The organism is Streptomyces sp. NPDC042100 (assembly GCF_055582325.1).
The window spans coordinates 255,159-311,984 of the sequence record NZ_JBVJDK010000009.1 but is presented as its reverse complement, the minus strand read 5'-3'; the positions used below and the strand labels follow the sequence as shown (position 1 = coordinate 311,984).

Here is a 56,826-nt window from a genome sequence, read left to right as displayed (position 1 = left end):
GGGACCTGCCGTCCGGCCCTAACGGCCGAGCCGGGCGAACCTGTGGATCGCCAGCGGCAGGAAGACCGCGAGCAGGACCAGCGGCCACAGCACGGCGAGGCCGGTCCAGCCCGGTTCGCCGCCGGGGCCGCCGAGCAGTTCCCGCACCGCCGTCGCCGTCGCCGACATCGGGTTCCACTCCACGGCCGCGCCCAGCCACCCCGGCATCGACTCCGGCGCGGCGAAGGCGTTGGAGAGGAAGCCGACCGGCCAGACCAGGATCTGCACCGCCTGCACCAGCTCCGCGCGGCCCGCCAGCAGCGCCAGGTGGATGCCGATCCACAGCATCGCGAAGCGCAGCAGGAGCAGCAGCCCCATCGCCGCCAGGAAGGCGCCGGCGCCGCCGTGGACGCGCCAGCCGATCGCGTGGCCGACGCCCGCCATCAGCAGCAGCCCCACCGCCGACTGGAGCATGTCGGCGGCGGCCCGCCCCACGAGGACGGCGCCGTCGGCCATCGGCATCGAGCGGAAACGGTCGATCACGCCCCTGTCCAGGTCGCGGGTGACCGCCGTCATGGTGCCTTCGAGGCCGAAGACCATGGTCAGCGTGAGCATCCCCGGGACGAGGAAGTCGACGTAGTCGCCGTCCACGGCCCGCCCGCCGCCGACCAGATAGCCGAACATCAGCAGCATCATCACCGGGAAGACCAGCCCGACGAGCACCTGGACGGGCTGCCGCGCCCAGTGCGCGAGCTCCCGCCGGGTCATGGTCCAGCAGTCGCCCGCCACGTACGCCGCGCTCATGCGGCCACCTCCGCCTTCTCGTCCCGCTCCTCGTCCCGCGCGCCCGTCAGGCGCAGGAACACCTCGTCCAGCGTCGGGCGGCGCAGCGCCAGGTCCTCCGCCTCGATCCCCGCCGCCTCCAGCGCCCGCACGGTCTCGGCGAGGGCGGCCATCCGGTCCCGCACCGGGGCGCTGATCCGCCGCCGGTCCCGGTCCACCTCCGCCTCCCCGGGGGCGAACGGGAGCACCCGCAGGGCCTCGTCGAGCCGCGCCCCGTCCCGTACGACCACGTCGACGCGGTCCCGGCCGGCCCGGGTCTTCAGCTCGTCGGGGGTGCCGTCGGCGACCACCCGGCCCCGGTCGACCACGGCGATCCGGTCGGCCAGCCGGTCCGCCTCCTCCAGGTACTGGGTGGTGAGCAGCACCGTCGTGCCGCCGCCGACCAGGGAGCGCACCGAGTCCCAGACCTCGGCCCGCCCGCGCGGGTCCAGGCCCGTCGTCGGCTCGTCCAGGAACAGCACCTCGGGGTCGGTGATCAGCGAGGCCGCGAGGTCGAGCCGCCGCCGCATCCCGCCGCTGTAGGCGCGGACGGCCTTGGGGCCGGTGTCCGCGAGCCCGAAGCGCTCCAGGAGCTCGTCGGCCCGCCGGCCCGCGCCGCGCGCGCCCAGGTGGTGCAGGCGCCCGAACATCTCCAGGTTCTGCCGCCCGGACAGCTCCTCGTCCAGGGCCGCGTGCTGGCCCAGCAGCCCGATCCGGCGCCGCACCTCGCGGGCCCGGTCCCGGACGTCGAAGCCGGCCACCGTCACCCGGCCCTCGTCGTGCCGGAGCAGGGTGGCCAGGACCCGGACGGTCGTGGTCTTGCCCGCTCCGTTGGGGCCGAGCAGGCCCTGCACGGTGCCGCGCCGGACGGCCAGGTCGAGGCCGTCCAGGGCGTATGTGTCACCGTACCGCTTCCGGGCGCCCTCGATGAGGATCGCGTCGCTTTCCCTCGACATCGGCATCGACATCGACATCCTTTCGACTAGTCAAACTTGATCAGTCGTTCGCGGCGGAGGTTATGCCCCGCACGGGGCCTAGTCAAACTTGATTAGCCGCCCCCGGCACGTGGCCGGCCGCCGCGCTCACCGCGCGTACGGGTTCTCCTCGCCCTCCGCCAGCACGCCCACGAAGGGCTCGCCCTCCCCCGCGAACACGTACGCCCCGGCCTCGATCCGGTCGATCAGGCCGAGCGTCCAGACCCGGCCCGCGTCGGCCGAGTGCACCCAGAGGTGCATGATCTCCCCGATGTGGCCGAGCTGCTCCGGCCCGCCCTCGGGGGTGTAGTACTCCGTGACCGAGGTCCGCCAGGCGTCCAGGTCCCGCAGCCGGGCCCGCAGCAGCTCCAGCGCCTCGGCCCGGGGCAGGTCCACGATGAAGCCGATGCCCGCCGACAGCACGTCCATGTCCTGGCCGTACGTGGACACCGCCGCGCGCAGCAGCCGCAGGTACTCCTCGCGGCCCGCCTCCGTGATCTCGTACTCGACCCTCGGCGGGCCGCCCGCCGTGCTGGGCGCGCTCTCGTCGGCGCGCAGCAGTCCCTGCTTCGCCATCTGCTTGAGGGCGTGGTAGATCGAGCCCGGCTTGGCGTGGGACCACTCGTGCGCGCCCCAGTACTCCAGGTCGTTGCGCACCTGGTAGCCGTGGGCGCGGCCGTGCTGCTTGACCGCGCCCAGGACGAGAAGGCGGATTGCTGACATGCCCCCGAGTCTAGGAAGTCCGATTCTCCAGGTCGATCAGCTCGAAGGAGCCCTTGCCGTCCAGGGACTCCCGGATGATGTCCGCGTGCCCGGCGTGCCGGCCCATCTCCTGGACCAGGTGCAGCAGCATCCAGCGGACCGAGACCCGCCCGTCCACCGGGAACCAGGGCGCGGGCGGCAGCGGGAAGGTGTCGTCCAGGCTGGGCACGCTCCGGACGAACTCCTCGGTCTCCTTGGCGACGCCCTGCCAGAAGGCCACGACTTCCGGAATCGTCTCGCCGTCGACGAGCCGGAAGGCCTCGCCCCAGGTCTCCTCGCTCCGCTGCCGCTGGTTCGGGCGCTCCTGGGCCAGCCGCAGCCAGTTGAGCTCGACCTCGGCGACATGCTTGATCAGGCCCGAGAGGCTGAGCTCGCTGGCGCTGGGGCGGCTCGCCGCCTGCTCCTCGGTGAGGCCGAGGGAGGCCCGCACGATCGCGGCGCGCTGCGCCTCGATGAAGTTGAGGAACGCTCCGCGCTCGTCGCCGGGGGCCTCCGTGGGAACCAGGGCAACCATGATGTCCGCCTTTCGTGGATACGGCCGAGGGGTGCCGGCCGGGGAATCCGTTCCCCGCCTTTCGACACCCCTCACGCTACGGACCCTTGCGGACAGCTTCTGTCCTCGATCGGTCCGCCACCGGAAGCCCCGTGGAACTAGAACGGGAAGCGGCTGCGGCCGTACTGGATCGAGATCCACTTCTGGGTGGTGAAGGCCTCGATCATCGCCTCGCCGTTGAGCCGTCCGATGCCCGAGTGCTTCTCGCCGCCGAAGGGGACGATCGGCTCGTCGTGCACGGTGCCGTCGTTGATGTGGATCATTCCGGTGTGGATCCGCTTGGCGATCCGCACGCCCCGCTCGATGTCCCCGGTGTGCACGGCGCCGCTGAGCCCGTACGGGGTGTCGTTGGCGATCCGGACGGCCTCGTCCTCGCCGTCGAAGGCGACGATCAGGGCCACCGGTCCGAAGATCTCCTGGCTGAGGACGGGCGCGTCGGCGGGGATGCCGGCGAGCACGGACGGGGCGACGACGTTGCCCTCCACCCCGCCGCGCAGCAGCGCGGTCGCGCCGCCCGCCACGGTCTGCTCGACGAGCGCCGAGACGGCCTCCGCCTGCTGGGAGTTGATGAGCGGGCCGATGTGGGTGGCGGGGTCGGCCGGGTCGCCGACCCGCAGGGTCTTCACCTTCGCCACGAACTTCTCGGTGAACTCCGTCTCCACGGCGCGGTCCACCAGGATGCGGTTGGCGGCCATGCAGACCTGGCCCTGGTGCACGAAGCGGCTGAAGACGGCCGCGTCCACCGCGTAGTCGAGGTCGGCGTCGTCGAGGACGATCAGGGCGCTGTTGCCGCCGAGTTCGAGCACGGCGTGCTTGAAGTTCTGGGCGCAGACGGTGGCCACGTGCCGGCCGACCCGGTCGGAGCCGGTGAAGGAGATGACCTTCGGCACCGGGTGGGTCAGCAGGGCGTCGCCGATCTCGGCGATGTCGGTGACGACGACGTTGAGCAGCCCGGCCGGCAGGCCCGCCTCCTCCAGGACCCTGGCGACCAGGGTGCCGCCGCAGACCGGGGTGTTCTGGTGCGGCTTGAGGACCACGCCGTTGCCGAGCGCGAGGGCCGGGGCGACGGACTTGATCGACAGCAGGAAGGGGAAGTTGAAGGGCGAGATGACGCCGACGACGCCGACCGGCAGCCGGTAGACCCTGTTCTCCTTGCCGTCCACCGGCGAGGGCAGGATGCGGCCCTCGGGGCGCAGCGCGAGCTGCACCGCCTCGCGCAGGAACTCCTTGGCCAGGTGCAGCTCGAAGGCGGCCTTCAGGCGGGTGCCGCCCAGCTCGGCGACGATCGCCTCGGCGATCTCGTCCTCGCGGTCCTCGACGATCCGCAGCGCCCGCTCGAAGACCAGCCGCCGGGCGTAGGGGTTGGTCGCGGCCCACTCGGCCTGGGCCCGCTCGGCGGCCCGGTAGGCCTGGTCGACCTCGGCGGCGGTGGCCACGGTGATGGAGGCGAGCTTCTCCCCGGTGTACGGGTTGAAGTCGATGATGTCCCAGGAGCCGCTGCCCGGCTTCCATTCGCCGTCGATGTACTGGTGGGCCAGTTCGGTGAATCTGGAGGCGACAGACGACATGAACGAGACCCCTTACCCTGACCCGCGGCGGCCGACGCCGGCACCGGACGGACGGAGTGCCGGTGACACACGGGCCACCGGACACACTGATGTCACGTCATCGTACTTACGTATCAGGCGTACGTATCAGGAGAGTTGGAGGAGACCTCGGAGAAGGTCGCGACTTTCGGCCGGGTCGGGGCTGTCCTCGCGCAGCCGCTCCATCACCCGGGCGTACTGGGCGACCTCCTCGCGCTTGTCGAGGTAGAGGGCGCTGGTCAGCTGCTCCAGGTAGACGACGTCGGAGAGGTCGGACTCCGGGAAGCTCAGCATCGTGAAGGCGCCGCTCTCGCCGGCGTGCCCGCCGAAGCTGAAGGGCATCACCTGGAGGGTGACGTTCGGGTGCTCGGAGATCTCGATGAGATGCCTCAACTGCCCCCGCATCACGGACCGGTCGCCGTACGGGCGGCGCAGCGCCGCCTCGTCGAGCACCGCGTGGAACTGCGGGGCGCGCTCGGAGACCAGCACCTTCTGGCGCTCCAGGCGCAGCGCGACCCGGCGGTCGATCTCGGCGCGCGGGGCGCCGGGCATCCCCCGGGTGACGACGGCGTGTGCGTAGGCCTCGGTCTGGAGCAGTCCGTGGATGAACTGCACCTCGTAGATCCGGATGAGGGAGGCGGCGCCTTCGAGGCCGACGTAGGTCTGGAACCAGCCGGGCAGCACGTCGCCGAAGCTGTGCCACCAGCCGGCCACGTTGGCCTCGCGGGCCAGGCCGAGGAGCGAGCCGCGCTCGGCCTCGTCGCCGACCCCGTAGAGGGTGAGCAGATCCTCGACGTCCCTGGCCTTGAAGCTCACCCTTCCCAACTCCATACGGCTGATCTTGGATTCGGACGCGCGGATGGAATAGCCGGCCGCCTCCCGGGTGATGCCGCGCGACTCGCGCAGCCGCCTCAACTGGGAGCCCAGCAGGATGCGGCGCACCACGCTCCCGCTCGCCCCGCCCGCTTCGCCTGCCGTCACGGCTCCAGCCTCCCCATCACGGTGCTCCCGCCCCTCAAGATCAATCTGGATCAATCCGAATGCCGAGCCCCCGTCGAGCCCCGGATTCTGCCACTAAACGCTTCAGCGCGTACACATTCGATTACGGATCGGGGGCGGGTTCCGGGCAGCCGCCCGGTCCGGACGGGGCGACTTATGCATAGATTCGGCACGGGGACGGACAGGTCAGGCGCGTGCACGTGCATCTGCCCTTGCATCCCTCCGGCGCATTCGGAACCATGGAGCCCGCACAGCCGTGTACGCACGCGCGCTGTCGCACCGTTGTCGCACCAGTTGTCGCACCACAGTCGCGATTCCCGGGAGTGCCTCGCATGGGACCGAATGGATCGACCATGCTCGAGCCGTTACGGCAGGGTCTCCCGCCGATCGATCCCGCGACCGTCTCCAACTCCGCCTCCTGCGCCCTGCCGCCCCGCTACGAAGCGGTGCGCGGCGCACGGAAGTTCACCTGCCGGACGCTGGACAACTGGGACCTCGCGGACCGGTTCGACGACGTCGCCCTCGTCGTCTCGGAGCTCGTCACCAACGCCCTGCGCCACGCGGTGCCGGGGGACGCGGGCCCCTCGTACGAGGACGGCCTGAATCCACCCGTCCGGCTGCACCTCATGCGCTGGGCCTCGCGCCTCGTGTGCGCCGTGCGCGACCCGAGCCAGGAGAGCCCGGAGGCGCGCGCGGGCGGCGAGGACTTCGCCGCCGAGTCGGGCCGGGGGCTGTTCCTGGTGGAGTCCTTCAGCGACAGCTGGGGCTGGCACCCGCTGGCGGGCACGCTGCACGGCAAGGTGGTGTGGGCGCTGTTCCGGCTGGGGCCGGAGTAGCGCACCCGGGCATACGAACGCGTGAGGGCCCCGGCGGCAGGTGCCGCCGGGGCCCTCACGCGTTCCCGTCTCACACCAGGTGGTCGAATTCCCCGTCCTTCACGCCCGCCAGCATCGCCTCTATCTCGGCGGGCGTGTAGACGAGCGCGGGCCCGTCGGGGAAACGCGAGTTGCGGACGGCGACCTCGCCGCCCGGCAGCTTGGCGAACTCCACGCAGGAGCCCTGGGAGTTGCTGTGCCGGCTCTTCTGCCACACGACATCACGAAGATCCGTGGCCGCCATGCCGTTGTACGCGTGAGGCGCGTGATGCACTGGTAGCTCCCCGAGATTCTTGATGCATGTGTCAACTTCCTCGGATCATAGCTGTGTTCATATGCGGCTGCATGAGCAGATGCACGTGCACGCGGGGTGGCGTAGTGACTACGCGACTGTACGTAGAAGGACTTGACGGCAGGTCAGGCGGGCTGCGCCGCCGAACGCCGGCCGGGAAGACGACGGCGCAGGGCCGGGTCGGTGAGGGCGGGCGGCTGCCAGACGCCGTCGGGGTGGTACAGGTTGGTGCCGGGCGGGACGACGGCGTCGATCCGGTCGAGCGTGGCGTCGTCCAGGACCAGGTCCGCCCCCCTGAGGGTGGCCGCCAGCTGCTCCCCGGTGCGCGGGCCGATGATCACCGAGGTGACGGCGGGGTGCGCCAGCGGGAAGGCCACGGCCAGCTCCGGCAGGGTGCGCCCGAGGTCCCCGGCGATCGCGGTCAGCTCCTCGACGGCGTCCAGCTTGGCCGCGGTCACCGGCAGCGCGGGGTCGAACCGCGCCGGGTTGAGCGCCGCCCGCCCGCTGCCCAGGTCGATCGGCCGCCCCTTGCGGTAGCGGCCGGTGAGGAAGCCCGAGGCCAGCGGGCTCCAGGTCAGCGCGCCCATCCCGAGCCGCCGCACCACCGGCAGCACGTCCCGCTCCACGCCTCGGGCGAGCAGCGAGTACGGCGGCTGCTCGGTGCGCAGCCGCTGGAGCCCGCGCCGCTCGGCGACGTGGTGCGCCTCGACGAGCTGCTCGGCGGGGAAGGCCGAGCAGCCGAACGCCCGGATCTTGCCGTCCCGGACGAGGTCGCCGAGCACGCCGAGGGTCTCCTCGATGTCGGTGGTGTGGTCCGGCCGGTGGACCTGGTAGAGGTCGATCCAGTCGGTGTCCAGCCGCCGCAGGCTGTCCTCCACGGCGCGGACGAGCCAGCGCCGCGAGTTGCCGCTCCGGTTGCGGCCCTCGCCCAGCGGGAAGTGCGCCTTCGTGGCGAGCACCACGTCGTCGCGCCCGCCCCTGCTCCGCAGGGCCTTGCCGACCACGACCTCGGACTCGCCCGCCGAGTACATGTCGGCCGTGTCGAGGAAGTTGATCCCCTGGTCGAGGGCGCTGTGGATGATGCGGGCACAGTCCTCGTGGTCGGGGTTGCCGACCGCGCCGAACATCATGGTGCCCAGACAGTAGGCGCTCACCTCTATGCCGGTGCCGCCGAGTACGCGGTAGCGCATGGTCCGTTCCCCCCTGGTCGTCCGCATGGTGCCGGTCGGGCGGTGGCCCCGCCGACCCGGTGCCGGTGAGCCTAGGAGCTGGAGTGCGCTCCAGCTCAAGTACCGGCCGGGGCCGCGTACCGGCTCCGGGGCCGCGTACCGGCTCCGGGGCCGGCCCGCCTCAGTCCTGGAGCACCTAAGTCCTGGAGGACTCGGTCAGGGCGAGGGTGAGGTCGTCCATCGCCGCCAGCAGCAGCGGGGCGCCCTTGCGGAGCAGGAAGTGGTCCGGGGCGCCCTCCCCCGCCTCCCACCGCCCGACCAGCTCCCGCAGCTCGTCCCAGCGCGGCGGCCTGCGCTCGCGCACCTCCTTCGCGCCCCGCTCGGTGGAGCGCCGCAGCGCCTCGGCGAGGGCGGCGGCCTCGGGCACCGGCGGGGCGCCCCGCTCGGGCAGATGGGCCTCCAGCAGCATGGCGACCCGGCCGAGCTGGGCCAGCGCGTGCGCGGCCCCGTCCGCCGCCGCGTGCGACAGGCCCCGGTGCCGGACCGGCTCGTGCCCCGCCCGGGCCAGCGCCTCCTGCCATCCGACGCGGGCGTTGCGGGTGCCGAGCAGCGCCTCGCGCACGTCGGGGCAGGACGGCCCGGCGGGGTCGGCGTAGCGGGAGACGACGGCCGCCGCGTACCGCCCGTCGGCGATGAGCCAGTCCGCCAGCCGGCCGCGCAGCCGGGGCGTCTCCCAGGCCGGATAGACCGCGTACGCCAGCATCGCGAGCAGCCCGCCGAGCAGGGTCAGCAGGACCCGGTCGCGGACCGCCTGGGACACGCCCTCGCCCGCCATGCCCAGCAGGAAGACGACATAGGCGGCGACGAAGACCTGGGTGATCGAGTAGCCGGTGCGCATCAGCAGGTACATCCCGAACGCGCACAGCACCGCGAGCGCCGCCGAGGCGTACGTGTCCGGGTGCCCGGCCTGCACGATCCCCGAGGCGATGGTGACCCCGACGAGGGTGCCGCCGAAGCGGGCCACCGAGCGCGCGTACGTCTGCGAGAAGTCCGGGCGCATCACCATCACCGAGGCCATCGGCGCCCAGTAGCCGTGCCCGAGGGGCAGGGCGGTGCCGATCAGATAGCCGACGGAGGCGACCGTGGTGACCCGGATCGCGTGCCGCAGGATCGGCGACTCGTGGCGCAGCTCGGCGCGCATCTTGCCGAACGCGACCGGCACCAGCTCGACCAGGGTGGGGCGGCTGCGCGCCTCGGCGGCGGTCTCGGTGCGCGGCTCGGCGGTCTCCACGACGTCGCCGAGCAGCGCGGCGAGCCTGGCGGCGGCCCGGCGGGGCGCGCCGGTCAGCACCGCCCCGGTGTCGGGGGTGCGCAGCGCGGCGACGGCGGCGGCGGGCAGTTCGACCGGTTCGCCGTGCCGGATGGCGTGCGCGGCGGCGTCCAGCAGCTCGCCGGCGGCGGCCAGCAGCTCGCGCACCCGGTCCCGCTGCGGGCCCTCGGCGGGCGCGCCGACGGCGGGGTCGGCGAGGGAGGCGAGGACCGGCCGGATCCGCTCGGCCAGGCCGCGCGCCCCGTGCAGTTCGGCGGGGCGGCGGCGGGCCTGGCGCGGGGTGACGGCGGCGGCGCTGCGGGCGGTCATCAGGGGGACGGGGTCGAAGGAGGCGGTCGGGTCGTGGCGCAGCCGCCGGGCGTAGTCGGCCTCGGCGGCGAGGGCGTCGGCGAGCGCGTCGCGCTGCACCCCCCAGCGGCGCACCGGCAGGAGGACGATGAGCGCGGCCTGCACGAGCCCGCCGACGGCGATCATCACGGCGTGTCCGGCGGCGGCGGCGACGGAGGTCGGCAGGGTGACCGTGACCAGCATGATCGCCACGTTGGAGGCGGCGATGATGCCGACGGTGGGCCCGACGGCCCAGGCGAGTCCGGCGAGGAAGGTCCACACGACGAGGAGCACCAGGAAGAGGACCGGGTGGGCGCCGGTGAGATAGCCGAGGAAGGTGGAGACGGCGAGGCTGGCGCCGGAGGCGAGCGCGAGGGTGGGGCGGGGGCGGTAGGAGCGCTGGAAGGTGGCGATCGCGGCCTGGAAGGCGCCGAACGCGGACGAGGCCGCCACGGCGGGCCCGAACAGCGCGAGCGAGAAGCCGACGACCAGAGCGAGGCCGAGGGCGCCGCGCGCGGCGATGGCGGGTTCGAGACGGCGCCGCTCGACGGAGAGCCCCGAGCGCGCGGTCTCCTTCAGCGCCCGGAGCCAGCTCATGGAGCCGAGCCTAGTCGCGTTGTGGGGCGAACCGGTCATTCGGCGGCACGGCGCCCCCGGCCCGAGGGAGGCGGGACGGGGGCGGGAGCCAGGGCCGGGGGCCGGGCCAGAGCCGGAGGACCCTCAGGGCGCGGGCCGTCCGGCCGTCAGGCCAGGGCCTTGCGGACCGCCGCCTCCACCCGGGCGGCCGCATGGGCGTGACCGGCGGCGTTGGGGTGCACGACGGTGGCCTTGGTCCCGTCGGAGCACCTCAGGGTGAAGGGGCCCACGACGACCGAGGCCGGCCAGTAGGGAGCCGCCTCGCCGCAGACGCCCTCGACCCGCTTGGCGCCCTTGGAGCCGCAGGCGTCGTGCCCGGTGCCGCCGGCGGCGATGTCGACGAAGGTGCCGCCGCTCAGCTCGGTGATCGCCTCGATGAGCGCGTTGAGGTGGGTGTTCACCCCGTGCAGCCAGGCGATGTCCCCGTGGGTGGCCGAGATCCTGCCGATGCCGTCGATGTCGGCCGCCAGCTCGGTGGTGTCCCGGCGGTCGCAGGAGGAGCCGTCCGCCGGGAAGATCACGGGGTAGCCGACCGTGATGATCTTGGCGTGGGGCGCCTTCTCGCGCACGGCGCGGAGCATCCCCGCGTACTCCCGGGTGACCCGGTCGTACTTGTCGTGGATCGACTCGGGGTCGAGGAACGGGCCGCCCGCCTCGTAGGCGTCCCGGCAGGGCGTGGCGCCGTCGGGCTGCCCGTACCCGGCGAGCAGGCAGGACGCGAAGAGCGTGCCGAAGGGCAGGTCGTTGCCGCCGATGCCGAGCGTCACCACCTCGGTCCGCTCGTCCAGCCCGGCCCGCTCCACCTGCGCGGCGACGCTCGGCCAGCCGCCCTCGGGGGGCTCGACCGGGCTGATCGGGGTCTGCCGGGCCGAGGTGATGTCGGCGAGGGTGGCGGCGCCGCAGCTCACGTCCGTCAGGGTCACCTTCCGGCCACCGGGCGGGGCGGCGGCCAGCTTCGCCGCGACGAGCCCCGGATAGGCGCCGGTGGTGCGGTCGCAGCCGTCGCGGTCCGCGCCGCCCAGCGGGGGGCTCGGATCGCCGACGAAGACGCCCGAGGTGAACGAGTCGCCGAGGGCCGCCCAGCGGACCGGCTCGGGCGCCGCCGCCGAGGCCGCGCCGGGCACGGCGGCGGCGAGGGTCAGCGCGGCGGCCGCGGCGAGCGCGGCCCTCCGCGCGAAGGGGCTCTTCAGGTGGAACACGCGGCTCTCCCATGGGCAGGAACGACAGGGGCGGAAACCGGACAGTTGATTACTTCTCGTACTCAAACAGTCATGCTCCGCGCCCGTCCAGCGCGCCGATGATCATTCACCCGCCCGTGTGCGGAGCCCCTTCCGTCAGCGGATCTCGCCCCTCGGCGGCGCCCCCAGGCCCGCCCGGTCCGCCGCCGTCGTGCCGTGCGACCAGCCCTCCTCGTCCCAGGCGGCCCGCACCCTGCCGGAGCGGGTCTCGGGGAAGAGCTCGTCCGTGCGGGCCGCGACCGCGACCTCGCGGGTGGCCAGGGCCGGCAACAGGCTCGGGGCCTCGGCGGCCACCCGGCGGGAGGTCGCGGAGAGCCGGGCGCCGAGCCTGCTCGCGTACGCGAGCAGGAAGGACTGGCGGAAGGACTTGGTGCGCTTGCGGCCCCCCGCCCGCTGCTCCGCCTCCGCCCGGGTCATCGCGGCCGTGCCCTGCACCAGCAGCGAGGTGTACAGCAGCTCGACCGGGTCCAGGTCGGCCTCGAAGCCGACGACCGTCGAGAAGCCGAGGCCCTCGTTCCACACCGCCCGGCAGTGGTTCGCCGTCGCCACCGCGTCCAGCAGGATCGCCTTCGCCTGCTCGTACGGGGCGTCCACGCCGATCCGCAGCGCCCCCGGCGCCTCCGGCGTGGGCGCGCCCGCCGCCAGGCCCGCCTCGTCCAGGCTGTGCCGGGCCATCAGCTCCTGGGCCTTGGCGGTCAGTGCCTCGGCCTCCTCCGGATAGGTGGTCGCCTCGGCCTTCGCGAGCAGCGCCCGGATCCGCGACAGCGTCTTCGGCTCGCCCGCGGCCGGCGGCGGCAGCGGCTCGCCCGGCACCGGGCCGACCGCGTCGAGCCGGGGCAGCCGGACCAGCAGCCGGTACAGCTCCAGGACGGCGGTCGCGTACGAGAAGCGGTCGGCGGTCCAGTCCGCCGGGCCGAGCGCGTCGAGCTGCCCCCGCCAGCGGTGCGGGAGGCGCTCGTAGCGGGCCGTCTCGGCGCGGACGATCCCGGTGAGCAGCCGCACGTGCTCCTCCGCCAGATCGCGGCGGGCGATCCGGACCAGATCGGCGGGCTGCCAGCCGCGCGCCCACAGGGAGCGGACGAACTCCTCGCCGCGCCGCGCGAGTTCGGTGTCGGCGGCGGGGGCGGCGGCGAGCCGGGAGGCCGCCGTGTCCAGGTCCCGGTCGTCGTTCCCGTACAGCGCCGCGAGGGCCTCCTCGACGGTACGGGCCGCCGCGCCCGCGTCCGCGCCCTCGCGCGCGCCGCCGTCCGCGCCGCGCCCGCGCCCGCCGCCCGTACCCGTGCCCCTGCCCATGCCGGGTGCCTCCTCACGCCCTGGTGTCCCGCCGCCATCGTCCCAGGCCGGGGCCCCGGGGGTAGGGCCAGGCCCACCCCCGGGACACCCTCCAGCGGTCGTGACCCGGGGGCGGCCCGGACGGTTCGCTGGAGCCATGACCTCCACCGCCGTACGGCTGCGCGGACTGCGCCGCCACCACCGTGACGTCCGCGCCCTCGACGGCGTCGACCTCGACCTGCCCACCGGCGGCTTCACCGCCGTCATGGGGCCCTCCGGCTCCGGGAAGTCCACCCTGCTCCAGTGCGCGGCGGGCCTGGACCGGCCCACGGCCGGGACCGTCGAGATCGGCGGGGTCCGGCTGGACGGGCTGAGCGAGCGGCGGCTGACGCTGCTGCGCCGGGAGCGGATCGGCTTCGTCTTCCAGTCCTTCAACCTGCTGCCGACGCTGACCGCCGCCCAGAACGTCGCCCTGCCGCTGCTGCTCGCCGGGCGCCGGCCGCCCCGGGCCCAGGTCCGCGAGGCGCTCGCCCGGGTCGGGCTCGCGGGGCGGGAGCGGCACCGGCCCGCCGAGCTGTCCGGCGGTCAGCAGCAGCGGGTGGCGCTGGCCCGCGCCCTGATCACCTCCCCCGCCGTCCTCTTCGGCGACGAGCCGACCGGCGCGCTCGACTCCACGACCGGCCGCGAGGTGCTGGACCTGCTGCGCGGGCTCGTCGACGGGAGGGGGCAGACCGTCGTCATGGTCACCCACGACCCGGTCGCCGCCGCCCGCGCGGACCGGGTGCTCTTCCTGGCCGACGGCCGGATCCGCGGCGAACTGCGCGCCCCGACACCGGAGGCGGTCGCGGCCCGCCTGGCGGGGCTGGAGCCGGCCGGACGGGCCGACCTCGCGCCGGGCCGCGCCGGGGGTGGGGGCGCGGGCGGGCGCGAGGGCGCGGGCCGAGGCGCGGGCGCGGGCGGAGGCGCGGGGAGCGCCGGGCCCACGAAGGCCGCCGGGACCGCCGGGACCGCCGGAGGTGTCGGGTGCTGAGTGTCGTCGTCGCCGGGCTGCGGGTGCGGTGGGCCGCCTTTCTCGGCGGGTTCTTCGCGCTCGCGCTCGGGGTGGGGCTGCTGGTGGTCATGGGGCTCGGACTCTCGGCCACCGGCACGGCGCCCGAGCGGGCGCCGGAGCGGTTCGCGGGCTCGCCCGTCGTCGTGCGGGGGCAGGACCGGTTCACCGCCGAGGTGCGGCGGGGGGCCGGGAGCGCCGTCGTCGGCCTGCCGCTCGACCGTCCACAGCCTGTGGACACCGAACTCCTGCGCGAGCTGCGCGCCCGCTGGACCGTCACCGCCTCGGGCGGCCCCGACGCCGTCGGCGTGGCCGCCCCCGCCGCCGAGGTCCGGGCGCTGGCCGGGGACCGGGCCCGGGTGCTCACCGGCGCCGAACGGCGGCGCGCCGACCCCGGCGCCGACCGCGACGCGCAGGCCCTCGTCACCCTGAACGCCCTGCTCGGCACCGCCGGCGGCGTCACCGCCTTCGTCTCCGTCTTCGTCGTCGCCTCGACCTTCGCCTTCGGCGTCGCGCTGCGCGGGCGGGAGTACGGACTGCTGCGCACCGCCGGAGCCACCCCCGGGCAGCTGCGCCGGGCGCTGCTCGCCGAGGCGGCCGTCGTCGGCGCCCTCGCCTCGGCGGCCGGCTGCCTGCTCGGCGGGCTCGGCGCGCGCCCGCTCGGCCGGATCCTGGTGTCCGGCGGGGTGGCGCCCGACTGGTTCGCCCTCGACGCGGGGGCCGCGGCCTGGCCGTTCCACGCCGCCTTCTGGACCGGGCTCGGCGTGGCTCTCGCGGGCGCCTTCGCCGCCTCCCGCCGCGCCGGGCGGGTCGGCCCGGCGGCGGCGCTGCGCGAGGCCGACGTCGACACGGACGTCCTGCCGCCCGGCCGGGCGCTGTGCGGGGCGGCGCTGCTGCTCGGCGGCCTCGGGCTGCTGGTGTGGACGGGCGCGACGGACCCGGCCGCGCTGCTGAAGCGCAAGACGTACGTCACCCTGCCGATGCTCCTGATCGCCGGCACCGCCCTGCTCGCCCCGCCGCTGGTCCGCCCGGCCGCCCGCGCGGTCCGGCTGCCGGGCGCGGTCGGCACCCTGGTCCGCGAGAACGGCGCCGCCGCCGTGCGCCGGACGGCCGCGGTCGCCGCCCCGGTCCTGGTGACGGTCGCCCTCAGCGGCACCCTGCTCGGCTCGGCGGCGACCGCCGCCGGCGCGAAGGCGGCCGAGGCGCGGGGCCAGACGGCCGCCGCGTACGTCACCACCGGCACCGCCCTGCCGCGCACCGGGCCCGGCTCGGCCACCGGGGACACGTCCCTGTTCGTCCGGGACGGGGCGGAGGCCGTGGTCCGCTACGGCGCCCGCGCCGTGGCCGACCCCGCCGCCTGGGCCGCCCTCGCCCGGCTGCCCGTCGTCGCGGGCGACCCTCGGCGGCTGGACGACCGGTCGATCGTCGTCAACGAGGAGTTCGAGCGGCGCGCGGTCGGCGAGAGCGTCGAGGTGTGGACGGCGGACGGGCGCGGGCCGGTACGGCTGCGGATCGCGGCCGTCCTCGCGCGCGGGACCGGCTCCAACGGGCCGTACGTCACCTGGGCGAACGCCCCCGGCGCGACCGTCGACCGGATCGACTCCGACCGGCCCGCCGCCGTGCCCGGCGGGACCACGCGGACCGCCGGCGCGTGGGCGGCGGCGGCCTTCCCCGGGGCCCTCGCGACCCCGGCGACCCGGCTGGGCCTGTTCCTGGTCCTCGGCATCGCCCTCGTCTACACGGTGATCGCGCTCGCCAACACCCTGCTCATGAGCACCTCGGTGCGTGGCCGGGAGCTGGCCGCGCTGCGCCTGGCCGGGGCCACCCGGGCGCAGGCCCTGCGGGTGGTCGCGGGCGAGACGCTGCTCGCGGTCGGCATCGGCACGGTGCTCGGCCTGGCCCTCACGGCGGTCTGGCTCGCCGCGCTGGGCACCGGGCTCGCGGCCCTCTCCGCGCCCCTCGCGCTCGCCGTCCCGTGGGGGTGGACGGCGGCCGCGGCGGGGGTGTGCGCGGCGGTCGCGACGGCGGCGGCCGTGCTCCCCGCGTGGCGGCTCGCGCGCTGAGGGGCGAGGCTGGGGAGTCGGGACGGGACAGGGACCGGGGTCGGAGCCGGGTCCCTGTCTCGTGCCGCTCCGGCGGGGCCGCACCCCCGTGTCGCCCCCACCAGGTCCCGGACGGCCCGCGCACCCGCCCTGACCGGGGCGGATGTCCGCGCGGGCGGGTAGGTTGCGGCTGTCGGTCCGATGTGCGGACCGTCGAACGGGGGAGCTGTACGACGATGCACATGCACCTGCACCTGCGCGCGGCGGCGGGGGCGGAGATCAGGGACGACCACTCCTGGCTCGAAGCCTTCATGGCCACCGCGTGGGCGCTCCACGAGGTGGAGTACGCGGCGGGGGTGGCCGGCTCCATCGAGAAGGACTTCCACCTGGTCCACGCGCTCTACGAGGCGAGCGGGGCCACGGCGGGCCGGCTGCCGGTCTTCGGCGGGCGGCGGGCGGCCGGGGCGCCCGCCGACACCCCGCCGCACCCGCCGCTGAGGGTCCTGGAGCCGGCCGGGGTGCGCGCCGCCGCCGCGTTCCTGAGCGACGTCTCCTTCGAGGACCTGTGGAAGGCGGCGGGCCCCGGGATACTCGCCTCCTTCGGCCCCGACTGGGCCGAGGTCCTGGTCGCGGAGGTCTTCCGGCGCCACCACCGCGACCTGCGCGCCTTCTACGGCCGCGCGGCGGCGGCGGGGCACACGGTGGTGAAGGCGGGCTGGTCGTAGCGGCGCGGGGCGGGGGCCCGGCCCGACCGGGGCCGCCTAGGGGGTGTCTGACCATTCGCGCCGGATCAGGCCGGGTCGTCCGGTGCGTGCGATCGGCGCCCGGCCGGGACGCCCTCGTAGCGGAGCTACTTGGGCGTTTCGGCCGGGCGCCGAGCGTGCGTGCCGGGCGGGCCGGACCCGGCGGGAATGGTCAGACACCCCCTAGAGGAGGATGACCAGCTTGCCTCGGACGTGGCCCGACTCGCTCAGCTCCTGGGCGCGGGCCGCCTCCTTCAGCGGGAAGGTCTCGGCGAGGTCCAGCCGCAGCCGGCCCTCGGCCACCAGCCCGGCCACCTCCGTCAGGATGCCGCGCGCGGCGGACTCCTCGACGGTGACGCCCGAGAAGACGACGCCGTGCTCGGCGGCGTCCGGCGCGGCGATGGTGACGATCCGGGACGTCTCGCCGCCCAGGAGCTCGATCGACACCGGCAGCGTGTCGTGGCCGGCCGCGTCGAACACCGCGTCGACGCCCTGCGGGGCGGCGGCCCGGACCCGGTCGGCCAGGCCCTCGCCGTAGGTCACGGGGACCACGCCCAGCTCCCGCAGGAACGCGTGGTTGCGCGCGGAGGCGGTGCCGATCACCGTCACGCCCGCCGCGACGGCCAGTTGTGCCGCCACCGCGCCCACGACCCCGGCGGCGCCGTGCAGCAGCAGGGTCTCGCCGGAGCGGACGCCCAGCAGGTCCAGGACCCGGCGGGCGGTCTCGCCCGCCACCGGGACGGCCGCCGCCAGCGCCCAGTCGAGACCGGCGGGCTTACGGGCGACGGTCCCGGCGATGGCGTACTCGGCGTAGGCGCCGGTCTTCGTCCAGCCGAACACCTCGTCGCCGACGGCCAGTCCGGTCACGCCCTCGCCCAGCGACTCGACCGTGCCCGCGAACTCCAGGCCGGGGACGGCCGGGAAGCTCGTCGGGTAGAACTCCTCCACCCAGCCGTAGCGCCGCTTCCAGTCGACCGGGTTGACCCCGACCGCCGCCACCTTGACCCGCACCTCGCCCGGACCGGGCTCCGGCGCCGCCACACCCGTCTCGTGGCGCAGCACCTCGTGGCCGCCGAACCGCTCGTACACGACCGCTTCCATGACTCCCCGTCTCCGCCCCGCTCCGGGGCCCGCCGATCGATGGGTTCCATCGATCCGTTCCGATGGATCAAGCATCCGGCCGCGGACCGGCCCGCCCCGCCGTCCGAACGGACAGTCCCACCTGACCGAAAGGACGGCCGTAGGGTGGAGGCATGGAACTGACCGCCACCAGCGCCCTGTTGGCCGCCCAGGACGTCATCCGGCAGCCGCTCGGCGCGATCCTGCCCCGGCTGTCCGCCGTCCTGGGACCGCTGATCCCGCACCGCGCGGCGGCCGAACTGTCCACGCACTGCGCCCACTCCCCGTTCAAGCGCACCGGGGACGGCGACCCGGAGCTGCCGTTCACCGCCGCCGAACTCACCCCGCTGCTCGCCGCCGGGACCCCCGGCGAGCCCTGGCAGGGCACCGCCTGGGTCGGCGGCGCCGAGCGCGAGGTGGTCGCGGTGCGCAGCGACGCCACCCCGCGCGGCTCCGTCCTCGTCCTCGTACGGGAGGACGGCGCCGCCCCGGCCGGCGCGCCCGAACTCGCCGTGGCGCAGGCCCTGTGGGACCTGGTGACCAGCCACTTCGAGCGCTTCGCCGGCGAGGCGGTGCCGGACGCCCTGGCCCGCTCGCGGACCGCCGCCGACACCCGGGCCCGGGTGACCGCCGAGCTCACCACGGCGCACGCCGCCGCGCTCTCCGGGCTCCTCGGGGTGCTGCGCAGCCGCGCCCTGGACGACACCGCCGCCCGGGCCACCGCCACCGAGCTCGCCGTGTCGTCCCTGATCGAGCTGCGGGCCGAGTCCCAGCGGGACAGGTCCATCGCCGAGGAGACGGCACCGGAGGCCTTCGCCCGGCTCTCCGACGTCCTGCGCCCGATGCTGCGGCACAGCGCCGTACGGCTCGAACTCGGGCCGCCGGAGGCCGTCCGCACCCTGCCCGCCGACGTGGCGCACGGCACCCGCGCGATCGTGCGGGCCCTGCTCCTGATCGTCCTGGAGCAGGAGGCGGTCTCCCGGGTGCACGTCGGCTGGACGCTGACCGAGCACGAGCTGCGGGCCACCGTGCGCGACGACGGGCCGGGGCTGCTGGACACCTGCCCGCTCGGCGCGGGCAGCGTCACCGACCGGCTGGAGGTGCTCGGCGGGCGGCTGGAGTTCGACGCCGTGCCCGGCTGGGGCACCACCGTCACCGCCACCGTGCCGCTCGCCACCCCCGGGGCGCCCGCCGCCGCGATGAGCCCGCTGACCGGGCTCGGGGAGCGCGAGGTGGAGGTGCTGACCCATCTGGCGCTCGGGCACCGCAACCGGCAGATCGCGCAGGAGCTGCACATCAGCGAGTCGACGGTGAAGTTCCACGTCGCCAACATCCTGAACAAGCTCGGGGTCGGCTCCCGGGGCGAGGCCGCGGCGCTCTTCCACCGGGCGGCCTGACCCCGCCCGGCCCGGCGGGCGGCCCGGCCCCGGGCCGCCTCCCGGGGATTGTCAGTGGCGGCTGCCAGACTCGCACCCGTGAACGAACGGTGGGCACTCGCGCCCGAGCCGGAGGGCGACGGGGCGCTGCTCGTCCCCCTCGGGCCCGACGCGCTGCCCGCCGGGCCGGTGCGCCGCGAGCCGGACCTGGCGGCCGCCGTCCGCGCCCGCCCGGACGTGGCCCGCTGGGTCTGGCGCGCCACCTCCGAGGTCTATCCCCGGCTGCTCGCCGCAGGGGTCCGGGTCGAGCGGTGCTACGACGTGGAGGACGCGGAGCAGCTCCTGCTCGGCCACGAGGGGCGGCTCGGCGAGCCGCGCTCGGCCGCCGCCGCCTGGGCCCGGCTGCGGGACGCCCCGGTGCCGCCCGACCCGCCGGCCAGGGCCGCCGAGCACGGCTCGCAGGACCCCCTCTTCGAGCCGGTGGCCGCCTCGGGCGTGCCCTTCGACGGGCTCCTCCAGGTGTACGCGGAGCAGCAGCGGCGGCACGACCGGGCCGGGCACCCGGGACGGCTGCGGCTGCTCACCGCCGCCGAGTCGGCGGGGATGCTGGTCGCCGCCGAGATGCACCGCGCCGGGCTCCCGTGGCGGGCCGACGTGCACCGGGAGGTGCTGCACGGCCTGCTCGGCGAGCGGTACGCGGGCGGCGGCGAGCCCCGCAGGCTGGCGGAGCTGGCCGACGAGGTGTCCGCCGCGTTCGGGCACCGGGTGCGGCCCGACCTGCCCGCCGACGTGCTGAAGGCGTTCGCGCGGGCCGGGATCCGGGTGCGGTCCACCCGGCGCTGGGAGCTGGAGGAGATCGACCACCCGGCGGTCGCCCCGCTCATCGCGTACAAGAAGCTCTACCGGATCTGGACCGCGCACGGCTGGTCCTGGCTGGCCGACTGGGTGCGCGACGGCCGCTTCCGCCCGGAGTACCTGCCGGGCGGCACGGTCAGCGGGCGCTGGACCACCAACGGCGGCGGGGCGCTCCAGATCCCCAAGGTGATCCGGCAGGCCGTCGTCGCCGACGAGGGCTGGCGGCTGGTGGTCGCCGACGCCGACCAGATGGAGCCCCGGGTGCTGGCCGCGATCTCCCGCGACCCCGGCCTGATGGAGGTCGCGGGCCACCCCGACGACCTGTACACGCGCCTGTCCGACCGGGCGTTCTCCGGCGACCGGGACCACGCCAAGCTGGCGCTGCTGGGCGCGGTCTACGGGCAGACCAGCGGCGACGGCCTGAAGAACCTGGCGGCGCTGCGCCGCCGCTTCCCGCGCGCGGTGGCCTATGTGGACGAGGCGGCGAAGGCGGGCGAGGAGGGCCGTCTGGTGCGCACCTGGCTCGGCCGCACCAGCCCGAAGGCGGCGGGGGCGGCCGAGGCCGAGGAGGCGGGCCTGCCGCAGGGCTCGTCGGGCGGCACGCAGGAGGAGTCCTCCGGGGCGTACGTGCCGGGGTACGCGTCGAGCGACGCGCGGGCCCGGGGCCGCTTCACGCGGAACTTCGTGGTGCAGGGCAGCGCCGCCGACTGGGCCCTGCTGATGCTGGCGGCCCTGCGGCGGGCGACCGCCGGGATGCGCGCCGAGCTGGTCTTCTTCCAGCACGACGAGGTGATCGTGCACTGCCCGGCCGAGGAGGCGGCGGCGGTGACGGAGGCGATCCGGGCGGCGGGCGACGAGGCGGGGCGGATCGCGTTCGGCGAGACGCCGGTGCGCTTCCCGTTCACGACGGCGACGGTGGAGCGGTACTCCGACGCGAAGTGAGGCGGGGCGGGAAGCGGCGGGAAGAGGGAGCGGGAAGCGGCGGGGAAAAGAGGGGGACGGCGGGGAAGACCGGCCGGGCCTCCGCCGAGGCCCGGCCGGTCGCTCTGGGGGGCTACCGCGCGGTGAGCGCGCGCCACTTGGGGCTCAGCGCGATCTCCTTGAGCTGCTTCGTCGTCAGCGCCGGCTCGGCCCGGGTCGCCGGGTCGTAGTGGGTGGCGGCGTTGGACGAGGCGACGACGACCCGGAAGTCGTCGACGGCGAGGGTGTCGGCGGTCCACCAGACGACGCCGTCGATGTCCTTGTCGCCGGGCCCCTTGGTCAGCTTGACCAGCGTGCCGTCGGGCTCGGTGGTGACGCCCGCGCCGCCGAAGACGTCGCCTCGGATGCCGGTCATGCCGGGCTGGACGTCGATCTGGACCAGGCTCTTGCCCTTGCCGTCGTCGACGATCACGTAGCTGAAGCTCTCCTTGCCCTTGCCGACCACCTGGGTGCCCCGGGGCAGCAGCGAGATCAGGGTCGCCTGGATCTCGGAGCGGCTCGGCCCGGCGGGGGGCTGCTGCGGGGTGCCCGGGAGCGGCTTCTGCGGACCGGGCAGGCGCTTGAGCAGCGGGTGCCAGCCCTTCGCCGTGACCAGGGCCTTCATCTGGGCCGGGGTGAAGGGCGGGTCGGTCCGGCTGACCGGGGAGCCCTTCTCGGCCGCCGCGTTGTACTCGCTGGCGTCGATGAGGAAGCCGTCCCTGGTGAGCAGCACCGCGCGCCAGTTCTTGGTCTCCTCGCGCCGGTCGGCGTACTCGTAGCCCTGGAGGACCATCAGGCGCGAGCCGTCGGCCAGCTTCTGCTCGGTGCAGTCGTCGAAGCGGCTGCCGACCTTGTCCGGGCAGGTCACCTGGCCGCCGCCGGCCTCCCCGTCGCCGGAGGCGCGGAAGAGGCCGACGGTGACGGCCGCCTTGCCCTTGCCGTCGTCGTAGACGGCGGAGACCGCCTGGCCTCGGCCCTCCGGGTCCTGGATCTGCCATGTCCCGGCCGGGGTGTTGGCCTTGAGGACGGCGGCCATCGAGGCGACCGGGATGTCCGGCTCGCCGCCCGGCCTCCCGCCGGTGTCCACGGGCGCCGTGCCGCCGCCGGTCCTGGTCCCGGCCGCGACCGAGACCCCGGCGGGGCCGCCGGAGCCGGTGCCGAGCAGGGAGCCGCCGTACACCCCGCCGACGCCGATCGCGGCGAGCGCGAGGGCTCCGGTGGCGGTGGCCACGCGGCGGCGCAGCAGCCTGCGGCGGCCCCGGGCGAGGCCGCCCGCGACCAGCTCGCGGCGGTCCTCGGCGACGAACCCGTCGCCGGTGGTGCGCAGCACCGCGCCGAGCTCCTCCTCGAAGCGGGCCCGGTCCGGGTCGCTCGGGCCGTGCGGGTCGTTCGGGTCGTGGTCTCTGTGCTGGGACATCGCGAAGTCACCGTCTCCGGTTCAGGGTGGGGAAGGGCTGAGGGCGGGGGCGGGGCCGGCGGGTCGGCGGAACCGGCGGACTCGGTGCGTTCGTGTGGTTCGGGGGGCTCAGGGGGCTCAGGGGGCGGCGAACTCGCTGATGCTGCCGCCGAGCCGGCGGCGCAGGGTCGCCAGGGCGCGGCTGCACCGGGTGCGGACCGCCGCGGAGCTCACGTGCAGGGCGTCGGCGGTCTCCTCGACGCTGCGGTCCTCCCAGTACCGCAGGACGACCACCGCGCGGTCCTTGGGCGCGAGTCCGGCGAGGGCGTCGAGCAGGGCGATCCGCAGCGCGGGGTCCTGGCCGCCGTCGGCTATGTGGTCGGGGAGCTCGCCGAGCGGGCGCTCGGTGGCCGAGCGGCGCCGCTGGTGGCTGAGGAAGCTGCGGACCAGGACCGTCTGCGCGTACCCCGCGGGGTTGTCCACGCGGTGCATCCGGCCCCAGTGCGTGTACATCCGGCCGAGGGTGTCCTGCACCAGGTCCTCGGCGAGATGGGTGTCGCCGCTGGTCAGCAGACATGCCGAGCGGAACAGATGTGCCGAACGGGCTGAGGCGAACTCCAGGAACCCGTCCGCGCGGGACTGTCTCATGTCCCCCCTTCCGTCGCTGTCGGTGCGCTCACACCTCACTGACGCGGCGGGCGCCGGGAAATGTTTCAGAACCCGTCCCCGACTCGTGCATCCAAACAGGGCAAAACGGGGTAATCCTGGAGTATGAACACTTTCCTCGTGGGTTCCGCCCAGGTCACCACGGCGGCCGGTGTCTGGCAGTCCGGTCTCGCCCAGGTCCTCGGCGGACTGATCGTGGTCCTCGTCCTCATCGGCGCCGTCTGGCTCGGCTTCCGGCAGCGGGACCGGGAATCGGACCCGCCCACTCCGGAGCAGCAGCCGCACCGCCCGGAGACCGACGCGCTGCCCGGTGAGATGTCCGAATACCGCAGGCCAGCGGAGATGCCCCGGACCGACGGCGCGCACCGGCTCATGCCGTACCAGCTCAAGGAGTCCGGCACCGAGACCTCGCCGGACCCGCCGAGTGAGGAGAAGCGCAAGTGGGGCGGCATCTCCAGCGGCGGCTTCGGCAGCGGCGGGACCGGCCACGGCGACTGACCGTGGACGAGCACGCGATGCCCACCGGTACGTGGCCCCGGGAGGTCGCGTACCGCCTCCTCGGCTCCTACGCCGAGGCCGACGAGGCCCTGTGGCAGGCGGAGCGCGGCGCCGGGCCCGGCGCGCCCGCCCCCGGGGCCCTCGTCCGGTCGCTGGCCCGGGTCTGCCTGGCCCGGCTGCGGGCGCGCGAGGCGGCACCGGCACCGGCCTGAGCCCGCGACCCGCACCCCGCCCCCGCACCCCGTCCCAGCCCCAGCCCCAGCCCCAGCCCCAGCCACCTACCCACACGCCGCAGGGCCCGTCCCCCCACCTCGGGGGGACGGGCCCTGCGGCGTCTCACGCGGCGGGTACGGCGCCGGTCACCCAGCGGGCGAGGACCCGCTGGCGGCCGGTGCCCGCCGTGGCCCCGGCCAGCTCGGCCAGGAAGCGGTCCACCTCGCCGTCGCCGCGCACGACGGCGACGATGCGGCAGGCCCGGGTGATCACGACGGTGCCGTTGCCTCGGTGCTCGTAGCCGAAGAGCCGCGAGGGATGCGCGGGGTGCGCGGGGTGCGAGGGGTGCATCAGACGGCTCCGATCTTTTCCTTGGCGGGGTCCTCGGCCGGCGCCGTCGCCCCGGGACCGGCCGGCGGGGCGCCGCCGACTCCCAGCAGGCGCAGGATCGGGCCCGCCATCGCCGTGGTGACCAGGGCCATCAGGACCATCATCGTGAACAGCTCGGGCCCGATCAGGCCCAGTTCGCGGCCGATGCCGAGGATGACGATCTCGGTGAGGCCCCGGGTGTTCATCAGGGTCCCGAAGGCCCCCGCGTCCCGCCAGCTCATCCCGGAGAACCGGGCCGGCAGGGCGGCGCCCGCGAACTTGCCGACGACCGCGGCCACCAGCACCAGCAGCAGGGCCGCGAGGCCGGACCAGCCGATCGCGCCGATGTCGACGGAGAGGCCGGTGACCACGAAGAAGACCGGCAGGAGCAGCGAGGACGCCTTCTCCAGCGGCAGCTCGATCTGCTGGTGCAGCGCCTTGTGCTCGCCGCCCTCGCCCTGCCTCGGCATGATCAGGCCGAAGGCGAAGGCGCCGAAGATGGCGTGGATGCCGACCCAGGAGGTGGCGTACGCGGAGAGCAGCACACCCGCCGCGACGACCGCGAGCCGCCCGTTGCCCGACCAGCGCAGCACCTTGTGGAGCAGCGGGCGGACCACGAAGAGCATCGCCGCCGCGTACACCGCGGTCCAGGCCAGCACCGCGAAGAAGCCGCCGGTGCCGCCGGAGCCGGCCATCGCCACCACCAGGACGAGCACGCACCAGGCGACCACGTCGCCGGCGGCGGCGCAGGCCATGGCGGTGGTGCCGACCCGGGTGGTGCCCAGGCCCTGGTCCCGGATGATCCGGGCCAGCACCGGGAAGGCGGTGATGGAGAAGGCGGTGGCCAGGTAGAGCACGAACATGTCCCGGCCGACCCCGGCGGGCGCCAGCGAGCCGTACAGCAGCGCCGCCGCTCCGACGCCCACCGCGAAGGGGACCGCCATGGCGAGGACGGCCGTGGAGCCGACGGAGGCGGTGCGCCCGCGCAGCTTGCCGAGGTCCAGCTCCCAGCCGGCCAGGAACATGAAGAGCGCGAGGCCCACCTGGGCGACCGCCGACAGCATCGGTCTGGCCTCGGGCGGGAAGAGCAGCGCGGGCAGGTTCCCCGGCAGGAGTCCCAGCAGGCTGGGGCCGAGCATCAGTCCGGCGGCGATCTCCGCCACCACGGGCGGCTGGTGGATCCGCCGCGCGAGTCTGACCATGACGGCCCCGACCAGCAGGACGATCGCGACGTCGGCGAGGACCACCGCCTCGATCGGTACAGCATGGGACGCTGCCATCGCGCCACTCCCCCTTGTCTCCGGATGGGTCAGATCAGGACACGACCCGAGGCGGTGTCCCTGGTCTCCCGCGACTTGCGCAGGTCACGGGTGATGATGGCCTTCTGGAGCCAGCGGTCCGTACCGTCGTAGCGCGCGGTGAACGCCTTGCGGCCGTGCACGGCGAGGTAGTTGTCGACGACGAGCAGCGTGCCGGCCTCCACGACGATGTCCTGGGTGGCCCGCTCCAGCTCCGCGATGAGCTCCTTCAGCGCCTGCTCCGCCGCCGCGTCACCCTCCACGCACCGCATGAAGAAGGGGTCGATGCGCAGATACGGGGATTCCGGGGCGCCGAAGAGGACGGCCACCGGCTCCGGGGTCTCGCGCATGGCGCGCATCCGCAGCAGCCCCGGGTGGTCCGGCTGCACGACGGCAAGCTGCCGCAGGTGCTCGTCATCCGGAAGGATGTAGAAGCGAGGCTCGGACAGCACCCTGCGGGTCTCCGCGCCGAGGTTGACGTCGCGGATGGAGGCGACGGTGGTCGGCACCCGGTCGTGGTTGCGGATTCCGAAAAGGGCCAGATAGTCGCAGCGGTAGGGGTGGAATCCGTCCTCGGTGTGCCATTCCAGCAGCACATCGCTGCCGTGGCCGCTCTGCTCGTTCTCCTCGCCGGCGATCGGGAGCACATTCTGGATCATGCGGCCGGACTGCAGGGTGGGCCAGCTGAATATCTCACCCAGGCATTTTCCGATCAGCGAGAGGAAGATTTCCTCACGCCGGGTGTTCAGGGAGGCGGCGGCGTCGGCCCAGTTGCCGGGCGTGGGCCCCACGCCCTCGTCGTCGACGTGGAATCCCCTGATCTTGAATGCGGCGGCCGGATCGTCGCGGCGGAACTCGGCGAGGAACTTCCGCAGCCCGACGGGGAGCCGGCCGGTCAGCTCCCAGGCCTCGTCGTGGAAGCCGGGGTGGCCCGGGTCGCAGTCCGCCCGCTTCAACTCGGCGATCAGCGCGTCCAGCTGGGCGACTTCGTCGGTGGACAAGTCGTAGTGGAGCACGCCCTGGTCAATGGTCACGGGAATTCGCCCTCTCTGGCAGGGTGGGTAGGAGCCGCGGGCGACCCTGGGCTAGTCCCAGCCCCAGCTGTCGCCGCTGTCGGTCACGGTGGTCTTGCTCGTGTGCGGGGTGTCCGCGGCCTGTGCGGCGGAGGCGCCCAGCACCGTCGCGGAGAGGGCGACGGCGCACGAGACCAGGTAGACAAAAGCCTTGCGTCGCATTTCTTTTACCGTCCGATTCCCTCGAAGTGGCTTGTGGCTTACTCGATTTAGCGGGGCAGACGCTTTTGACCTGCTGCCGTTGAGTAATCTGCCAGGGGCCGAACGGGCGCTACAAGAAGTTCAGTTGGCACCAAGGTGCAGTGGCTGCAAGTGGCCACATCCGCCGCCCGTGGCCGAGAAGCGGGTGTGGCCGGACCACCATCAGAACGCCTTACGGTGTTTCCCGCCGCGCTTGCGCTCGTACATCTCGCGGCCGGCGGCCTCGCGGCGGCGCCATTCCCGGCCGAGCTCGGCGCGCAGCCGGGCGTCGGTGCGCGAGGCGATCCAGGCGCTCTCGCGCAGCAGCTTGCGGTAGCTCTCGAACCGGCGGTGCGAGAGGGTGCCGTCCTCGACGGCGGCGAGGACCGCGCAGCCGGGTTCGGCGTGGTGTTCGCAGTTGTGGAAGCGGCAGTGCGCGGCGAGTTCCTCGATCTCGGCGAAGACCTGGGTGAGGCCGTCGTTGGCCTCCCACAGGCCGACGCCGCGCAGCCCCGGGGTGTCGATCAGCAGCCCGCCCGAGGGCAGCGGCAGCAGATCGCGGGTGGTGGTGGTGTGCCGGCCCTTGCCGTCGCTGCCCCGGACCTCCCCCGCCTCCTGCTCCTCGGTGCCCAGCAGGGCGTTGACCAGCGTGGACTTGCCGACGCCGGACTGGCCGAGCAGGGCCGAGGTGCGGCCGGCCAGGGCCCCGGCGAGCGCGTCCAGGCCGTACCCGTCGAAGGCGCTGACGGGGAAGACCTCCGCCCCGGGGCCGGCCTCGGCGACGTCGTCCACCAGGTGGGTGATGTCGGGGACGAGGTCGGTCTTGGTCAGCACCACCAGCGGCTGGGCGCCGCTGGACCAGGCGAGCGACAGGAAGCGCTCCAGCCGCCCGAGGTCCAGCTCGACGGCGAGCGAGACCGCGATGACGGCCAGGTCGATGTTGGCCGCCAGCACCTGGCCCTCGGAGCGGGCCGAGGAGGTCGAGCGGGTGAAGCGGCTGCGGCGGGGCAGCAGCGCCCGGACGACGGGGCCGCCGCCGGTGGCCGGGGCGGTCTCGACGGCCGCCCAGTCGCCGGTGCAGGGCGCGGCGGTGGGGTCGGCGCCGAGCACCGGCGTGGTGTCGGCGCGTAACGCCGTCACGGGGGCGCCGGGGTCGGCCGAGGCGGCGGCGACCGCCTCGCAGCGGCCCCGGTCGACCCGCACCACCCGGGCCGGGACGAGCCCGGCGGCGGCGTGCGGGGCGAACGCGCCGGCCCAGTCGGCGTCCCACCCGTAGGCGGCGAGGGTGAATGCGGTCGGTTCTTCCAAGGCGCCGGTCACAGCGGTCCCCTCGATCGGTGGTGCGGATCGGGGCCATTGTCGGGCCGCCGTACGGCCGTGGCCGTGAGGACCAGCCCGTCCCTGACGAGAAACCCTCCTTCGAAGCCGGTCAGCCGGACCCCGTCCACCACCGGGCCCTCGACGAGCAGCCGGGCGGTGAAGGTGGAGGTGTCCGGCCGGAAGACGACCGTGGCCTCGCTGAAGTCCAGCCACCGGCCGGTCAGCGGGGACCAGGCCTTGAAGACGCTCTCCTTGGCGCTGAACAGGGCCCGGTCCCAGTGGATCTCCGGCCGCAGCGCGGCCAGTTCGGCCAGGTGCGCCCGCTCCTCCGCGCCGGTGACCAGGTGCAGCACCCCGGTGTGGTCGAGCGCCGCGTGCGGTTCGGCGTCGAAGCCGAGCGCCGCGAGGTCGGCCGTCCGGGCCACCGCGGCGGCCCGGTAGCCGGCGCAGTGGGTGATGCTCCCGACGATCCCGTCCGGCCACCGAGGGGCCCGGGAGGGCTCCGCGTACGGGATGGGCACCGGGGCCAGGCCCAGCCCGCCGAGAGCCCGGCGGGCGCAGGCCCGCGCGGTGGTGAACTCGCGGCGCCGCGCGGGGACGGCGCGGGCGAGCAGGTGCTCCTCGCCCGGGAAGGGGACCGGCTCCCCGGCCGGGTCGCCGAACGCTTCCGCGGTCACGACCGGCCGGGGCAGCAGTTCCTCGATCATCGGCCCTAGCCGGCCTTCCGCAGCTCGACCTTCGGCCGCGCCGCCGCCACCTCGCCGAGCGCCGTCACGGTCGCCGTGTCCTCCCACCACCGCACGGGGCGGTCGATGGGGTCGATCGGCATGACGGACTTGAACATGTCGTTCTCGAGGTTGGCGAGCTCCGCGTCGTACGGCCTGCCGGTCGCCTTGAAGGCCCGCTGGATGCGGACCCGGCGGCGCTCGATCAGCTCGGCGTTCCGCTCGAAGGTGGAGGCCGGCTGGAGCAGGAAGTAGGTCTGCGGGCTGCCGAAGTTGAAGCGCGGCGAGTGCTCGGGGTAGCAGGGCGCGAAGGAGACGACGAAGAAGCGCTCGCCGCCGATCATCGCGTACCAGGTCTCGTCCGGCTCGGGGTCGTCCTGGATGTAGACGGACGGGTACAGCTCGCACAGCGCCTCGAAGAAACGGCGGGTGAGCCGGGTCAGCGCGGGCAGGGTGGCGCCCAGCTGCGGGTCCTCGAAGGTGAGGAGCATCCCGTCGAGCTCGCGCTCGCGGGCCGAGGCGAAGAACTCCTCGATGGTGGCGCGGTGCTCGCGCAGTCCGGCCTCGATGTCGGTGCCGGTGACGCTGACCGGGGTGCCCATGCGGGAGGGCTTGGCGAAGGGGCAGTGGGTCGTCTGGACGATCCGGTCGAAACTCATGCTGACCTCACAGCTTCACTTTCCGATGCGGTGGCGGGGGCGGAGGCGCGGCAGCCCAGGACGTAGAACCACCAGCCGAGGACGACCAGGACGATCAGCGCGGCGAACATCGCGGCCGGGGAGGCGTGGACGAGGAGGAAACCGCAGATGATCGGGCCGATGGCGACCCCGACGTGGACGAGGTTCTGGGCCCCGAAGTAGCTGCCGCGGAGGTTCGCGGGGGCGATGTTGTCGATGAACATGTATTCGGCGGGGACCACGATGACCTCGCCGATCGTGAAGACCACGATGGCGGCGACGATGATCCACACGTCGGTGGAGAGGGCCATGCCGACCAGGCCGAGGACGAAGGCCCCGGTGCCCCAGGTGAGCCAGCGCAGCAGGGTCTTCTCCTTGAGCCGGCTGCCGATGACGTACTGGGTGGAGATCACGACGACCGCGTTGGCGGCCGAGATGTAGGCGACGAGCTGGTAGGCGGTGTCGCGGGACTCGACCAGGACCAGGTACTGCGACATGTAGGTCAGCAGCGGCCCGTAGACCACGATGCTGAGGATGCCGCCGAGGGTGAAGAGGCCGAGCCGGCGGTCGGCCCGCATGACCCGCAGCACCTCGCGGAAGTTCATCGACTCGTCGTCGGAGGCGGCGGACTCGGCGCCCTCCGCGGCGGCCTTCGCCTCGGCCGGGCCGGCCGTGAACAGCCTGCGGAAGATCACCAGCGGCAGGAGGGCGGCGAAGATGACACCGGCCGCGAGCCAGAACGGGCCGCCCGTGCCGGCCTTGACCGTCCACACGCCCAGGAAGGGTCCGACGGCCGCGCCGATGTTCTGCAGCGAGTAGCGCAGCGAGAACACCTTGGCGCGGTTCTCCGAGGGGAGCAGGTCGGCGAGGAGCGCGTTGGCGGTGACGCTCATCGAGGAGGAGGCCGTGTTGGCGACCAGCAGCACCGCGATGACCAGGACCGGCGAGTCCAGGAAGGGCAGCCCGCCGTAGAGCAGGGTGAGCAGCACATCGAGGACGATCATGAAGTCGACCTTGACGAAGCGGTCGGCGAGGTAGCCGCCGTAGACGCTCACGAAGGTGCCGACCAGCAGGCAGACACCCAGGACGTAGCCGACGTTGGCGCCGTTCATGCCGAGCGAGTCGTTCAGGTAGATCGGCAGATAGGCGAGGATGCCGAAGAAGCTGATCGAGCGCGCCATGGCGCAAAGCAGCATGATCCGGACAGCGGTGGGCAGTTCACGGATCAGCTGGAGGAAATTCTTCATGCCCCAGCCTCTCGCGCGATGGTCTCGATGATCTCGATGAGGGTGTCCTTGACGAAGTCGATCTTCTTCTCGTCGAAGAGATCGGGGTGGTGGCCGAAGAGCAGTTCCAGCCGCTCCCCGGGGATCACGGTGATGCCGAGCGGGTAGTGCGAGACGCCCTTGGCACCGTCGGTGCGCTCGGTGGCGCGCAGCCCGCCGAGGTCGGCGGCGCCGTCCTCCGTGTCGGGGTAGTTCTGGAACACGTAGTAGGAGTCGAAGAGTTCGCCCGTACCCGCGAGCCGCTGGATCTCGGTGAGGCCCAGGTGGCGGTGGGGGAAGACGTCGAGCTGGGCGGACTGCACCCGGGTGAGGACCGTGCGCAGCGGCTCCCCGGCGGCGGCGCGGACGCGCAGCGGCACGGTGTTGATGAGCAGTCCGACGACCGACTCGATCCCCTCGATCTCGGCGGGCCGCTCGGAGACGGTGGTGCCGAAGACGACGTCGTCGGTGCCGGTGAGCCGGCCGAGGAGCAGCCCCCAGGCCGTCTGCACGGCCGTGTTGAGGGTGATCCCCAGGCGGGCGCAGGCCCGCTCCAGCTCCCGGGTCAGCTCCGCCGGGAGGACGGCGCCGGTCGTCCGGGGCAGCACGTGCGGGGCGAGCCCCGGGGTGCCGACCCTGGTCGGACCGGCCAGCCCGTCCAGGTAGCCGCCCCAGGCGGTGACGGCCGCCGCCGCGTCCTGCCCGGCCAGCCAGGCCAGATAGGAGCGGTACGGGACGGCCGGCGGCAGCGCCTCGCCCCGGCCCGCGTACAGCTCGAACAGGTCGTGCCAGACCACCGGCATCGACCAGCCGTCGAGCAGGATGTGGTGGTCGGCGACGAGGAGTTCGTGCCGGGTGGCGGCGTAGCGGATCAGGCTGAAGCGGAGCATCGGGCCGTGCGCCAGGTCGAAGCGCGTCCGCGCGTCCTCGGCGACGATCCGGTCCCGCTCGGCCTGCTGCTCGGCGGGCGGCAGCCCGGTCAGGTCGTGCAGCGCCCAGGGCACCTCGACCGTCGAGCGGACCACCTGCACCGGCTGCTCCATGCCTCGGACGGCGAAGGCGGCGCGCAGGTTGGCGTGGCGCATCAGCAGCCCGTGGGCGGCTTCGCGCAGCCGCTCCGCGTCGAGCGGGCCGGTCAGGTCGAAGACGGTCTGCCCCTGGTAGGGGTCGTCGTCGTGCTCGGGGTCGGCCGAGGCGCTGACGTGGAGCAGCAGGCCCTGCTGGAGCGGGGCGAGCGGCAGCACGTCGGCGAGGCCCGGGTAGCTCCGCTCCAGTTCGGTGAGTGTGGACTGCTTGAGCGGCAGCAGGGTGATGTCGGAGGGGGTGAGCCCGCCGAGCTCCGGGTGCGCGGTCAGCGTCCCGAGCGCCGCGAGGAGCTGTTCGAAGCGCTCGGCGAGGGCGGCGGTCTCCGCCTCGTCGAACAGTCCGGTGTCCCAGCTCCAGCGCAGCCCGGCGGCGCCGCCGTCGGTCCGCAGCTCGACCACGAGGGCGTACGGGGCCTCCTCCGTCGCCGCCGCGTCCGAGCCGTACCGGAAGGCGACCCGCGAGGGCCCGAAGTCCGCCTCACCCGAAGCGAGTTCGGCGTAGTTGCGGCCCTCGGCGGGGGTCGCCCGGACCTGCTCCTTGACGCGCTTGAGGGCGCGGGCGAGGCCCCTCGGGTCGGTCAGCGCCCGGTCGATGCCGGCCAGCCCGGGGACCAGCCTGACCGGGTACGGGGCGGGGGCCGCCGCCGTCGCCAGGTCCACCCGCAGCGCCGACTGCGCGGCCGGCAGCCTGCGGGCGCGCCACTCGATGAGCGCGGGCGCGAAGGCGGCGAGCGCCAGGTGCTCGGGCGCCGCGTGGAAGAGCCCCGGCAGGGTGCCGGACAGCGCGGCGGCGGCGTCCGCCCCGAGGACGCGCCCGGACTCGGCGCGGGCGCCGGAGGCTTCGCCGTAGGACGGGTCCGGGGTCTCCAGCGTCTTCAGCCAGTGCGGCAGCTCGGTCGCGGCGGCCGCGGCCGGGTCGACCGCTTCGGCGGCCTGCGCGGCGCAGGCGATCAGCGCCTCGACCGTCTGGTGCTGGAAGACGTCGCGCGGGGTGATGACGAAGCCCTCCGCGCGGGCCCTGCTGACGAGCTGGATGGAGCGGATGGAGTCGCCGCCCAGGTCGAAGAACTGGTCGTCGACACCGACCGTCTCCAGGCCGAGGACCTCCGCGAACAGCCGGGCCAGGGTGATCTCCCGCTCGGTGCGCGGCGGCCGGACGGCCCGCGAGGTGAAGTCGGGCGCGGGCAGCTTCCGGGTGTCGAGCTTGCCGTTCGGGGTGAGCGGCAGCCGGTCGAGGAGGACGACGGCGGCGGGCACCATGTGCTCGGGGAGCTGCCGGGCGGCGTGCCGGCGGACCTCCAGGGCCAGCTTGCGGGTGTGCTCCTCGGCGCGCGGGTCGTTGCCGTGGGCGTACAGGCTCCGGCCCTCGGCGGGCGTGTGCCGGAAGACGTCGGTGAGCCAGGGCGCGGCGGCCCGGTCCGGGCCGAGCAGGACCGCGTCGAACAGGTCCCCGTCGGGGGTGTCGGTCCAGGTCAGCCGGGCCGTGTAGCCGAGCTCGGCGGCCAGCGCGTGCAGGGCCTCCGGGTCGGTGCCGGGGCGCTCGGCCGGGACCAGGGTCCGGACGGGGGCGGTGCCGCCGTCCCGTACCCGGCGGGCGGTGAGCACCTCGGCGGCGACCCGCCGGTTGGGGATGCCGGTGACCCGCAGCAGCCCGGGGCGGGTGTCCGCGAGGTGCGCCCGCAGGGCCTCGGGGCCATCCCAGGCGAGCTCGGCGGCGTCCGCGACGGAGACCAGGTCGGCGCCGCTCTTGTGCAGCACGACCTCGTAGCGGAAGTCGGTCAGCTCATTGCTCCGGTGGGCGCGCTTGAGCTGGACGTCGACACCGGCGACCTCGGGGACGGCCTCGCCGATCCGGCTGAAGAAGGCCGGGTCGAGGAGGAGTTCGCTCTCCAGGGCCATCGTGTGCTCGACCAGCTCGCGGACCACGCCGGCCTGCTCGTCGGCGTGCGCCCCGTCGTGCAGGGCGATCGCGGTGAGGAAGGGGTGGAGCAGCCCGAGGTGGCGGATGTCGCCGAGGAAGATCCGGCCGCCGGGCTCCAGGAGCGCCATGGCCTGCCGGATCACGTCGATCAGGTAGGGGACGCTCGGGAAGTACTGGGCGACGGAGTTGATGACGACGGTGTCGTAGGTGTGGCCCGCGAGGTCGCCGATCTCGTGTCCGGCGAGGCTGCGCAGCATGACCTTGTCGCGCAGCTCCCCGGAGGCGGCGGCCCGGTTGCCGAGGGTCTGGATCAGCGAGGGCGAGAAGTCGACGCCGGTGTAGTGGTCGACGTGCGGGGCGACCTTCCACAGGATGAGGCCGGAGCCGACGCCGACCTCCAGGACCCGGCGGGGCTTCAGGTCGAGGATGCGGGTGATCGTGGCGTCCTGCCACTCGCGCATCTCGTCGAGCGGGATGGGCCGGTTGTCGTAGCTGCTGTTCCAGCCGGTGAAGTCCTGCTCGACCCCCAGGTCCTCCTGCTCGCTGTAGCCCTGCTCGTGGATCTCCTGCCACTTGTCGACGTGCGCGATGTCCTCGGCGAGGTCGTGCGCCCGCTCCTCGCCGCTCCTCGGCACGACGTAGCCGACGAGCTGCTTGTGGTCGGGGGTGTCCTCGCGGACCACGACGACGGACTGGGCGACGCCGTCGTGGGTGTCGAGGACGGCCTCGATCTCGCCGAGCTCGATCCGCATCCCGCGGATCTTGACCTGGTCGTCGGCGCGCCCGACGAAGTCCACGACCCCCTCGCCGGAGGGCAGGGTGCGCCACTTGGCGAGGTCGCCGGTGCGGTACATCCGGCCGCCGGGCTCGCCGTACGGGCAGGCCACGAAGCGCTCGGCGGTGAGCCCGGGGCGGTTGAGGTAGCCGCGGGCCAGGCCGTGGCCCGCGATGTACAGCTCGCCGACGACACCGGGCGGCACCGGCCGCAGCGCCGCGTCGAGCACGTACACCCGGGTGTTGCGCAGCGGGCGGCCGACCGGCACCGAGTCCGCCTCGAAGGCGCTCCCGGCGTCGCCGACCTTCCAGTACAGGGTGTCGACGGTCGCCTCGGTCGGACCGTACGCGTTGATCATGGTCCGGCCGCGCGACCAGGTCGCCGCGAGTCCGGGCGGGCAGGCCTCGCCGGCCACCATGATGTTCCGTACGTCGGCCAGCGCGTCCTCGGCCATCGAGCCGAGGATCGTCGGCGAGAAGGTGATGTGCGTCGGGCGGTGGCGGGCGGTCAGCGCGCGCTGCCGGTCCGGCGACAGCAGCTCCTCCGGCGAGGTCAGGATGACGGCCGCGCCCGAGAGCAGGGTGCAGCACATCTCGCAGAAGGTCGGGTCGAAGTTGATCGACGAGAACTGCAGGAAGCGGGAGTCCGCGTCGAGGCCGAAGCGCTCGATATAGCTGCGGGCCAGGTTGGGGATGCCCCGGTGGGTGACGGCGACGCCCTTGGGGCGGCCGGTCGAACCCGAGGTGTAGATGACGTACGCCAGGTCGCCGGTGCGCAGCGGGGCGCGGCGGTCGGCGTCGGTGGGCGCGTGCTCGGGCCGCGCGTCGAGCTCCGCCCGGGCGGCCGGGTCGTCGAGTTCGAGCCGGAGCACGTCCCGGGCCTCGGCGGGCAGCTTGGCGAGGACGTCGCCGGTGGTGATCAGCACCCGGGGCCGGGTGTCCTCGACCATGAACGCCAGGCGGTCCGGCGGGTAGTCGGGGTCGAGCGGCAGGTAGACGCCGCCCGCCTTGAGGATGCCGAGCAGGCTCGCCAGCAGGTCGGGCGAGCGGCGCAGCGACAGGCCCACGACGTCGTCGCGGCCGACCCCGTGGCCGATCAGCCAGTGGGCGACCCGGTTGGCGCGCCGGTCGAGCTCCGCGTAGCTGAGCTCGGTGTCCTCGTGGACGAGGGCGAGCGCGTCGGGGGTCCGGGCGACCTGCGCCTCGAAGAGGGCGGGGAAGGCGGTGTCGGGCAGGTCGAGCGCGGTCGCGTTCCAGGTGTCGAGGACCTCGGTCCGCTCGCCGCCGTCGAGCAGGTCGATGGAGTCGAGGGTGCGGTCCGGGTCGGCGACGACCAGGTCGAGGACGCGCAGCAGGTAGCGGGCGAAGCGCTCGACGGTGGCCCGGTCGAAGAGGTCGGTGGCGTACTCGATCTCGCCACGCAGCCCGTCCGGGCGGCCGGCCCGGTCGAAGCGCTCGGTGAGCTCCACCGTCAGGTCGAACTTCGCGGTCCGGGTCGGCACCGTCTCGTGGACGGCGTCCAGGCCGGGCAGCCGCCACTCGGGCGCCACGTTGTTCTGGAGCACCAGCATCACCTGGAACAGCGGGTGGTGGCTGGTGGTGCGGGCCGGGTTGAGGACCTCCACCAGGTACTCGAAGGGCAGGTCCTGGTGGTCGTAGGCGGCCAGGTTGGACGCGTTCACGCGGGCCAGCAGCTCGGTGAAGGCCGGGTCGCCGGAGGTGTCGGTGCGCAGCACCAGCGTGTTGACGAAGAAGCCGACGAGCTCGTCGAGCGCGCTGTCGGAGCGGCCCGCGAGCGGCGAGCCGAGCGGGATGTCGGTGCCCGCGCCGAGCTTGCTCAGCATCGTGGCGGTGGCGGCCTGGAGCACCATGAAGAGGCTGGCCCGCTCGCGCTGGGCCAGCGCCTGGAGCCGCTCGGTCAGCTCGGCGCCGACCTCGAAGGGCACGACGTCGCCGCGGAAGGTGGCGAGCGCGGGGCGCGGCCGGTCGGTGGGCAGGTCGAGCAGCTCGGGCGCGCCGGCGAGGCGTTCGCGCCAGTAGCCGAGCTGCCGGGACATCGCCGAGTCCGGGTCGTCGGTGGAGCCGAGCAGCTCGCGCTGCCACAGCGTGTAGTCGGCGTACTGGACGGCCGGCGGCGCCGTGTCGGGCTCGGTGCCGCGCCGGGCCGCCTCGTACGCCGCGCACAGGTCCTCGACCAGCGGGGCGAGCGACCAGCCGTCGGAGGCGATGTGGTGGATGCAGAGCAGCAGGATGTGCGCGTCGGGGCCGGTGCGGAACAGGTCGACGCGGGTCGGGATCTCCGCCGACAGGTCGAAGAGGTAGCCGGCGGCCTGGTCGACGGCGGCCTGCGCCCGCGCCTCGGGGACCTCGTGGAAGGTGATCTCCACGCGGGCCTCGGCGGCCGGCACCACGATCTGTTCGGCGCCCTCGGGGCCCTCGCCGAAGTGGGTGCGCAGGCTCTCGTGCCGGGTGACCAGGTGGTCCACGGCCTTCTGGAGCGCGGCGGTGTCGAGTGCGCCGGTGAGGCGGACCGCGATCGGCAGGTTGTAGGTGGTGCTGGGGCCTTCCAGGCGGTGCAGGAACCACAGCCGGCCCTGCGCGTACGAGACGGGCAGGTGCGCGCCGCGCTCCCGCCGGGCGGGCGCGGGGCGGGCCGGGGCGCCCGCGTCGAGGCGGAGCGCGAGGGCGGCGGGGGTGCGCTCCTCGAAGACGGTGCGGAGGGGGAGTTCGACGCCGAGTTCGGCGCGGACCCGGGCGACCAGGCGGGTGGCGAGCAGCGAGTTGCCGCCGAGGTCGAGGAAGGCGTCGTCGGCGCCGACCCGGTCCACCCGCAGCACCTCGGCGAAGAGCGCGGCGAGCGCCTTCTCGCCGTCGGTGGCGGGCGCCCGGTAGGCGGCGGTGCCGAACTCCAGCGGCGGCAGGGCCTTGCGGTCGACCTTGCCGGCCGGGGTGAGCGGGAAGCGGTCCAGGACGGCGACGCCGGCCGGGACCATGTGCGCGGGCAGCCAGGCGGCGAGCGCGGTGCGCAGCGCGGCCGGCTCGGGGGTGTGCCCGGCGGCGGGCACCACGTAGCCGGCGAGGTGGGTGGAGCCGGGGCCGCCGTCCTCGCGGACCACGACCCGGGCCTGGGCGACCTCGGGGAGGCGGCGCAGGGCCTCCTCGATCTCGCCGAGTTCGATGCGGTAGCCGCGGATCTTGACCTGCTCGTCGACGCGGCCGAGGAAGTCGAGGGCGCCGTCGGGGCGGCGGCGCACGACGTCGCCGGTGCGGTACATCCGGGCGCCGGGGGTGTCGCCGAAGGGGCAGGCGACGAAGCGCTCGGCGGTCAGGGCGGGGCGCCCGTGGTAGCCGCGGGCCAGGCCGTCGCCGGACAGGTAGAGCTCGCCGGGCTCGCCGTCGGCGACCGGGCGCAGCCGCTCGTCCAGGACATGGACGCCGGTGTTCCACATCGGCGTGCCGATGGTGACGGGCTCGCCCGCGCGGACCGGGGCGACCAGCGACCAGATGGTCGTCTCGGTCGGGCCGTACAGGTTCCACACCTCGGCGTGCCCGTCGGCCGCGAGGAAGTCGGCGAGGTCCTGCGGCAGCGCCTCGCCGCCGCACAGCAGGCGGATGCCGGCCGGGAGTTCGGCCGGGGACCAGCCCGCCTCGCGCAGCAGCTGCCACAGCGCCGGGGTGCCCTGGACCAGGGTCGGCCGGGCCTCGGCGAGGCGGCGGCGCAGCGCGGCGCCGTCGACGGCGGTCTCGCGGGGCACCAGGTGCAGGGTGGCCCCGTTGACCAGCGGCAGGTAGAGCTCCAGGCCCGCGATGTCGAAGGAGATCGGGGTGGTCGACAGGATCGTGTCGGCCTCGCCGACGCCGTACCGGTCGGTCATGAAGGCGAGGAAGTTCGCCAGCGAGCGGTGGGTGACCACGACGCCCTTGGGGCGGCCGGTGGAACCCGAGGTGTAGATCGTGTACGCGCCCTGGGCGGGCCCGGTGGAGCGGCCCCGGGGGTCGCTCTCCGGCGCGGCGGCCTCCTCGCCCGGGTAGAGGCGCGCGGTGCCCTCGGGCAGCGCGCCGAGGCCCGGCTCGACGGCCGGGGTGGTGATGAGGGCGCGGGGGCGGGCGTCGGCCGTCATGTAGGCGAGGCGCTCGCCCGGGTAGCCCGGGTCGAGCGGCAGGTACATCGCCCCGGCCTTGAGGGTGCCGAGGAGGGCGGCGACCAGCTCCGGGGAGGACGGCAGGGCGACGGCGACGGTGTCGCCGGGACCGATGCCGAGGCCGCCGAGGCGGTGCGCGATCCGGTTGGCGCGGGCGTTGAGCTGCGCGTACGTGAGCTCGGTGGTGCCGTCGGTGAGGGCGACCGCGTCCGGGACGCGGGCGGCCGTCGCCTCGAAGCGGCCGACGAGGCCGTCGGCCCAGGGGGCCGCGGCGTCCGCGGAGTGCTCCAGCTGTGCGGTCATGAGTGCAGGTCCCGTCCGGTGGTCGCGGCCGGCGCGAGGGCCGTCCAGTGCTCCTCGACGTACTCCAGGCACGCCGTGCGCGTCCCGGGTCCGAAGGCGGCCGTCCAGCCGGCCGGCACCTCGGCGACGTCGGGCCACAGGGAGTGCTCGCCCGCGGTGTTGGTCAGGACGCGGTAGACGCCCCGCTCGTTCTCGAACGGGTTGGTCGCCTCGTCCGTCCGCTGTGCCTCGCCCATGTCCTCAGCCCTCGCCCACGAAGTCGTCGATGCGCGCGGCGATCTCGACCGCGTCGGTCATGCACAGCTTCACGCCGTACGAGTCGGAGTCCATGACCTCGGCGGTCAGCTCCCCGGTGATCGCCTCGCGCCACAGCCCGAAGGTCTCGTTGTCCTTGGCGAGCAGCATCAGCGCGTCCACGTCCTGCGGCTCGGGACGGTAGGTCTCCAGGGCCCGCGCGGTGGTGCGGAAGGCGCGGTAGACCCGCTCGGCGAAGTCGGTGGCGCCGCCGCCGGCCGCCGCCGCCTCGGCGCCGAACAGCACCTCGGCCACCTCGGCGTACACCCGGTCGTGCTCGGCGTCGGCCGGGTCCAGGCTCGCGTGCTCGATGTGCGGGGCGATCAGCCGCAGCATGTCGTAGCGGTACTCGACCAGCCGGGCCTGCTCCGTGCCGGGCTCCTCGGCGCCGGTGCGGGAGCCGTCCAGGTAGCCGTCGACGATCACCAGCTTCTGGAGGCCCAGGCCGCGCTCCTCCGCGATGCGGGCGAGCTCGTAGCCGATGACGCCGCCCGCGCAGGCGCCGACAAGGTGGAAGTCGTCCTCGCCGAACTCGTCCTCGATCAGGTCCGCGTACTGCTCGGCGATCTCCCGCATGTCGTCGGCGACGGCGACGTCGCTGATGTGCGGGGACTGGATGCCGTAGCAGGCGCGGTCGGAGCCGAGCAGCCGCACCAGGTGCCCGTAGCCGTCGACCAGGCCGATGCCGGGGTGGATGAAGACCAGCGGGGTGCGGGAGCCCTGGTTGCTCATCCGGATCACGGACCGCTCGGTCGGGGCGGCCTGGAGCAGCGCCTTGTTGGCGCACAGCTTGCGGAGGGTGCGGTGGCGCAGCAGGTCGCCCATGTTGAGCGACCAGCCGAGCCGCTGGTTGATCTGCTCGATGGTGACCAGGGCCAGCAGGGAGTCGCCCCCGGTCGCGAAGAAGTCGTCGTCGAGCCCGACGGACTCCCGGTCCAGCGTGGTCTTCCAGATCTCGACGAGGGTCTGTTCCACCAGGCTCCGACCCGGCGTGACCTCGGACTCCTCGATGGCTGTCTGCCGAGCACTCACAGCGGAACTCTCACTTTCGTCACGAAGAAGGGGGTACGGCAGGGGACTACGCCCAGCCGCCGGTGAAGGGGATGACGTCGCCGGTCAGGAAGTCGGCGGAGCCGCTGGTCAGGAAGACCACCAGGTCGCCGATCTCGCGGGCGGTGCCGAGCCGGCCGGCCGGCAGCAGGCCGCGGAGCCTGGCCCGGCCCTCGTCGGTCGCCCACGCCTCCGGCGGGTAGTAGGTCTCGCTCTCCAGGAAGTTGGGGGCGATCGCGTGCACGACCACGCCGTGCGGGGCGAGTTCGCGGGCCGCGGCCTGCGCGTAGACGGAGGCCGCGGCGCGCAGCGAGCTGTAGACGGCGAAGCCGGGCTCGGGGCGGACCGGGGCGGCCGAGGTGAGGACCACGATGTGGCCGCTCCCCCGCCGCCGCATGTGCGCGGCGGCCTTGCCGAGGACGGCCGCCGGGGTGACGACCAGCGCCTCGGCGGCCCGCCGGAGCTCGGCCGCGTCGGGCTGGTCGACCGGCTGGTAGCGGGCCGGGTAGACGTCGTTGCTGACCAGCACGTCGAGCCGGCCGAAGCGCTTGACGGCCTGCCCGACGGCCCCGGCCGGGGTCTTCGCGTCACTCGCGAAGGCCCCGTCCCGGCCGTCCTCGAAGGCGGCGCGGGCCGCCTCGTCGAGGAAGTCGTCGTCCTGGCAGAACACCGTGTACCCGGCCTTGCGCAGCGCCTCGACCGCGCCGGGCCCGGCGTAGCGCGTCGCCTGCGTGACCAGGGCGACGCGCTCCGCCGGGGCGGCGCCGCGGGAGCCGGACGCACCGGCGGCGGAAGGGGTGTCCGCGCTCACGCGGCACCGCCGATGAACTCCCGCAGCATCGTGTAGACCTCGGGGTCCGGGATCAGGATGTCGTGGTGGGTGCCCGACTCCCGCTCCTCGACCCGGGCCTCGCCCCGCGTCAGCCCGCCGAAGTGGCGGGCCGTTTCGGGGTGGGTCATCCGGTCCGTGCTGCTCGTGGCGATGAGCACCCGCTGGGTGATCGCCCGCGCCGCCTCGTTCGCGTCGTACGCCATGAGGGCGTAGTTCTGCTTCGCGTACCGGTGGAACAGCTCCACGTCCCCGTACGGGTAGAGGATGAACGGCGCCAGCCGGGGCTCCACGCCGAACAGCATGTTGGGGTCGAGGAAGAGGTTCAGCGTGCTCCGGGCCTTGTCGGCCCCGGCGGCGGCCGTGGCGAGCACGCTCTGGAACTGCTTCTGGAACGGGGTCCGGGTGACGCCCGCGCCGAAGTTCAGGTCGGGGTGGAGCACCGTGAGGGTCTCCACCCGGTCGCCGAACTCCGCCGCCGCGGCCACGCCGACCGGCGCCCCGCCGCAGATCCCGACGAGGTGGGCGCGAGTGATGCCGTACGCCGTGAGGAGCGCGCCCATCAGGGCGGTCTCCTCGGCGAAGTCGCCCGCCGGGGTGTCGAGTCCGCGCCAGTCGCCGAAGAGGTACGGGTTCTCGTACGTGACGACCAGCCGGCCGTCCGGGCCCGAGGACAGCTCCTCCAGCCAGGGCCGGAACAGCGTCGCCGGCACGCCGGAGGGCAGGATCAGGACGATCGCCTCCCCCCTTGAAGCGTCCGCCGGTCCCGCCGAGAAGGCCTCGAAGGGCGGCACGCCCGGCGCCTCGACCAGGCGCCGGCCCGGGAGGGCGGCGAGCCCGGACGGGCCCGCCGCGAGGTCCTCCGGGGTCCCCGAGCTCTCGGCGACGGGACGCCAGCTGCCCAGCTCCAGGTCGACATAGGTGCTGAGGGCGACCTCCAGGGCGGACGGCTGCTGGGGGGCGGTCGCCTCGAACCAGGGGACGACCAGGCCGTACGCGTCGCCGACGGCGGCCAGGACCTCGTTGCAGCGGGCCGCCTCGGCCGCGGAGTACTCCTCCGCGGCCCGCTCGCCGGCCGGGAAGACGCGCAGGGTCTTCGAGGAGGCGGCGAGCAGCGGCTGGCACAGTTCGAGGACCTCGACCACGCTCAGGGTCTTGGTGGTCATGTCAGAACTTCTTCCCCCGGGTGGTCTCCGTGACCATGCGGTTGGCGGCGTTGTTGTTCTCGCCGCTGACCAGGACGGAGCCGTAGCGGTCCAGGCTGATGCGGCCGCCGTACTCCTCGATGTGCTCGCTGTCCGGGTAGACCGTGACGGTGGAGGGCACGTAGCGGGAGGCGAAGCCCATGCGCATCTCGTTGGTCTTGCCCTCGTGCGGGTGCGAGGCGTGCATCAGCGTCGACCAGAAGATGATGAACTGGCCCGGCCGCATGACCTGCGAGACCGCCGCGTCCTCGTCCGGCGTCCAGTTCGGGTCCTTCTGGAGCTGGCGGTAGTCGTAGCCGAAGAAGCCCCGGCGGACGCCGTCCTTGTCGACCGAGTTGATCGAGTTGGGGTCGTAGTGCATCCGCTTGGTCTCGTCGTAGTTCATCGACTCGTGGGTGCCGGGGATGAACTGCAGGCAGCCGTTCTCGACCGCGGCCTCGGTGAAGGCCGACCAGACGGTGATGGTGCCGCCGAAGTCGGAGTTGTCCGGCCACAGGATCTGCGGGGTGCCCGAGGCGTTGGCGAAGGTGTCCGCCTGGTGCCAGTCGGTGCCCTCGTCGCCCGGGTGCTTCGGGAAGAACTCGGTGCGCCAGCAGATGACGTCCGGGCCCAGGATCGAGTTGACCCGGTCGACGATCTCGGCGCGCCCGATGTGGGAGGCGAGGAAGTCGTTGTCGAGGTGGCGGTCGTAGTTGGAGATGTTGGTGGCGCCGGCCAGCGCGTCGTCCGGGTAGACGGCGTCGCTGCGGTCCAGCAGCTGCAGGCGCGTCTTGCGCCACTGCGCCTTCATCTCCTCCGGCGTGTAGAGCGTGAACGGGCCGATGAAGCCCTGCCGGTGGAACTGCTCGATCTCCTCGGGGGAGAGCGCGAAGGACTTCCGGGCCTCGGCGGCTTCGGTGGTCTCGGTGGCTTCGGTGGTCATGTCCGTGTCTCCTAGCGGGAGGTGAGGGCGAGCTGGTTCTGGACGGCGGCGGCGAGGGCGGCGATGTTCGCGCCCTCGGCGAGCGTCCCGACGTTGAGGCTGAGCCCGTAGCGGTCGTTGACGACGCTGAGCATGTGGATCAGGGAGAACGAGGTGCCGCCGAGGTCGAAGAACTCGTCGGTGTCCGCGAGGGAGGCCGCGTCCGCGCCGAGCACCTCGGCCCAGACGCCGCGCAGCACGTCGGCCACGGAGTCGCCGGCCGCGCTCCGCTCCCGGGCGCCGGCCGCCGCCTCGGCGAGCTGCGTCTCCAGGCGCTTGCGCAGCACGCCCTCGTCGAGCTTGCCGTTGACGGTGACCGGGAGCTCGTCGATCGCGAGGTACGTGGAGGGCGCCATGTACGCGGGGAGCGCGGCCGACACGGCCTCCTTCAGCTCCGCCACGAGGGCCTCCGCGTCGGTGCCGGCCTCGACGACCGGGTAGGCCACCAGGCGCGGGTCGCCGGAGCCGAAGTCGGCGACGAGGACGACCGCGTCGCGGACGGCGGGGTGCTGCTGGAGCACGGCCTCGATCTCGCCCGGCTCGACGCGGTAGCCGCGGACCTTGACCTGGCGGTCGGCCCGGCCGGCGTACGCGAACTGGCCGAAGGCGACCTGGACGCCGCGGTCGCCGGAGTCGTACCAGCGCTCGGTGGAGCCGTCGGCCAGGGTCCGCTCGACGAAGCGGGCGGCGGTCAGCTCGGGGTGGCCCAGGTAGCCGCGGGCGACACCGGCGCCGGCCACGTGCAGCCCGCCCTCGGTGCCGATCGGGAGCTCGGCGCCGTCCTCGTCGAGGACGGCGAGCCGCAGGTCGCCGATGGGCTTGCCGATGAGGCTGTCGCCCTCGCCGTTCAGGTCGGCCTCGGCGATGATCTTCCAGGTGACGTGCACCGTGGTCTCGGTGATGCCGTACATGTTGACGAGCGCGGGCGTCTCGACGCCGTGGCGCGCCACCCAGGGCTTCAGCGAGCGGTAGTCCAGCTTCTCGCCGCCGAAGATGACGTACCGCAGGTCGAGCGGCTGCCCCTCGTCGACGTTGATCAGGTTCCGGAACGCGGACGGGGTCTGGTTGAGCACGGTGACGCGCTCGCGGCGCAGCAGCGCGAGGAAGGCCTGCGGGTCGCGGGCGGTGTCGCGGTCGACGATCACCAGGCGCCCGCCGAAGAACAGCGCGCCCCAGATCTCCCAGACGGAGAAGTCGAAGGCGGTGGAGTGGAAGTTGGTCCACACGTCGGTCTCGTCGAAGGCGAAGACCGGGGCGGTGGCGGTGAAGAGGCGGACCGCGTTGCGGTGCTCGATCTCGACGCCCTTGGGCTCGCCCGTGGAACCCGAGGTGAAGATGACGTACGCGAGGCTCTCCGCGTCCGCCGCCTGGTGCCCGGCCGGGACCTCGGCGCCCTCGGCGGCCTCCGGCAGCGCGTCCACCCGGACCACCTGACGGCCCTCGACGAGGGAGGCGGTGGCGGCGTGGGCGACGACCAGGCCGGAGTCGCAGTGGCCGAGGACGAACTCGCGGCGCTCGGCCGGGTAGGCGGGGTCGACCGGCACGTAACCGGCGCCGGCCTTCAGGATGCCCAGCAGGCCGACGACGAGGTCCGCGCCCCGCTCGACGCAGAGCCCGACCCGCCGGTCCCGCCCCGCACCCGCGGCCCGCAGCGCCCCGGCCAGCCGCTCGGCCCGCTCGTCCAGCTCCCGGTAGGTGAGCCGGGTGCGGCCGTCGGTGACGGCGACGGAATCCGGGAAGCGCGAGGCGGTCCGCTCGAAATTCTCGTGGAGGGTGACACCGGATTTCATTGGACGGAATACCTTTCCCAGAAATGTACGAGGACGAGGACAGGGAGGACGAGGACAGCGGAGAGGAAGGAATGCGGGCGAGGAACGCGACCGACTGATACGGCCGAAGAATGCGACTGAAGGATGCGACCGTCGAGTGCGACCGTTGGGTGCGGCCGGCGAATAGGACCGGAGAATGCGACCGATGAATACGACCGACGAAGAAGACTGAGAAAGAAGACTGAGGAACGCGGATGAAGCAAGAACGCGGGTGAAGAATTCGGCGGGAACGCCCCGGCCTTCTCGAATGTGTCAGGGCGGCGAGGGCCCTACAAGGGATCCGCGGTGGCACCAAGGTGCAGTGGCTGCAAGTGGCCAGAAGCCGCGCGGGCGGCCGGGGCGGGCCGGGAAGGGCCGGGGCGGGCCGGGGCGGGCCGGGGCAGGGACGCCTCGGGGACACGTCGGGGACGCTCCGGGGGTCCGCGAGGACCGCGGGGACCGGCGGAATCAGGTCAGGTACGGCCGAACGGGTAGGCCCCGGCGCCCCCCACACCCCCTACGCCCCCCACGTCCCCGGCGCCACCGGCGTCCTCGACGACGGAGACGACGCCATGGCAGAGCCCGATGTCCCGCCCCTCGCGGGGAACCCGCAGCTCCGCCCGTACCCGACCGCTCGGATGGGGGCGCAGGAGCAGGTGCTGGACGGCGGCGAGGACCCCGGTGCCGGCCTCGGGGGCGGAGCCGGCGGAGACGTAGAGCACCGTCCGGTAGACGTGCTCCACGTGACATCTGGAGACCTGGGGGACCACCCGGGCGAGATCGTCGAGATCGATCCGCGCCTGCCCGAATTCACCGGGCGGGAGGTCGAGATGGATGGCGTACATGGCAGAGAGAATCCCAGCCGCTTACCGGGCTCCGGCCCCAACTCCGGGGCAGCTTGATGCCATGGCAGCAAAGGGCCCACCGATATCCGGTGAGCCCTTTCCGGGGTTCGGACCGTATACGGCGAACGGGAAGCGCGCGAAGGTATACGGGCGGCGGGGGCGGAGCGTCAGAGCCAGCCGGCCCGCTCGGCGAGCACACCCGTCTCGAACCGGCTGCGGGCGCCCAGGCGTTGGGAGATCGTGGACATCATCCGGCGGGTGGTGCGCAGCGAGAGGCCGAGCTTGCGGGCGGCGACCTCGTCGGTGTGGCCCTTCTGCAGCAGGCGGAGGAGCTCGATCTCCTGCTGGGTGGGCTCGTCGGCGGCGGGCTGCTGACGGCCGTGCAGCGGGGCGGCGCTCTCCCAGACCATCTCGAAGAGGGCGAGCAGGGCGGTGACGACGCCGGGGGCGCGCAGGATGACGGCGCCGGCCCGGGTGTCCTCGGGGCTGACCGGAAGGAGCGCGACGTTCCGGTCGGCGATGAGCATCCGCAGCGGGAGCGAGGGCGTGGTCCGGATCTCGCCGCCCAGCTCGGAGAGCCAGCGGGCGTACTCGGTGGTGGCGCGGTCGTTGCGGACGCTGTCGAGGTAGATGGTGCGCAGCGCCACCCCGGCGGCCAGGGACCGCTCGTCGAGCGGGCGGCTCGCCTCCAGCGCCTCGGGGCTCTGGGCGCCGCCGGGCATGAAGGCGAGGATCTCGGTGGTGGCGTGCCGGGCGAGCTCGGACAGCCGGGCGCGCACCTCGTTGACGCCCTCCAGCTGCTCCAGACCGGCGTTCCCGTGCCGGGCGCGCTGCGAGGCGTAGATCGCGGTGAGCTCGGCGGTGGCGGCCCGCATGGCGGCCAACTCCAGTTGTTGCGAGTGTATTTCGGTCTCGCGACGGTGGATGTAGGCGGCGAGTCCCACTTCCGGACTTATCGGGGCGACGTCGGTGGCGTCCTTGGCGGGATAGAGCATGGACAATTCGGCGAGTTTGTCCAGACATCCGCGGACGGTCGACTCGGCGGCCCCGAGTTCCTCGGCGATCTCGGTGATCCCCCACCCCGGCTGGGTGATCACGAGCCGGTAGACGTCGACGCAGGTCTCGTCCTGCCCTATCAGCGACGCCAGCGACGAGGAACCGGCGCCCTGGCGCGTCCCTCCGCACGGGTCGGCGAAGCCCCCCATTTTCTCACCTTCAGTCATCGGGTCGATCTTTCGAACCAGGCGATCGCCCCGAATCAGTCGGCCCCGGAGTGGTCATTTCCGGCGAGGAGTCAGGGCACCCTTTCGGGTCAGTGACATTACAGGACGGGAGCACTACTGGATACTGCGTAAAAACCAGGTTTAGAAACCGGGAGCACGGGAACCGCCCGCGAATGATGAAAAGTAAATGAACGTCACCTGAGCAGGTCAGACCCCCCGGATACCCCGCCCCCCTATCCCCCGCATCCCCCTATCCCGCCCTCCTTCCCTCCCTCGTCGCAGCCCCTCGCCGCCCCTCTCCCCACGCCTCGCCCTACGCCTCGCCTACGCCTCTCCGAGGAGGCGCCCGACCCGCTCGGCGACATGGGCGGGCGGCTGGATCCCGCCGGCGAGGAGGGGGTCGGCGACGAGGGGCCCGAAGCGGGTGACGAGGGGCAGTTCCCCGGCCCAGAGCCCGAGCGCGGCGTCGGGGGAGTCGCCGTCGTCGGGCGGCCCGGCGGCGATCTTGACGGAGGCCTCGGTCAGGTCGAGGGCCACCAGGGAGGTCGCGGCGAGCTCCTTGCGGCTGGGCCGCCGGGCGTACTCCCACTGTCCCGGGGTGGCCCGCTCGGTGAGGGCGCGCAGCCCGCGCAGCTTCTCGTCGGGGTCGGTGACGATCCGGGGAACGCCGTAGACCATCGCGCACCGGTAGTTGACCCCGTGCTCGAAGACGGACCGGGCGAGGACGAGCCCGTCGACGTGGGTGACGGTGACGCACACGACCCCGTCGGGCGCCTGGACGAGACTCCGGCTGGCGACGGACCCGTGCACGTAGAGCTGATCGCCCTCGACCCCGTACACCGTGGGCACGACCATCGGGGCCCCGTCGACGACCACACCGAGGTGACAGAGGAACCCGGCGGCGAGCACGGCGTCGAGATCCTCCCGCCGATGGCTCCCCTTCTCCCGCATCCGCCGCAGCCGCGTCCGCTCGGTGACCTCCATGCCGCTCCCCCTCCACCCGCTCCGTGACGATCTTCCAGCGAGTGCGATCCAACCCCGCGAGGACCAGAATGAAAAGAGCGGACTTCGCGAAGCCACCGGTCACGGGGGTCAGGCGAGGAGGACGGCCATGGACTACCCGCTGCTGAACACCTTCTGGACGATCATGTGGGTCTTCCTGTGGATCCTGTGGTTCATGCTGCTGTTCCGGATCATCGCGGACATCTTCCGCGACGACGGGATGGGCGGCTGGGGCAAGGCCGGCTGGACCGCCTTCGTCGTCCTCCTCCCCTTCCTGGGCTGCCTCGTGTACCTGATCGCCCGGGGCAAGGACATGGGGATGCGCGAGGTACAGCGGGCGCGCGGCCAGGAGCGGGAGTTCCAGGAGTACATCCGGGCGGCGGCGACGGCCAACGCGCCGGCACCGGGCGGCGGCCACGCCGACCAGCTGGCGAAGCTGGCCGACCTGAAGGACCGGGGCGCGATCAGCCCGGAGGAGTACGCGCGCGCCAAGGAGAAGGTGCTGGCCGGCTGACCGCGGAAGGAGCGGAGAGCCATGACCGAACAACCTCGGACGGGGACGACGGGGGCGGGGACGACAGCGACGGGGACGACGAGGACCACGGCGGAGAAATGGGCCTCGGGAGGCACCGTCTTCGGCGGCGTGGTGCTGAGCGTGATCGGCGTCCTGGACATCTTCCAGGGCATCGCGGCCATCGCGAAGGACGACGTCTACACCCGGGTCGGCGACTACGTCTTCAAGTTCGACCTGACCGCGTGGGGCTGGATCCACCTGATCATCGGCATCCTGGCCGTCCTGGTGGGCCTCGGCCTCCTGAAGGGCGCGAGCTGGGCCCGCGCCGCGGGCGTCGGCATCGCCGCCCTCACGATCATCACCAACTTCATGTGGCTGCCGTACACCCCCTGGTGGGCGCTCATCCTGATCGCGGTGTCGGTCTTCGTCATCTGGTCCCTGTGCAAGGACTGGGGCCACGAACACGGCTGACACGCGCCACCACGGGCCGTCCCGTCTCCGGACACAGCGGTTCGGTCAACCTCGGGACACGGCCGCACCCCCGGGAGCACACTGAAGCCCCGGACAGGCCCTCGGCGGCGAACAGGGGTGCCCCGCATGGCGCGTGACGAGCTCTTCGTACCCACCGGATGGTCACGGCGCTGGCTGGACGCGGCCCTCGCGTTATGGGTCGTCGGCTTCCTGGGCGTGGCGCTCGCCGCGCACGGCGGCCAGCGGGACACGGACGCCGCCGCCTCGTCGGCCCAGCGCACGGCCCCGGGCCGGCCGGGACCGGTGCGGGTGGCCGAGGACGCCGACTACCTGGTCTGGATCGAGAGCCGCACGGACCTGCGCCGCCCGCCCGTGCTGGAGGCCGCCACGCACGGCACCGGCCGCCGCAAGGCCGCGACCACCCTGGTCTCGGTCTCCGCCGCCGGCGGGCGCCCCGTCGCCAAGGAGGCCCTGCGCGCCCCGACGCTGAGCGAGGCGGTCGACCACCGCTACTGGTACGCGGACGAGGGCGGCCACTGGCAGGGCTGGCCCACCACGACGGTCCGCCTGAAGCCCGGCACGTACACCCTGGACACCTCGCTGCGCGGCCCCGGCGTCCGGCTGGCCGTCGCGAAGCGGACCCCGGCGGAGCAGGACGCCCAGCCGGCCCTCTTGGCCGTGGCGGGCGGCGGCGCGGTGCTCTGGCTCTTCACCGTCCTGCGCCGCCGGAGCATCGACCGGCGGACCCTGGCCCCGGACGCACCGGTCCTGGCGAACTGACACGAAGGGGGAGCGCCATGTCGGACGACTACCAGATCAAGGGCATGTACACGTACGCCGGCGACCAGGAACTCCGGGACGCCTACCAATGGGGCGGCGACGCGGGAGCGGGCCGCGAACTCGCCTACCGAGACCGGCGGGACGCGGAGGCGGCCGGGGCATGGCGGGGCACGGCACCACCCCCGGCCGGCGGGCCCGGCGGCAGGATCGGCGACGGCGCGTTCCTGATCCCGGCGCTGCTGCTCACCCCGATCGCGATCCTCGGCCTGGTCCTCCGGGGGCTGGCCTCGGGCGTCGACAGCCTGACGTACGACTCGCCGCTGGCCTTCCTCTTCCCCGTCCCCGGCGACGGCCCGGCCCGCTTCGCGCTCTCCCTGATCACCCTGCTGCTGCTCATCCCCGGCAGTCTCCTGTGGACCTCCCGCAGACTCCGGACCACGAGACTGCGCCCCCTCGGCACCTGGCTGCTGTCCCCCGCGGCGGTCCTGCTGGTGCCCGTGGTGGTCTACGTCGCCGTCAGCACGTTCACCGCCGACGTCGTCAGGCTGGGCGGATGAAGCCGCCCGCCCGCCTCGCGGCCCTGGTCACCGCCCGCCGCCTGCCGGCCGTACTGGCCGCCGCCGGGGCCGTGCTGATGCTGCTGAGCGCCGTACTGCCCTGGCTGGCGGGCCCCGACAGCACCGCCATGCCCTACGGATACGCGGCGGACCCGGCCACCGGCACCCCCTCCCTCGGCTCCCGGGCGGGCCTGCGGGGCGGCGACGCCCTGGCCGTCCTCGCCGCGGGCGCCCTCGCCCTCTGGCCGGCCGGCCTGCTGCCGCTCGGCCGAGGGCGCACGGTCCACCGCGTGACCCTGGCCGGAGCCGCCGCACTGGGCGCGGCCTGGGCCGCCCTGAACCTCGCCGAGACCGGCACCGTCCGCGACCGCGCCGGCCGCCTCCCGGACCTCACGACAGGCCCGGGCCCGTACCTCACCCTGCTGGCCGCCCTGCTCCTCCTGGCGGCGGCCGTCCTGGCCCGCCCCGACCCCTTCGCGGAACTGCACGTCCGCACCCTGCGCGCCAACCGCCTCTGGAACAACGGCCGCTACGGCGAGGCCCTGGAACTCCAGCAGCGCACCCTCCGCGCCGCCCACCGCTCCCCGGGCCCGGCCCACCCGGCCACGACGAGCGCCGCGATGAGCCTGGCCAGGATGTACCTCTGGGCCGGCCACCCGAACCGCGCCGCCCGCCTCGCCCACGAAACCACGGAAGCCGCCACCCCCTGGACCACCACCCACCCGGACGCGTACCGCCGCCTCCAGTCGGACATAGCCGAACTCTTCAACTGAGCCCGGGGCCCCGGAAACCAGAAAACCCCAGGTCAGAGTGAATCTGACCTGGGGTTCAGTCTGAGCCGCCTTCGGGATTCGAACCCGAGACCTACGCATTACGAGGCCCCACAAGATCATCCCGCCTGGTGCCGGGCCGTGTCACAGAATCCCGTTTCCCCAGGTCAGAGCCCTACGCCCTGAAACCCACGTGCCGCTCAATCCACCCTGTTCCACCCCGTCCGCTCACGCACCGCTCACGCAGATCGCCGCAAGGAGCTTCCGGCATGCGACACCGCGGGCACCCAGACCACATCTCGCAAAGTGTGACGTAGCGCACCTATCAAAGCTAGGCTGAACAGCCTTGCACAGGGCGGCTGTTGGGAGCGTTGGTGAACAAAGGCGGGCAGGGCGGCATGCCTCTGGAAGTGCAGCACATCAGGAGTGCCTTGCTTCGAGAATTTCAACACCGGATCTCCATGGACGATTTCAAAAAGAAGGACCCCAAAGAGCACGAGACAGCACTATTGTCACGGGCGGTATCGGCCAAGGCGGCCCGTATTCTCGCGGACTGCAACTCAGATGAGGCGGCGGCTGGAGTAATCGACGGCCGAGACGACTTCGGAATTGATTGCGTCGCATTCTCCGCCTCAGGCTCCGAACTCTGGCTAATCCAGGCCAAATGGAAGGACAAAGGGACAGCCGGGTTCGACACAGAAGCCGCCCTTAAACTAGTACACGGCCTGAAGAAATTCGACAATCGGGATCTCGATCATTTCAACGAGCGATTGCAGCTCCTGGCGGATCGCGTACACGGTGTCCTAAGGCTCCCAACCTGCAAGGTCAACCTGGTTGTGGCACTCATGGGCGATGGTCGACTCTCCGCAGAAACTCGCAATATCCTTGACGAGGCTGCTCAAGAATTTGGCGGGCTCGGGCGCACTGTCGAGTACCAGGTTGTGGATCAGAGAGACTTCCATCGGGCGATCCGAGAGGACCTCGAGCCGCAGCCGATCACGCTCAGGGCGACCATGGATCGGGAATGGTACACCCGCGAAACCCCGTTCAAGGCGGTAATCGGCGAGGTCAGCGCTGATCAGCTGGCGAGTTGGTACGGCGGAAAAGGCGATAGCGCCGGACATGAAAAAGGACACGGCGAGCGCCTATACGATCGAAATGTCCGCCGCTCTTTGGGGCTTACTGGCGTCAACCAAACAATGGTGGACTCCATGTTGGAGGACCCTGAAGGATTCCTCTATCGACACAACGGCATCACAGTGCAGTGCGACCGGATCGAGCAGGAATACCATTCCAAGCGAGCAGTAGGCCAGCCGACCACTCTAACCCTGACCAACGCCAGCGTGGTCAACGGAGCACAGACAGTCACCTCAGCGTTCCGCGCGAATGAGATCAACCCCGAGGCGGTCGCGGAAGCCTACATCCTGGTGCGGATCATCTCCCTCGAGGGTGCACCTGAAGGCTTCGGGCGTTCCATCACCAAAGCCACCAATACGCAAAACCACATGGAACGACGGGACTTCATCGCAATCGATGCGGTCCAAAGTGAAATCCAGAAAGATTTCCGCCTCTCACTGGACAAGGAATACGTATTTCGACGGGGCGAGTTGGATCCTGCTCCTGAGTCGGGCTGCTCAGTCACAGAGGCCGCCATGGCTCTCGCCTGCATGCACCGGGACTCATCACTTGCCGTGCGAGTCAAGGGTTCCACAAACGCACTCTGGATCGAGGGGCCAGGCGGGGCTTATACCCGGTTGTTCGGGCAGCAGCCGGGTGCCCAGCAGATCTGGCGCGCCGTCCAAGTATTCCGGATCGTGCGTGACCAATTGACAGAGCTGCGGACCAAGCTCGCTGGCCGCCCCGCCGCAGTGGCAGACAACGGCGCACTTCTTGTTGCCCACATGGTCTTCCAACGCATCGGCAGGGGCAGCCTCGACGAGTCAGATGGCGAATGGAATGACGTCCTTGCCGGGGTGCCAGAACAGGTCCTTGCCGTACTGGTGTGCCTGATCAGCATGGTCGACACCCTCTTTACGAGCAAGAGTTACGTGACCAGCACCTTCGCCAGCCAGGAACGCTGTGCACAGCTCGTTGCCGCTGTCCTCAGCATGCTTGAGGGCGGAACCGGACCAGAATCCCCCATGAAACGGAAGGCCCTCCTGGAGGGTGCCGTACAGAGCCGACAGCGACGACCCCAGACGGTTCGATTGCTCGTCGACTACGAAGCAATTAAGGACAGCACCCCCCTCGAATATGCACCTAGCGCCGCGGAGGAGCTAGCCATCGGCAGCTGGCTCGACGCAGACCCTCGGCGACGTCGAGCCAGCTGGGTGAACGACCGGAAAACTCCGATCCTCTGGGAGGCCGACGGCCGACGCTACTCGCCGACTGGGCTGGTCTCCCATATTTGGAACGAAGCCGATTGGAAGGAGCAGTGGAGCGCTGTCCAGGGACCCAAGCAGTGGCGGGTACCGGGCGAGGGAACACTCGTAGAGATCGCTGAGCGACTCTGGCGGCGGATTGCTGCCGGGGACGGGATGGAGGACCGGAATTTGGAGTGATTCCCTCCACCCGTGGGCTCCACGACGGCTGGCCAGCTTGCCGAGCCAGCCGTCGTGGAGCCCTGTCCGCCTACTCACCACTCACGTGTCCGGCCGCGCCGGCCAGCAACTCCCACCTGCTCAGCAGCAGGGATTGCCTCCCACCACCGGGGGTGGTCCAGCTTGCCAGCACCGCCGATTTGAGACACCCGGCACTTCCCTGGCCATCAGCTGGACTCAGCCTCGACATCCAGTCGCACACCGTGGAATGCGCCAGCGATGATGCTGTCCAGGCCCTTACCATCGCCGACTACCTCAGCCACGACCTTGCCCAGCTCCCCGGGAGCAGCGAGCAGCATGTCCAGGACGCGATCGCGAACCTTCTCGGACTTCAGGAAGTTCTCCAGGCTGTTTTCCAATGCTCGCGACCTCAGAACCTCGTCGGACTTCGCAGCGTTGATCACGAGGGCCATCAGGCCAGCGACCGCCGACTCCGACAGGTCGTCAAACAGGTTGTTAAGGGTGTCGATGACTTCCAGCAGCGGGACCATCTTGGGGTCCTTGACCCTGGCCGTACCCAGCGCGCTGGGGCCTGAGAGGTTGTAGCCCTTCTTGGTGACCGAAGCGTTCGTGGTCCCCTTGTCCTTCTGCTCGATCGCAACCAGTCGGGCGCTGGAGATATCAACCTCGTCATGGGCTCGCTCGGCCTTGATCCACTGGGCAAGCTCCCGACAGAAGGCGCAGAGGTCTTCTAGCGGTGAGCCGGAGTAGTCGTACACCTGGGACAGGAAGTCGTATAGGCGCACGAACGAGGAGGTGTTCTTGCGAAACTGCTCGAGCCGTTCCACGGCCTGCGTATCGTCGTCGGCTTGGGCCTGAGCCCATGCCTGGGCGAACCGGTTCTGCGGCCGGCTCATTGCTGCGGTGATCTCGTTGCGATCACCGCGTTCGGCGCCCTGGACGAACTGAGTCACGTCCTGGGCATCGAAGATGCCGAAGGTTCGCAGCCCCAACGCCAACACATGCAGCTGATTGGGGTCGGTCTCGGTCTCAATTTCGGCCTCTTCGTAGAACTGCGCGAACGCCGCCTGGATGTCCGTGGGCTCGTTCGTAAAGTCCAGGATGAACACCCGGTCCTTGACCATGCCGCCAGACCGGAAGGTGCGGTTTAGGCGTGAGAGCGTCTGCACTGCCTGGATGCCATCGAGACGCTTGTCGACATACATCGCGCACAGCAGTGGCTGGTCAAACCCCGTCTGGAATTTGTCCGCGGCTATCATCACGCGGTAGTTCGGCTCGGCGAACGCCTCGGCCAGGTCCGGGCCGGCACCCGGGTTCATCTTGGCCTCGGAGACCTCATCGTGGATGCCGTACTCCGGGTCATCGAGGGTGCCGGAGAACGCGACCAAGGTACCCAGGTCATAGCCCTTGGACTTGATGTGTTTGTCGATCGCCAACTTGTACCGCAGCGCGTGCTTGCGCTCGGAAGTGACGATCATAGCCTTGGCATGGCCGCCCAGCAGGCCCGCCACGTTGGCCCGGAAGTGCTCGACGATGATCTCGACCTTCTGAGCGATGTTCGTCGGGTGCAGCCGCACGAAACGCTTGAGGGCCTTGGCTGCGGCGGTCTCGTCGACGAGGTTGTCCTCCTCGTCGACGGAGACGTTGACGCCGTTCTTCTTGATCGCCTCGGCGATCTGGTAGACGGTCCCATAGCTCTGGTAACGCGGCAGAACATCCAGGATGAAGCCCTCCTGGATGGCCTGCTTCATCGAGTAGACGTCGAACGCGGACGGCTTCGCCTCAGGCGTTACGCGGCGCCCGAACAGCTCGATGGTCTTGGCCTTCGGGGTAGCGGTGAACGCAAAGAACGACACGTTTGGAGTCGGCATGTCGGCCAGTGCGTTGATCGTGTCCTCGGCGTCCACCTCCACACCCTCGTCCAATTCCTGCCCACCGGAACGCAACACCTGACGAACCTTCTTGGCCGTTGCGCCGGCCTGAGAAGAGTGCGCCTCGTCCGCGATGACCGCGAAACGGTGGCCGGTCAGCGAATCCTCCTCGGAGAGGAGCTTGAGTACAGCTGGAAAGGTCTGGATGGTCACCACGACGATGCGGCGGCGGTCCTGTAGGGCCTTGAGCAGCGCACGGGACTTGGAGCCTTCGCCGGTGCGGGCCTTCTTGTCGACGTTGTAGACGTAGTCAGGCTTGCCTTCGATCTGCAAGATCGCCCGCTGCATCTGGTCATCCAGCACCGTGCGATCTGTGATCACTAGGACCGTGTCGAACGTCTTGCGGCCGGTTTGATCGTGCAGGTTCGACAGGTGGTGCGCTGTCCATCCGATGGTGTTCGTCTTGCCCGATCCTGCCGAGTGTTGGATCAAGAAACGGCCACCAACGCCTTCAGCTTCGATCTGGTCGATCATCCGCGAGACGGCCTTCCACTGGTGGAAGCGCGGGAAGATCACACTGGTTGACGTCTTGCGCTCACGTGTGATCGCGTTCGTGACGGCCTTGACGTCCACGAACAGCATGGACCCGAGGATCTCCAGCCAGGTGTCACGGGCCATGACCTGCTCCCACAAGTACGCGGTGGCCGGCCCGTCCTCGTTGACTGTGTTGCCCGCTCCCCCGTCGCTGCCCATGTTGAATGGGAGGAAGTGGGTGTTCTCACCCTCGAGGTGGGTCGTCATCCGAACCTCAGACTCGGTGACCACGAAGTGCACGAGCGCTCCGGTACCGAAGGCCAGCAGTGGCTCTCCCTTGGGATGGCGATCCTGGGCGTACTGCTTGACCGCAGCGTCAATGGACTGCTTGAAGTTGGTCTTCAACTCGAACGTGGCCACAGGGATGCCGTTGACGAACGCGACCAGGTCGATGCTGTCGTGTGGCCTCTGCCGGGAGTAATGCACTTGCCGCATGATCCGCAGGCGCACCTTGTCGTAAGCGGCCACGCGGGTGGCGTTCGTAGGGTCGGAGGGCCGCCACTGCACCATCTTCAGTTCGTCGCGCAGCCCAACTGGGACGTCCGATCGCAGCAGCTGGAGGGTCCCGCCCGGGCCGCCACCTCTGTTGTCGAGCGGCGTCGAGCGCAACTGCACGATCAGGTCCAGCA

Annotated in this window: 47 protein-coding genes (1 of these 47 cut by a window edge); 14 read left to right on the top strand and 33 right to left on the bottom strand. The window is 72.8% G+C overall.

All coding sequences use genetic code 11. The features are described 5' to 3' along the window. Positions 1-18 precede the first annotated feature (18 nt). From ACZ6J5_RS22270 to ACZ6J5_RS22245, 6 genes are all read right to left on the bottom strand, one after another. The gene (locus ACZ6J5_RS22270; protein ID WP_469394054.1) at positions 19-783 is read right to left on the bottom strand and encodes an ABC transporter permease; all 765 of its coding nucleotides are present in this window, start codon (positions 781-783) and stop codon (positions 19-21) included. After that, complete coding sequence (locus ACZ6J5_RS22265) at positions 780-1,757, bottom strand: ATP-binding cassette domain-containing protein (RefSeq protein ID WP_469394210.1); 978 nt, start codon at positions 1,755-1,757, stop codon at positions 780-782. Before ACZ6J5_RS22265 ends, ACZ6J5_RS22270 begins: the two co-directional genes overlap by 4 nt. A 126-nt stretch (positions 1,758-1,883) precedes the next feature. Continuing rightward, on the bottom strand, positions 1,884-2,498 hold the full coding sequence (locus ACZ6J5_RS22260; RefSeq protein WP_469394052.1) for a PadR family transcriptional regulator: 615 nt from the start codon (positions 2,496-2,498) through the stop codon (positions 1,884-1,886). Between the two features lie 10 nt (positions 2,499-2,508). Next, the gene (locus tag ACZ6J5_RS22255; RefSeq protein ID WP_469394050.1) at positions 2,509-3,051 is read right to left on the bottom strand and encodes a DinB family protein; all 543 of its coding nucleotides are present in this window, start codon (positions 3,049-3,051) and stop codon (positions 2,509-2,511) included. A gap of 137 nt (positions 3,052-3,188) precedes the next feature. Then, on the bottom strand, positions 3,189-4,658 hold the full coding sequence (locus ACZ6J5_RS22250; protein ID WP_469394048.1) for an aldehyde dehydrogenase family protein: 1,470 nt from the start codon (positions 4,656-4,658) through the stop codon (positions 3,189-3,191). Between the two features lie 126 nt (positions 4,659-4,784). After that, positions 4,785-5,657: a helix-turn-helix domain-containing protein gene (locus tag ACZ6J5_RS22245; RefSeq protein ID WP_469394046.1), complete on the bottom strand. Its 873-nt coding sequence runs from the start codon at positions 5,655-5,657 to the stop codon at positions 4,785-4,787. A 350-nt stretch (positions 5,658-6,007) separates the two neighbouring features. On the opposite strand from ACZ6J5_RS22245, the gene ACZ6J5_RS22240 reads away from it, so the two are divergent. Then, on the top strand, positions 6,008-6,511 hold the full coding sequence (locus tag ACZ6J5_RS22240) for an ATP-binding protein (RefSeq protein WP_362469304.1): 504 nt from the start codon (positions 6,008-6,010) through the stop codon (positions 6,509-6,511). A 70-nt stretch (positions 6,512-6,581) separates the two neighbouring features. On the opposite strand, the gene ACZ6J5_RS22235 is transcribed toward ACZ6J5_RS22240, so the two are convergent. The 5 genes from ACZ6J5_RS22235 to ACZ6J5_RS22215 form a co-directional block, all read right to left on the bottom strand. Continuing rightward, complete coding sequence (locus ACZ6J5_RS22235) at positions 6,582-6,794, bottom strand: DUF397 domain-containing protein (RefSeq protein WP_469394208.1); 213 nt, start codon at positions 6,792-6,794, stop codon at positions 6,582-6,584. Between the two features lie 173 nt (positions 6,795-6,967). Then, entirely contained in the window at positions 6,968-8,032 is a 1,065-nt protein-coding gene (locus tag ACZ6J5_RS22230; protein ID WP_469394044.1) for an aldo/keto reductase, read from the bottom strand. Between the two features lie 175 nt (positions 8,033-8,207). After that, positions 8,208-10,265, bottom strand: a complete 2,058-nt coding sequence (locus ACZ6J5_RS22225; RefSeq protein ID WP_469394042.1) for an FUSC family protein — start codon at positions 10,263-10,265, stop codon at positions 8,208-8,210. A 146-nt stretch (positions 10,266-10,411) separates the two neighbouring features. Continuing rightward, positions 10,412-11,503, bottom strand: a complete 1,092-nt coding sequence (locus ACZ6J5_RS22220; RefSeq protein ID WP_469394040.1) for an SGNH/GDSL hydrolase family protein — start codon at positions 11,501-11,503, stop codon at positions 10,412-10,414. A 135-nt stretch (positions 11,504-11,638) separates the two neighbouring features. Further along, a complete protein-coding gene (locus ACZ6J5_RS22215; protein ID WP_469394038.1) occupies positions 11,639-12,835 on the bottom strand; it encodes a DUF2786 domain-containing protein in 1,197 nt (398 codons plus the stop codon). A 136-nt stretch (positions 12,836-12,971) separates the two neighbouring features. Here ACZ6J5_RS22215 and ACZ6J5_RS22210 point away from each other — a divergent pair, with 136 nt between their 5' ends. The 3 genes from ACZ6J5_RS22210 (at position 12,972) to ACZ6J5_RS22200 (ending at position 16,629) form a co-directional block, all read left to right on the top strand. Next, positions 12,972-13,844, top strand: coding sequence for an ABC transporter ATP-binding protein (locus ACZ6J5_RS22210; RefSeq protein WP_469394036.1), 873 nt, complete (start codon positions 12,972-12,974; stop codon positions 13,842-13,844). After that, entirely contained in the window at positions 13,838-15,925 is a 2,088-nt protein-coding gene (locus tag ACZ6J5_RS22205; protein WP_469394034.1) for an FtsX-like permease family protein, read from the top strand. Before ACZ6J5_RS22210 ends, ACZ6J5_RS22205 begins: the two co-directional genes overlap by 7 nt. Before the next feature lie 221 nt (positions 15,926-16,146). After that, positions 16,147-16,629 carry a DUF1877 family protein gene (locus ACZ6J5_RS22200; protein ID WP_469394032.1) on the top strand — a complete coding sequence of 161 codons (483 nt, stop codon included), beginning with the start codon at positions 16,147-16,149 and terminating at the stop codon, positions 16,627-16,629. 201 nt (positions 16,630-16,830) lie between these two features. Here ACZ6J5_RS22200 and ACZ6J5_RS22195 read toward each other — a convergent pair whose 3' ends face one another. Beyond that, a complete protein-coding gene (locus ACZ6J5_RS22195; RefSeq protein ID WP_469394030.1) occupies positions 16,831-17,748 on the bottom strand; it encodes an NADP-dependent oxidoreductase in 918 nt (305 codons plus the stop codon). 152 nt (positions 17,749-17,900) lie between these two features. On the opposite strand from ACZ6J5_RS22195, the gene ACZ6J5_RS22190 reads away from it, so the two are divergent. Together ACZ6J5_RS22190 and ACZ6J5_RS22185 are read left to right on the top strand one after the other, a co-directional pair. Beyond that, on the top strand, positions 17,901-19,163 hold the full coding sequence (locus tag ACZ6J5_RS22190; protein WP_469394028.1) for a helix-turn-helix transcriptional regulator: 1,263 nt from the start codon (positions 17,901-17,903) through the stop codon (positions 19,161-19,163). A gap of 78 nt (positions 19,164-19,241) precedes the next feature. Further along, positions 19,242-20,939: a bifunctional 3'-5' exonuclease/DNA polymerase gene (locus tag ACZ6J5_RS22185; RefSeq protein WP_469394026.1), complete on the top strand. Its 1,698-nt coding sequence runs from the start codon at positions 19,242-19,244 to the stop codon at positions 20,937-20,939. 112 nt (positions 20,940-21,051) lie between these two features. Here ACZ6J5_RS22185 and ACZ6J5_RS22180 read toward each other — a convergent pair whose 3' ends face one another. Continuing rightward, positions 21,052-22,374 (bottom strand): hypothetical protein, encoded by a 1,323-nt coding sequence (locus ACZ6J5_RS22180; RefSeq protein WP_469394024.1) that lies wholly within the window; start codon positions 22,372-22,374, stop codon positions 21,052-21,054. A 117-nt stretch (positions 22,375-22,491) separates the two neighbouring features. After that, positions 22,492-23,001: a SigE family RNA polymerase sigma factor gene (locus ACZ6J5_RS22175; RefSeq protein WP_469394023.1), complete on the bottom strand. Its 510-nt coding sequence runs from the start codon at positions 22,999-23,001 to the stop codon at positions 22,492-22,494. A gap of 123 nt (positions 23,002-23,124) precedes the next feature. Between ACZ6J5_RS22175 and ACZ6J5_RS22170 the strand changes: the two genes are divergently transcribed. Both ACZ6J5_RS22170 and ACZ6J5_RS22165 read left to right on the top strand, forming a co-directional pair. Beyond that, the gene (locus ACZ6J5_RS22170; RefSeq protein ID WP_469394021.1) at positions 23,125-23,517 is read left to right on the top strand and encodes a DUF6479 family protein; all 393 of its coding nucleotides are present in this window, start codon (positions 23,125-23,127) and stop codon (positions 23,515-23,517) included. 17 nt (positions 23,518-23,534) lie between these two features. Next, the gene (locus ACZ6J5_RS22165) at positions 23,535-23,729 is read left to right on the top strand and encodes a hypothetical protein (RefSeq protein ID WP_469394019.1); all 195 of its coding nucleotides are present in this window, start codon (positions 23,535-23,537) and stop codon (positions 23,727-23,729) included. A 124-nt stretch (positions 23,730-23,853) separates the two neighbouring features. On the opposite strand, the gene ACZ6J5_RS22160 is transcribed toward ACZ6J5_RS22165, so the two are convergent. The 18 genes from ACZ6J5_RS22160 to ACZ6J5_RS22075 form a co-directional block, all read right to left on the bottom strand. Next, positions 23,854-24,081, bottom strand: a complete 228-nt coding sequence (locus tag ACZ6J5_RS22160) for a hypothetical protein (RefSeq protein WP_469394018.1) — start codon at positions 24,079-24,081, stop codon at positions 23,854-23,856. Further along, entirely contained in the window at positions 24,081-25,379 is a 1,299-nt protein-coding gene (locus tag ACZ6J5_RS22155) for a cation:proton antiporter (protein ID WP_469394016.1), read from the bottom strand. The genes ACZ6J5_RS22160 and ACZ6J5_RS22155 overlap by 1 nt, the downstream gene beginning before the upstream one ends. 29 nt (positions 25,380-25,408) lie before the next feature. Beyond that, a complete protein-coding gene (gene gntD / locus ACZ6J5_RS22150) occupies positions 25,409-26,431 on the bottom strand; it encodes a guanitoxin biosynthesis L-enduracididine beta-hydroxylase GntD (RefSeq protein WP_469394014.1) in 1,023 nt (340 codons plus the stop codon). 51 nt (positions 26,432-26,482) lie between these two features. After that, entirely contained in the window at positions 26,483-26,632 is a 150-nt protein-coding gene (locus tag ACZ6J5_RS22145; RefSeq protein WP_469394012.1) for a hypothetical protein, read from the bottom strand. Between the two features lie 201 nt (positions 26,633-26,833). Beyond that, positions 26,834-27,970 carry a ribosome small subunit-dependent GTPase A gene (gene rsgA, locus ACZ6J5_RS22140; protein WP_469394010.1) on the bottom strand — a complete coding sequence of 379 codons (1,137 nt, stop codon included), beginning with the start codon at positions 27,968-27,970 and terminating at the stop codon, positions 26,834-26,836. Next, positions 27,967-28,677, bottom strand: a complete 711-nt coding sequence (locus ACZ6J5_RS22135) for a 4'-phosphopantetheinyl transferase family protein (protein WP_469394008.1) — start codon at positions 28,675-28,677, stop codon at positions 27,967-27,969. The genes rsgA and ACZ6J5_RS22135 overlap by 4 nt, the downstream gene beginning before the upstream one ends. Before the next feature lie 5 nt (positions 28,678-28,682). Further along, positions 28,683-29,354, bottom strand: coding sequence for a hypothetical protein (locus ACZ6J5_RS22130; RefSeq protein WP_469394006.1), 672 nt, complete (start codon positions 29,352-29,354; stop codon positions 28,683-28,685). Further along, positions 29,351-30,619 (bottom strand): MFS transporter, encoded by a 1,269-nt coding sequence (locus tag ACZ6J5_RS22125; RefSeq protein WP_469394004.1) that lies wholly within the window; start codon positions 30,617-30,619, stop codon positions 29,351-29,353. The genes ACZ6J5_RS22130 and ACZ6J5_RS22125 overlap by 4 nt, the downstream gene beginning before the upstream one ends. Then, a complete protein-coding gene (locus ACZ6J5_RS22120) occupies positions 30,616-38,862 on the bottom strand; it encodes an amino acid adenylation domain-containing protein (RefSeq protein WP_469394002.1) in 8,247 nt (2,748 codons plus the stop codon). The genes ACZ6J5_RS22125 and ACZ6J5_RS22120 overlap by 4 nt, the downstream gene beginning before the upstream one ends. Beyond that, entirely contained in the window at positions 38,859-39,098 is a 240-nt protein-coding gene (locus ACZ6J5_RS22115) for an MbtH family protein (protein WP_469394000.1), read from the bottom strand. Before ACZ6J5_RS22115 ends, ACZ6J5_RS22120 begins: the two co-directional genes overlap by 4 nt. 4 nt (positions 39,099-39,102) lie before the next feature. Next, complete coding sequence (locus ACZ6J5_RS22110) at positions 39,103-40,188, bottom strand: thioesterase domain-containing protein (RefSeq protein ID WP_469393998.1); 1,086 nt, start codon at positions 40,186-40,188, stop codon at positions 39,103-39,105. A gap of 46 nt (positions 40,189-40,234) precedes the next feature. Next, on the bottom strand, positions 40,235-41,017 hold the full coding sequence (locus ACZ6J5_RS22105) for an SDR family oxidoreductase (RefSeq protein WP_469393996.1): 783 nt from the start codon (positions 41,015-41,017) through the stop codon (positions 40,235-40,237). Further along, a complete protein-coding gene (locus tag ACZ6J5_RS22100; protein WP_469393994.1) occupies positions 41,014-42,201 on the bottom strand; it encodes a hypothetical protein in 1,188 nt (395 codons plus the stop codon). Before ACZ6J5_RS22100 ends, ACZ6J5_RS22105 begins: the two co-directional genes overlap by 4 nt. Position 42,202: 1 nt before the next feature. Next, positions 42,203-43,162 (bottom strand): chlorinating enzyme, encoded by a 960-nt coding sequence (locus ACZ6J5_RS22095; RefSeq protein ID WP_469393992.1) that lies wholly within the window; start codon positions 43,160-43,162, stop codon positions 42,203-42,205. An 11-nt stretch (positions 43,163-43,173) separates the two neighbouring features. Next, complete coding sequence (locus ACZ6J5_RS22090) at positions 43,174-44,991, bottom strand: amino acid adenylation domain-containing protein (RefSeq protein ID WP_469393990.1); 1,818 nt, start codon at positions 44,989-44,991, stop codon at positions 43,174-43,176. A 491-nt stretch (positions 44,992-45,482) separates the two neighbouring features. Beyond that, the gene (locus tag ACZ6J5_RS22085) at positions 45,483-45,854 is read right to left on the bottom strand and encodes a hypothetical protein (RefSeq protein WP_469393989.1); all 372 of its coding nucleotides are present in this window, start codon (positions 45,852-45,854) and stop codon (positions 45,483-45,485) included. A gap of 167 nt (positions 45,855-46,021) precedes the next feature. Then, entirely contained in the window at positions 46,022-47,059 is a 1,038-nt protein-coding gene (locus ACZ6J5_RS22080; protein WP_469393987.1) for a helix-turn-helix transcriptional regulator, read from the bottom strand. A 342-nt stretch (positions 47,060-47,401) separates the two neighbouring features. After that, positions 47,402-48,061, bottom strand: coding sequence for a pyridoxamine 5'-phosphate oxidase family protein (locus ACZ6J5_RS22075; RefSeq protein ID WP_469393985.1), 660 nt, complete (start codon positions 48,059-48,061; stop codon positions 47,402-47,404). A gap of 127 nt (positions 48,062-48,188) precedes the next feature. Here ACZ6J5_RS22075 and ACZ6J5_RS22070 point away from each other — a divergent pair, with 127 nt between their 5' ends. From ACZ6J5_RS22070 to ACZ6J5_RS22045, 6 genes are all read left to right on the top strand, one after another. After that, positions 48,189-48,593 (top strand): SHOCT domain-containing protein, encoded by a 405-nt coding sequence (locus ACZ6J5_RS22070; RefSeq protein ID WP_469393983.1) that lies wholly within the window; start codon positions 48,189-48,191, stop codon positions 48,591-48,593. Positions 48,594-48,614: 21 nt separating this feature from the next. Next, a complete protein-coding gene (locus tag ACZ6J5_RS22065; protein WP_469393981.1) occupies positions 48,615-49,064 on the top strand; it encodes a DUF7144 family membrane protein in 450 nt (149 codons plus the stop codon). 126 nt (positions 49,065-49,190) lie between these two features. Continuing rightward, on the top strand, positions 49,191-49,844 hold the full coding sequence (locus ACZ6J5_RS22060) for a hypothetical protein (protein WP_469393979.1): 654 nt from the start codon (positions 49,191-49,193) through the stop codon (positions 49,842-49,844). 17 nt (positions 49,845-49,861) lie between these two features. Beyond that, positions 49,862-50,401: a hypothetical protein gene (locus ACZ6J5_RS22055; protein WP_469393977.1), complete on the top strand. Its 540-nt coding sequence runs from the start codon at positions 49,862-49,864 to the stop codon at positions 50,399-50,401. Continuing rightward, positions 50,398-51,174, top strand: coding sequence for a tetratricopeptide repeat protein (locus ACZ6J5_RS22050; RefSeq protein ID WP_469393975.1), 777 nt, complete (start codon positions 50,398-50,400; stop codon positions 51,172-51,174). Before ACZ6J5_RS22055 ends, ACZ6J5_RS22050 begins: the two co-directional genes overlap by 4 nt. A gap of 395 nt (positions 51,175-51,569) precedes the next feature. Then, the gene (locus ACZ6J5_RS22045) at positions 51,570-53,732 is read left to right on the top strand and encodes an AIPR family protein (RefSeq protein WP_469393973.1); all 2,163 of its coding nucleotides are present in this window, start codon (positions 51,570-51,572) and stop codon (positions 53,730-53,732) included. 206 nt (positions 53,733-53,938) lie between these two features. On the opposite strand, the gene ACZ6J5_RS22040 is transcribed toward ACZ6J5_RS22045, so the two are convergent. Then, on the bottom strand, positions 53,939-56,826 hold the 3' portion of the coding sequence (locus ACZ6J5_RS22040) for a type I restriction endonuclease subunit R (RefSeq protein ID WP_469393971.1). It continues 211 nt past the right edge of the window; 2,888 of the gene's 3,099 nt are visible here — the last part of the coding sequence; its start codon lies off the right edge, out of view — the gene reads right to left on this strand; its stop codon occupies positions 53,939-53,941.

Coding starts and splice junctions, on each gene's coding strand:
- ACZ6J5_RS22180 (WP_469394024.1), bottom strand. CDS start 22,374: ATGTCCCAGCACAGAGACCACGACCCGAACGACCCGCACGGCCCGAGC.
- ACZ6J5_RS22060 (WP_469393979.1), top strand. CDS start 49,191: ATGGCGCGTGACGAGCTCTTCGTACCCACCGGATGGTCACGGCGCTGG.
- ACZ6J5_RS22235 (WP_469394208.1), bottom strand. CDS start 6,794: ATGGCGGCCACGGATCTTCGTGATGTCGTGTGGCAGAAGAGCCGGCAC.
- ACZ6J5_RS22090 (WP_469393990.1), bottom strand. CDS start 44,991: ATGAAATCCGGTGTCACCCTCCACGAGAATTTCGAGCGGACCGCCTCG.
- ACZ6J5_RS22265 (WP_469394210.1), bottom strand. CDS start 1,757: ATGTCGAGGGAAAGCGACGCGATCCTCATCGAGGGCGCCCGGAAGCGG.
- ACZ6J5_RS22080 (WP_469393987.1), bottom strand. CDS start 47,059: ATGGGGGGCTTCGCCGACCCGTGCGGAGGGACGCGCCAGGGCGCCGGT.
- ACZ6J5_RS22225 (WP_469394042.1), bottom strand. CDS start 10,265: ATGAGCTGGCTCCGGGCGCTGAAGGAGACCGCGCGCTCGGGGCTCTCC.
- ACZ6J5_RS22175 (WP_469394023.1), bottom strand. CDS start 23,001: ATGAGACAGTCCCGCGCGGACGGGTTCCTGGAGTTCGCCTCAGCCCGT.
- ACZ6J5_RS22210 (WP_469394036.1), top strand. CDS start 12,972: ATGACCTCCACCGCCGTACGGCTGCGCGGACTGCGCCGCCACCACCGT.
- ACZ6J5_RS22070 (WP_469393983.1), top strand. CDS start 48,189: ATGGACTACCCGCTGCTGAACACCTTCTGGACGATCATGTGGGTCTTC.
- ACZ6J5_RS22215 (WP_469394038.1), bottom strand. CDS start 12,835: ATGGGCAGGGGCACGGGTACGGGCGGCGGGCGCGGGCGCGGCGCGGAC.
- ACZ6J5_RS22095 (WP_469393992.1), bottom strand. CDS start 43,162: ATGACCACCGAAGCCACCGAGACCACCGAAGCCGCCGAGGCCCGGAAG.
- ACZ6J5_RS22240 (WP_362469304.1), top strand. CDS start 6,008: ATGGGACCGAATGGATCGACCATGCTCGAGCCGTTACGGCAGGGTCTC.
- ACZ6J5_RS22195 (WP_469394030.1), bottom strand. CDS start 17,748: ATGGAAGCGGTCGTGTACGAGCGGTTCGGCGGCCACGAGGTGCTGCGC.
- ACZ6J5_RS22160 (WP_469394018.1), bottom strand. CDS start 24,081: ATGCACCCCTCGCACCCCGCGCACCCCGCGCATCCCTCGCGGCTCTTC.
- ACZ6J5_RS22085 (WP_469393989.1), bottom strand. CDS start 45,854: ATGTACGCCATCCATCTCGACCTCCCGCCCGGTGAATTCGGGCAGGCG.
- ACZ6J5_RS22190 (WP_469394028.1), top strand. CDS start 17,901: ATGGAACTGACCGCCACCAGCGCCCTGTTGGCCGCCCAGGACGTCATC.
- ACZ6J5_RS22125 (WP_469394004.1), bottom strand. CDS start 30,619: ATGAAGAATTTCCTCCAGCTGATCCGTGAACTGCCCACCGCTGTCCGG.
- ACZ6J5_RS22230 (WP_469394044.1), bottom strand. CDS start 8,032: ATGCGCTACCGCGTACTCGGCGGCACCGGCATAGAGGTGAGCGCCTAC.
- ACZ6J5_RS22260 (WP_469394052.1), bottom strand. CDS start 2,498: ATGTCAGCAATCCGCCTTCTCGTCCTGGGCGCGGTCAAGCAGCACGGC.
- ACZ6J5_RS22045 (WP_469393973.1), top strand. CDS start 51,570: ATGCCTCTGGAAGTGCAGCACATCAGGAGTGCCTTGCTTCGAGAATTT.
- ACZ6J5_RS22050 (WP_469393975.1), top strand. CDS start 50,398: ATGAAGCCGCCCGCCCGCCTCGCGGCCCTGGTCACCGCCCGCCGCCTG.
- ACZ6J5_RS22145 (WP_469394012.1), bottom strand. CDS start 26,632: ATGCGACGCAAGGCTTTTGTCTACCTGGTCTCGTGCGCCGTCGCCCTC.
- ACZ6J5_RS22120 (WP_469394002.1), bottom strand. CDS start 38,862: ATGACCGCACAGCTGGAGCACTCCGCGGACGCCGCGGCCCCCTGGGCC.
- ACZ6J5_RS22255 (WP_469394050.1), bottom strand. CDS start 3,051: ATGGTTGCCCTGGTTCCCACGGAGGCCCCCGGCGACGAGCGCGGAGCG.
- ACZ6J5_RS22065 (WP_469393981.1), top strand. CDS start 48,615: ATGACCGAACAACCTCGGACGGGGACGACGGGGGCGGGGACGACAGCG.
- ACZ6J5_RS22270 (WP_469394054.1), bottom strand. CDS start 783: ATGAGCGCGGCGTACGTGGCGGGCGACTGCTGGACCATGACCCGGCGG.
- ACZ6J5_RS22165 (WP_469394019.1), top strand. CDS start 23,535: ATGCCCACCGGTACGTGGCCCCGGGAGGTCGCGTACCGCCTCCTCGGC.
- ACZ6J5_RS22075 (WP_469393985.1), bottom strand. CDS start 48,061: ATGGAGGTCACCGAGCGGACGCGGCTGCGGCGGATGCGGGAGAAGGGG.
- ACZ6J5_RS22135 (WP_469394008.1), bottom strand. CDS start 28,677: ATGATCGAGGAACTGCTGCCCCGGCCGGTCGTGACCGCGGAAGCGTTC.
- ACZ6J5_RS22130 (WP_469394006.1), bottom strand. CDS start 29,354: ATGAGTTTCGACCGGATCGTCCAGACGACCCACTGCCCCTTCGCCAAG.
- ACZ6J5_RS22115 (WP_469394000.1), bottom strand. CDS start 39,098: ATGGGCGAGGCACAGCGGACGGACGAGGCGACCAACCCGTTCGAGAAC.
- ACZ6J5_RS22100 (WP_469393994.1), bottom strand. CDS start 42,201: ATGACCACCAAGACCCTGAGCGTGGTCGAGGTCCTCGAACTGTGCCAG.
- ACZ6J5_RS22200 (WP_469394032.1), top strand. CDS start 16,147: ATGCACCTGCACCTGCGCGCGGCGGCGGGGGCGGAGATCAGGGACGAC.
- ACZ6J5_RS22055 (WP_469393977.1), top strand. CDS start 49,862: ATGTCGGACGACTACCAGATCAAGGGCATGTACACGTACGCCGGCGAC.
- ACZ6J5_RS22155 (WP_469394016.1), bottom strand. CDS start 25,379: ATGGCAGCGTCCCATGCTGTACCGATCGAGGCGGTGGTCCTCGCCGAC.
- ACZ6J5_RS22250 (WP_469394048.1), bottom strand. CDS start 4,658: ATGTCGTCTGTCGCCTCCAGATTCACCGAACTGGCCCACCAGTACATC.
- ACZ6J5_RS22170 (WP_469394021.1), top strand. CDS start 23,125: ATGAACACTTTCCTCGTGGGTTCCGCCCAGGTCACCACGGCGGCCGGT.